Raw genomic sequence first — 54,999 nt, 5'->3', positions numbered from 1 at the left:
GCGCGGGCCGAGGCGCTGGCCGAGGTCGCCACCCTGCGCGAAGTGGCCGCCAACGCCCTGGCGAAGCTGAACGAGAGCCTGGCCGCCGAGGTCGCGGCGCGGACCACCGAGCGCGACCGCATCCGCGACCTGTTCCAGCAGGCGCCGGGCTTCATGTGCATGCTGCGCGGCAAGGACCTGGTGTTCGAGCTGATCAACGCCTCCTACCTGCAGCTGGTCGGTCATCGCGATCTGGTCGGCAAGCCGGTGCGCGAGGCCCTGCCGGAGGTCCAGGGCCAGGGGTTCTTCGAGCTGCTGGACCAGGTGATGCAGACCGGCCGACCGTTCGTCGGACGCAACATGCAGGTTATGCTGCAGCGGGAGCCCGACGCACCGCTGGAGGAGCGCTTCCTGCACCTGGTCTACCAGCCGATCTTCGAGGGTGGCGAGGTCGCCGGCGTATTCGCGGAGGGCAGCGATGTCACCGAGCAGGTGCGCGCCGAGGAAGAGCTGCGCCGGCTGAACGAGACCTTGGAGGCGCGGGTCGCCGAACGCACCGAGGCTCTGGCCGAGGCCCTGGCCCGCCTGCAGAAGGAGGGCCAGGAGCGCGAGGCGATCCAGGACGCGCTGCGCCAGGCGCAGAAGATGGAAGCGGTGGGCCAGCTGACCGGCGGCATCGCTCACGACTTCAACAACCTGCTGACCGGCGTGCTGGGGTCGATCGACCTGCTGCAAAAGCGGCTGGCGCAGGGCCGCATGACCGACGTCGACCGCTACGCCGCCACCGCTGAGGGGGCGGCCAAGCGGGCGGCGGCCTTGACCCACCGGCTGCTAGCCTTCTCGCGGCGCCAACCGCTGGACCCCAGGGCGGTCGACGCCAACCGGCTGGTGGGGTCGATGGAGGACCTGCTGCGCCGTACGCTGGGCGAAAAGGTCGAGCTGGAGGTGGTCCGCGCCGCCGGCCTGTGGACCACGCTGTGCGATCCCCACCAGCTGGAGAGCGCCATCCTCAACCTGGCGATCAACAGCCGCGACGCCATGCCGGATGGCGGCAAGCTGACCATCGAGAGCTGCAACGCCCACCTGGACAACGCCTACACCGCCCGCGAGCGCGCGGTGAAGCCCGGGCAGTATGTCTGCGTCTGCGTGACCGACACCGGCGTCGGCATGGAGGCCGACGTGATCGCCAAGGCCTTCGAGCCGTTCTTCACCACCAAGCCGATCGGGCAGGGGACGGGCCTGGGCCTGTCGATGATCTATGGCTTCGCCCAGCAGTCGAATGGCTACGCCAAGATCTACAGCGAGTTCGGCCAGGGCACGACGGTGAAGCTGTACCTGCCGCGCCACTTCGGCGCCGCCGAACAGCCCGAGGCCCTTGGCGCGCGCGCCGACGACGCGCCGCTGAATGTCACCGGCAAGGTTGTGCTGGTGGTCGAGGACGAGCCCTCGGTGCGCAACCTCGTGGTCGATGTCCTGACCGAGCGTGGCTACGCCACCCTGGAGGCCGCCGACGGACCGGCCGGCCTGTCGATCCTGGAAGGCCCGTCGAAGATCGACCTGCTGATCACCGACGTCGGCCTGCCGGGCCTCAATGGCCGCCAGCTCGCCGACGCCGCGCGGGGCCGGCGCCCCGACCTGCCGATCCTGTTCATGACCGGCTACGCCGAGAACGCGGCCATCGCCGGCGGCTTCCTGGAGGCCGGGATGGAGATGATCACCAAGCCGTTCGCGATCGACATCTTCAACGGCCGGGTCAGCGACATCCTGAGGGACGGCGAGGGCTGAGCGCCAGACCTAGAGCGCGTCAGGCGAAAGTGGATCCCGGTTTCGCCGCCCGACGCGCTCTAATTCAAAGAGTTAGAGCCTTTTTATCTGGTTCAAGTGGCTCCACTTGAACCAGAAAGGCTCTAGCTGCGCGTCTCAGGCGCGGGCGGTGACGATCCAGGTGGCGCTGTCGAGCAGGATGCCCTGCGGACCCTCATGGGGTTTGAGCGTGGTGCGGACGGCGTCGATGACCACCTCCCGCTGGTCGGGGTTCTCGCGCAACAGACCGCCCAGGGGCCCGACGCGCAGCGCCAGGGCCAGGAAGGCGTCGAGGTCGCCGGCGCCGGTCTTCACGTCGTGCGGTGCGACCCGCGCGTCGGTCCAGCCCGCGTCGGCCAGGATCGCGCGGACCCGGTCCGGATCGGCGAAGGCGAAGGGGCCGGGCGTCCCGGCCGGTGGCGGCGGTGGCGGGGGCGGCAGGAACGGCTGGGCCGCCGCGGCCGGCAGGGTCATGATCGGGTTCTCGGCCGGGGTCCGCCAGCAGATGAAGGCCAGCCGGCCGCCGGGCTTCACGGCGCGGCGGATGTTGGCGAAGGCGGCCGTGGGGTCGGCGAAGAACATCACCCCGAAGCGGGAGAACACCGCATCGAAGCTCTCGGCCGCGAAGGTATGGCTCTGGGCGTCGGCCTCGACGAAACTGAGCCCCTCCACGCCGGCCGCCCGCTGCCGGGCTGCCGCGAGCAGGGGCCGGGAGATATCGACGCCGATCACCCAGCCGCCGGGCGCGACGGTGCGGGCCAGGTCGAGGCTGGTGGCGCCGGCGCCGCAGCCGATGTCGAGGATGCGCTCGCCGGCCGCGGGCCGCAGGGCATCCATCGCCGCGCGGCCCAGCGGGGCCAACTGGCGGTCCAGCGGCGCCTGCAGCTCGGCCCAGGTGGGTCCGGCGGCGGTGTTCCAGTACTCGACCTGGGCGGTGTTGGTGGCGTCGCTGGTCGCCTCGGCCATCAGATCGGCGCCGTGGCGTCGGCCAGCCAGCGCCGGATCTCCGGCTCCAGCAACGGCCCGACGATCTCGCGCACCCTAGCGTGGTAGGCGTCGAGCTGGACACGTTCGCAGGCGCTCAGCAGGTCGCGGGCGACCAGGCGGCGGTCGATGGGAGCCAGCGTCAGGGTCTCGAAGCCCAGCATCGGGCGTTCGCCGCCGGGGATCGGGGCGGCGGCAGTGACGACCTGCAGGTTCTCGATGCGGATGCCGTAGCCGCCTTCCTTATAGTAGCCGGGCTCGTTGGAGAGGATCATCCCCGGCTTCAGCGCGACGGCGTTGGGCGCCTTGGCGATCCGTTGCGGGCCTTCGTGGACCCCGAGGTACGACCCGACCCCGTGGCCGGTGCCGTGGTCGTAATCCAGGCCGTGCATCCACAGGGCGTGGCGGGCCAGGACATCGATGGCCGAGCCGGTGGTGCCGGCCGGGAAGCGGATCGCGGCCAGCGCCAGGTGGCCCTTCAGCACCAGCGTGAAGCGCTCGCGCATCTCAGGCGACGGCTCGCCGATGGCCACCGTGCGGGTGACGTCGGTGGTGCCGTCCAGGTACTGGGCGCCGGAGTCGACCAGCAACAGGGAGCCCGCTTCGGCGCGCTTGTTCAGCCGGGTAATCGGCCGGTAGTGGACGATGGCGCCGTTGGACGCCGCGCCGGCTATGGTGTCGAAGGAGAGGTCCTTGAGCGCGCCGGTGGCCTCGCGGAAGGCCTCCAGCTTGGACACCGCCTCGATCTCGTCCGGCGGGTTGATCTGGCCCTCGGTGGCCAGCCAGTGGAGGAAACGGGTCAGCGCCGCGCCGTCGCGGATGTGGGCCTGGCGGGTCCCCTCGATCTCCACCGGGTTCTTGCAGGCGCGGGGCAGGGCGCAGGGGTCGTCGGCGCGGATCACCGTGGCGCCGGCGTCCTCCAGGGCCTTGAAGTACCAGGCCGAGGACAGGGCGGGATCGACGACCACCTTCTGGCCCTTGAGGTCGGCCAGCGCCCCGGGCAGGTCGCCGGGGGCCTCCAGGGTCACCTGGTTGCCCAGCCAGGCCGGCAGGTCCTGGGTGATCTTGGCCGGGTCGAGGAACAGGCGCGCCGTGCCGTCCTTGGCCAGGATGGCCTGGCCGATGGGCAGGGGCGAGCGGATGACGTCGCCGCCGCGCACGTTGAACAGCCAGGCGATGGAGGAGGGCGCGGTCAGCACGGTGGCGTCGGCGCCGCGATGGACGATGGCTTGGCCGACCCGGGCGCGCTTGGCGGCGGAGTCCTCACCGGAGAACGCCAGCGGCTGCGGCACCACGGGCGCGGTCGGCTGGGCCGGACGGGCCTGACCCCAGGCCTGGTCCAGCGGGTTGTCGTTCACGGGGGTCAGTTCGGCGCCGGCCCTGGCGGCGGCGGCCTTCAGGTGGGCCAGGGCGTCGGGGCTGTGCAGGCGCGGGTCGTAGCCGATCCTCTGGCCGCGGCCGGCGGCGGCCTCGAGGTAGGCGGGCACCCCGCCGTCGACCAGGTCGCGGATCTCGAACAGGCCGGCGTCCACCTGGTCGCGGACCTGCAGGGTGTAGCGGCCGTCCACGAAGACCGCGGCCTTGTCCTTCAGGATCACCGCGGCCCCGGCCGAGCCGGTGAAGCCGGTGGCCCAGGCCAGCCGGTCGTTGGCGGCGGGCAGGTATTCGTTCTGGTGCTCGTCCTCGTGCGGCACGAGAAAGCCGTCGAGCCCCTGCCTGGCCATGGCCTGGCGGATCAGGGGGACGTGCCGCGGTCCGAAGGAACGGTCGGTGGTCTCGTCGAAGGTCTGGCGCATGCGCGGGATGTAAGCCGTTCACGCGCCCCGGGCCAAGGGGTGATGGCTTCCTGCCGCTCCCGTTTTCGGGAGAGGCAGGGCGCGACTAGCGCGGCGGCTCGGGCGAGGTGGCGGCCTGGGCGGCGTCTGCGGTGGCGTCGACGGCCTGGGTGGTCTTGGCGGCTGCGGCCTGGGCGGCGCTTTCGGTGGCGCGGGCGGCGCCGGTGGTGGCGGCCTGGGCGGCCTGGGAGGCGGTCGAGGCCGCCTGCTGGGCGTTGGCGGCGGCGTTGGTCAGGGTGGCCTCGGTGGCCCCCTGGTCATGGGCGGCCTGCAGGTCGTCGCGGGTCGGGCCAGAGTTGTTGACCATGAACAGCACCGCGCCGATGGCCACGACGGCGACCAGCGCGGCCACCCACCAGCCCGTGTTGTTGCTGCGCCGGACGATGACGACGTCGGGCGAAGCGGTGGTGACGCGCTCGTAGGGGTCGGACATGGGGACGGGCTTCCTCTGAAGGCCAGTGCGGCCGTCGGGCGGAAGAACGTCGCGCGGCGCGGGCGGTTCCTAGGGCCTGCGCAGCACCAGGGTGGCCCAGGCGTCGCGGTGGATGCGGCGCACCAGCCGGAAGCCCCTGGACGTATAGGCGGCCAGCACGCGGCGCTCCTGGGTGCGCAGCAGGCCGGAGAGGATGGCCAGGCCGCCGGGCTTCAGCGCGCGGCGGATGTCCTGCGACAGGGCCACCAGCGGCGGGGCCAGGATGTTGGCGAAGGCCAGGTCGTAGGGGCCGTCGTTGCGGACCAGCGGATCGTTGAGGCCGGCGGCGTGGACGAACCGCGCCCGGGCGCCGTTCAGGGCCGCGTTCTCGTTGGCGATGCGGACCGACGGCCCGTCGATGTCGGTGCCCACCGCGATCGGCGAGCCGGTGCGCGCCGCGGCGATGGCCAGCACCCCGGTGCCGCAGCCCACGTCCAGGACCCGGTCGAAGCGGCGCGCCTTGAGCAGGTCGCTGAACGCCAGCAGGCAGCCGACGGTGGTGCCGTGGTGGCCGGTGCCGAAGGCGGCGCCCGCCTCGATCCGCAGGTTGACCGTGCTGGCCGGCGCCAGGCCCCGGTCATGGGCGCCGTAGACGAAGAACCGGCCGGCCCGGACCGGCGGCAGGCCGGACAGCGCCATGGCCAGCCAGTCGGCATCGGCCAGCACCTCGGTGACCACCCGCAGCGTCGGGAAGCCGCCCAGGAGGCGGCCGATGGCGGCCTGTTCGTCGGCCTCGATGGGGAAGGCGTCGATGCGCCAGACGTCGTGGTCCTCGTCCTCTTCCAGGATGGAAAAGGTCAGCGCCTCGGTGGCGGGCTCGGCTTCAAGCGCCGCGGCGGCGGCCTCGGCGTCGGCGCGCGGGCCGCGGGCGGTGATCTGGACGGCCTCGTCGCTCATGGCCGTGGGCTCTAAAGGGCAGGAGGCCGAAAGGCGAGGAGGATCAGCCCGCGTCTGTCTCGCCCGGCGGCGGCGGGGCGACCGGCAGATTGGCCTCGTAGGGCACGCCGCCCTGGGCGGAGGGGTAGACCGGCAGCGGCCGGTCGTCGTCGCGCCAGGCGGCGTGGGTGACCTGTACGGGGGCGCGATCGTCATGGGCGGTATAGACGACCGTCTCGCCGCCACGCTCTTCGTCGGGCGCCGCGGCCTGGGCCGGTTCGGCGCGCGGGCGGGTCCAGTCGGTGCCGATCACATACTCCGGCGTGCGGCCGCCATAAGCGCTGAGGCCCGCGTCGCCGGCCGACGCGGCGCCGCGCGCGCCACCGCCGTTCAGCAGCATCTGCGGCCCTTCGGCGACCGTCTCGCCGCGCAGGTTGGGATGACAGACCGCGCCCAGCAGCAGCCCGGCCGCGGCGACAACGCCGACACCCTGGAACAGGGTCTTGAGGTCGCGGTTGAGGATCAGGGTCTGCATGGCCCACGACAAGCGCGTGGGCCGCGGTTTGGTTTCAGCTCAAAGCCAGCGCGAGCGCCGGAAGGCGAAGAACAGGGTGACGCAGACGGCCAGGATGGCGCCCAGCACGACGAAATAGCCATACTTCCAGTGCAGCTCCGGCATGAAGTCGAAGTTCATGCCGTAGAGCCCGGCCACGAAGGTCGGCACCGCAAGGATGCCGGCCCAGGCGGCCAGCTTGCGGGTGATATCGCCCTGCCGCTGCTGCTCGAACAGGTTGGAGACCTCGAACACCGAGGCCAGCACGTCCCGCAGACCCTCCGCCGAGCTGGAGACCCGCCGCACGTGGTCGCCGACGTCGCGGAAGTACGGCCGCACAGGCTCGTCCATGAACGGCAGGTGCAGGTGTTCCAGCCGGGCGCAGACCTCCTCCATCGGCCCCAGCATGCGGCGGAACCGCATCAGCTCCTGGCGCAGGTTGAACAGGTGGGTGACGTCCTCGCGGCTCAGGAAGGCGTCCAGTGCGCGCCGTTCCACCCGCAGCACCTCCTCCTCGATGTCCTCGACGATGGGCTGGTAGCTGTCGACGATGAAATCGAGCAGCGAATAGAGCACATAGGCGATGCCGTGCCGCAGCTGGACGGGCGAGTCCTCCAGGTTGCGGCGGAGCTGGGCGTAGCCGCGCTCCGAACCCCTGCGCACGGTGATGATCGTGTTGCGGCAGAGGAAGGCGCAGGTCTCGCCGTAGACGATCGCCTCGCCGTCCAGCCGGGCGGTGCGCGCGGTGACGAAGATCTGGTCGCCATAGACGCTGACCTTGGGGATCGGGTGCTCGCAGAGTGCGTCCTCGATCGCCAGCGGATGCAGGCCGAAGCGCGCCTGCAGCCCGGCCAGCTCGGCGGCATCGGGGTCGACCAGGCCGATCCAGGCGAACTGGTGCGGCTGGACCACCCGGTCCTCCGCATCGTCCAGCCACAGCGCGCGCAGGCGATGACCCTCGGCATAGACCCTGGCGGCGGCGATCGGCATGCGCGGGATGAGAGGGCAAAGGCCAAGGTTAGGCAACGGGGGCGCTGGGGTTACGCCTGCTTCTCCACGAACGAGTCGATGACCTTTTTCTCACCGGCCTTGTCGAAGGCGACGGTGAGCTTGTTGCCTTCCACCGCGCTGACGGCGCCGTAGCCGAACTTGATGTGGAAGACGCGGTCGCCGCGCCTGAAGTCGCTGGCGGCGGCGCTGTCGGAGGTGGCGACCAGACGGCCGTCGCCTTCGATGACCTGCTGGCGGCCGGGGTGGCTGCCTTTGTAGTTGTTGGCCTGGGCGCGGCGCCAGCCCGGAGAGGAATAGCCGGTCCCGAACGCCGGGGTCTCGTCCCAGCGCGAGCCGTGCTGCTGCATGCCGGGGCCGCCGCCGTAGTAGCCGGTCTCGGAGCTGGCCTCGACGTTGGCCAAAGGCAGCTCATCAACGAAGCGGCTGGGCAGCTGGCTGGTCCAACGGCCGTAGACCTGGCGGTTGGCGGCGAAGGAGATGCGGGCCTCCTCGCGGGCGCGGGTGATGCCGACGTAGGCCAGGCGGCGTTCCTCCTCGAGGCCCTTCTCGCCGGTCTCGTCCATGCTGCGCTGGGACGGAAAGACGCCTTCCTCCCAACCGGGCAGGAAGACCAGCGGGAACTCCAGCCCCTTGGCCTGGTGCAGGGTCATGATCTGCACGCTATCGGCCGAAGGGCCGCGGTCCAGGTCCATCACCAGCGAGACGTGCTCCAGATAGGCCTGGAGGCTGTCGAAGTTGGACATCGACTGGACCAACTCCTTCAGGTTCTCCAGCCGGCCCTGGGCCTGGGGCGATTTGTCGAGCTTGAGCGCGTCGGTGTAGCCGCTCTCCTCCAGCACCGCCTCCATCAGCCGGGCGAAGTTGACCTGGTCGGCCTGGACGCGCCAGCGGTCGAGGTCGCGCAGGAAATTGGCGAGCGCGGTGCGGGTCCGGGCGGCCAGTTCGTCGGTCAGCACCAGCTGGCGCGCGGCATGGACCACCGGGACGCCGTTCGCGCGCGCCACCTGCAGCAGCTTCTGTACCGTGGTCTCGCCGATGCCGCGCTTGGGGGTGTTGACGATGCGCTCGAAGGCCAGGTCGTCGTCCGGCGACTGGATCAGCCGCAGATAGGCGTGGGCGTCGCGGATCTCGGCGCGCTCGAAGAACCGCGGGCCGCCGATCACCACATAGGGGATCTGCAGCAGGACGAACCGCTCCTCGAAGCTGCGCATCTGGAACGAGGCGCGGACCAGGATGGCCATGTCGCGGTAGCGGCGGGCCGGCTTGTCGGTGGCGCCCTTCTTCGCCCGCTCGATCTCGTCGGCGATCAGCCGGCTCTCGGCGTCGCCGTCCCAGACCCCGCGGACCACGACCTTCTCGCCGCCCTCAGCCTCCGTCCACAGCGTCTTGCCCAGGCGCGATTTGTTGGTGGCGATCAGCCCCGAGGCGGCGGCCAGGATGTGGCTGGTGGAGCGGTAGTTGCGCTCCAGCCGCACCACCTTGGCGCCTGGGAAGTCGCGCTCGAAGCGCAGGATGTTGTCCACCTCGGCGCCCCGCCAGCCGTAGATCGACTGGTCGTCGTCGCCGACGCAGCACAGGTTCCGGCTCTTCTGGGCCAGCAGCCGCAGCCACAGGTACTGGGCGACGTTGGTGTCCTGGTACTCGTCCACCAGCAGGTATCTGAATCTATTGTGGAAGTTGGCCAGCACGTCGGGCTGGCTGGTGAAGATGGTCAGGTTGTGCAGCAGCAGGTCGCCGAAGTCGCAGGCGTTCAGGATGCGCATCCGCTCCTGGTAGAGCCGGTACAGCGCCTGGCCCTTGCCGTTGGCGAAGGCCTGGGCCTCGGCGGGCGGCAGCTGGTCGGGCCGCCAGCCGCGGTTTTTCCACTGGTCGATCAGCCCGGCCAGCATCTTGGGCGACCAGCGCTTGGCGTCGATATTCTCGGCTTCCAGGATCTGCTTGAGCAGCCGCTCCTGATCGTCGGTGTCGAGGATAGTGTAGTTCGACTTCAGCCCCACCAGCTCGGCGTTGCGCCGCAGGATCTGGGCGGCCACCGAGTGGAAGGTGCCCAGCCAGCGCAGCCCCTCCGCCGAGGGGCCGATGATGTGGGTGATCCGCTCGCGCATCTCGCGGGCGGCCTTGTTGGTGAAGGTGACGACCAGCAACTCCCACGGCCGCGCCTTGCCGGTGGCCAGGATGTGCGCCAGCCGTGTGGTCAGCACCCGCGTCTTGCCGGTGCCGGCCCCGGCCAGCACCAGCACCGGCCCCTCGATCGCCTGCACGGCGTCGCGCTGCTCGGGGTTCAGCCCGTCCAGATATTCGGCCGGCCGCGGGTCGGCGCGGGCCAGATCGCTGATGCGGGGGGCGGGGGCGTTGAAGGACTCGGAAGACATCGGAACATATGTAGCACAAACGTTTCGCGGCTTAAGGGGCGCCATCCCTCCTCTTTAGGGGAGGGCCGACTCGCCGCAGGCGAGCGGGGTGGGGGTCTCGGGCTCAAGCACTGGGCCCGGTCGTGACTTCCCCACCCGTCCGAGGCTACGCTTCGTCCACCCTCCCCTAAAGAGGAGGGATGGGCGTTTGCGCATGCTTCAGCGCGGCGACCCGGCAGGCCGAGGCCAGGGGACGCGCTCCCCGACCGCGGTCGATGCTGACGATCAGGGCGGCGAGGCTGGCGGTGCGGGCCTGCGCCATGGCGTCGAGGACGGCCCAGAATTCCGGCTCCAGGGCGATGGAGGTGGCGTGGCCGGAGAGCAGGACGGAGCGTTTTTTCAGGATCGGCATAAGGCCGCTGTTTACCGAGGTTCGGCTATCCAGAACTAGCCTCTTGCAAAAAGATGACGGGGGCGTCATCTTTGACAGGGACAGCGTTCGTAAGGATTGCCGCGATGACCATGGCCGCCGACAGCCCCCACAGCTTCCAGGGCGCCGATGCCCGCCCGACGCCGCGGCCGATGTCGACCAGGCTGGACTGGGGCCGGGCGCTCAGCTCGCTGCGCAAGCTGCTGGCCGACAAGGACGACACGATCCAGGTGTTCGAGATCATGCGGGCGCTGAACGGCGCCTCGACGGCCAAGGGCTATCACAAGCTGCTGGCCACCGCCGAGGGCGGGCGGATGGCCTATGAGCGCAAGGAGTTCGCCGCCAGGCTGATGGACGACGCCTGGCTGGACAGCCTGCCGCCGGGCAGTGTCGGCGCCGCCTATCGCGGGTTCATCCGCGAGGCCGGGTTCTCGGCCGACGGCCTGGCCGACGTCAGCCGCGCGGGTATCAAGGAGGTGGACGAGCCGCACCCCTACGCCTGGTTCGGACGTCGCACCCGCGACATCCACGACGTCTGGCACGTGCTGAGCGGCTATTCCCGCGACGCCCTGGGCGAGGCCTGCCTGGTGGCCTTCTCCTACGCCCAGACCCGGGGCCTGGGCTGGGCGCTGATCGCGCTCGGCGCCGCCAGCCGGGCGCGCAAGGCGACGGACCAGCCGATGGTTCGCGCCATCTGGCAGGGCTACCAGCGCGGCAAGGCGGCCCACTGGCTGCTGGGTGAGGACTACGAACGCCTGATGGCCGAGCCCATGGACGCGGCGCGCCTGCGCCTGGGCATCACTCCGGCCAACATCTACGACGCCATCCCCGCCGAACTCCGCAACGGGGCGATCCCGAAGGCGGCCTGACCGGATAGAAAGCGGGGAGCTGACGGGGTCAGTCCCGCTTCTTCCCGTCCAGGTCGCGTCTCACCCGCTCGGCGTCCAGTTTCGCGATGGCCTTCTCGCCCTTGGCGCGGCCGAAGCGGATGCGGTTCTCGGCGGCCTCGGTCTGGCCGGCCGTCTTCGCCCTGGCTTTGCGCGCTTTGTTGAGATTGATCGGCTCGGCCATAGAAACCTCAACGCCTCGCGTTCGTTACCCCGTCCTCAGAAGCTACGATGAGGAGACGACTATGATCCAGGCCTCTCAAATTCGCGAGCATATGGAAGTCATCGGGTCCGATGGCGGCCACGTGGGCAAGGTCGACCATGTCGACGGCGGCCAGATCGAGCTCAGCAAAATGGACCTGGGCTCGGGCTTCCGGCACCACCTGATCCCGATCACCTGGGTCGAGACCATCATGGACGACAAGCTCTGCCTGAACCTGACCAAGGACGCCGCCAAGGCGGGCTGGCGCGAGAAGCACTGACCTGACTTCGCGACAAGCGGCGCTTGGCGCACCCCCTGGCGGGCCGCTAGAAGGCTGACCCGCGCGCCGGAGTCCTCGGCCGCCTCAGGCCGAGGTTCCGGTGAAGTCATTGCTTTCGCTCGTTGCGGCGCTCGCCGTCGCGGTGGCGCCGGCCGCGTCGTCGGTCGCGGCGACGCCCAAGGTCTGCGCCGAATGCGTCAGGGCCAACATGGCGCATCTGGCGTCGGCGGAGATGCGCGGCCGGTCGTGCGGCACGGCGGACGAGAACGCCGCCGCCCGCTTCGTCGCCGACCAGCTGAAGGCGGCCCGGGCCCGGGGCGCCGGCGAGGGCGGGGCCTATCTGCAGCCGGTCGAATTCCGGCTCCCGACCTATGCCGCGCCGCCGACGCTGGAGGTCGGTGGCCAGCGGATGGTCCAGGGCGGCGAGATCCTGACCCTGGAACCGGCCCCGCTGGCTGAGGGCCCGCTGGTGGTCGTGGGCCTGGCCGACCCGGCCGCCGCGGCCGGCAGGGTGGCGGTCTATGACGCCCCCTACGATCCCAAGGCGGTGGACACCTTCTTCCGGGCCGGCGCCGTGGCGGTGATCGTGCCGGCGCCGGAGAGCGTCGTGAAGCTCTGGGTCCAGCTGGCCGAGCGCGGCCCGGGCGGCGTCGAGGTCATGGGCGCGGAAACCCCGGGGGCCCGGCCGCCGCCGCGCACGGTGGTGTTCGCCCGGCCCGAGACGATGGTGGCGCTGCACGGCCTGGAGGGCCAGGCGGCGCGGGTAGCCGCCCCGCGCGGCGCGCCGGGGGTCCGGACCACCTACAATGTCCTGGGGGTGATCCATGGGACGGCGCCGGACGCCGACACCCAGGCCGTGCTGCTGACCGCCCACTACGACCACGTGGGCGTGCGCGGCGGGGTGGTCTATCCGGGCGCCAACGACGACGCCTCGGGCACGGCGGCGGTGCTGGAGTTCGCCCGCATCCTGGGGGCGGGCAAGGCGCCGAAGCGCACCGTGCAGTTCGCCCTGTTCGGCTGCGAGGAAGAGGGCGGCCATGGCGCCAAGTACTTCCTGGCTCATCCCTCGACGCCCCTGACCGACCTGGTGGCCAACCTGGAGTTCGAGATGATCGGCGTGCCCGATCCGGCCGACCGCAAGGCGCTGATGCTGACCGGCTGGGAGCGGTCGACCCTGGGTCCGGCGCTCAAGGCCCACGGCGCCTCGATCCACCCCGACGCCTATCCGCAGGAGAACTTCTTCCAGCGCTCCGACAACTACCAGCTGGCCCGCAAGGGCGTGGTCGCCCAGACCATCAGCGCCTGGCCGATCCCGCCGACCTACCACCAGCCCTCCGACGACCTGGCCCACGTGGACCTGCCGTTCATGGCCGAGGTTGTGCAGTCGCTGGTCGGCCCGATCGGCTGGCTGCTGAACAGCGACTTCCGGCCGGAATGGAACCCGGGGATGAAACCTTAGCGGGTCGTCTCTCCCGCTCGCTTCGCGCGGGAGAGGAGGGGTCATTTGGAGAGGTGGTAGGTCAGGGCCAGGGCGATGCAGTGCTTGAGCGCCGCCTCGGGAAGCGGCCGCTCCGTCGAGAACACCACCGCGCGCTGGCCCTCGAACCGGAGCGCGTCTCCGTAGAGGTGGCGGTAGCTCTCCAGCAGGGTGGTCTTGCAGTTGACGTACATGGCGTACCCGGTCGCCGAGCCCTTCACGGCGTTGATCCGGACCGTGGTTCCGACGCGGGGCTTCAGGGGCAGATAGGCGGGTTCGCCCCATTTCAGGGTCTCGACGACGTCCACGCCCGCGTCTGCCGCGCTCTGCAGGATCAGGTCGCGCAGCGCCAGCAGCGCCGCCCGCTGGGCCGGCGCGACGGCGTCGAAGACGGCGCCGACCTTGGAGTCCGGCGCCGCCATCGGGCTATTTGACGTTGGCGCAGAAGCGCTGGATGCGCTGGCAGGCGTCCTCCAGCGTGGCGTTGGCCGTGGCGTAGCTGATGCGGAAGAACGGCGAGAGGCCGAAGGCCGCGCCCAACACCACGGCCACGCCCTCGGTCTCCAGGAGTTCGACCGCGAAGTCTGCGTCGGAGCCGATGACCTTGCCCGAGGGCGCGGTGCGGCCGATCAGCCCTTCGCAGGACGGATAGACGTAGAACGCCCCTTCCGGAGTAGGGCACTTGAGGCCGCGGGCCTGGTTCAGCATCGACACGACCAGGTCGCGGCGGTCTTCGAACAGTTTCGCGTTCGGCTTGATGAAGTCCTGCGGCCCGTTCAGCGCCTCGACCGCCGCCCACTGGGAGATGGACGAGGGGTTGGAGGTCGTCTGGCTCATCACCTTGGCCATCGACTTGATCAGCGGCTCGGGGCCGGCGGCGTAGCCGATCCGCCAGCCGGTCATGGCATAGGCTTTCGAGACCCCGTTCATGGTCAGGGTGCGGTCGTAGAGCGCCGGCTCCACCTGGGCGATGGTGGAGAACTCGAAGTCGCCGAACACCAGGTGCTCGTACATGTCGTCGGTCAGGATCCAGACCTGCGGATGGCGCAGCAGGACGTCGGCGATGGCCTTGAGCTCGGTGCGTGTATAGGCGGCGCCCGACGGGTTGGACGGCGAGTTCAGCAGCACCCACTTGGTCCGCGGCGTGATCGCCGCCTCCAGGTCGGCGGCCTGCAGCTTGAAGCCGCGCTCCGCCGTGCTGGCCACCGCCACCGGCGTGCCGCCGGCCAGCAGCACGATGTCCCAGTAGCTGACCCAGTAGGGGGTCGGCACGATGACCTCGTCGCCGGGGTTGAGCGTGGCGATCATGGCGTTCCAGATCACCGGCTTGCCGCCCGGCGAGACGTTCACCTGGCTGGTCTTGTAGGTCAGGCCGTTCTCGCGCTGGAACTTGGCGACGATGGCTTCCTTGAGCTCCGGGATGCCGTCGACGTTGGTATATTTGGTCTTGCCGTCGCGGATCGCCTTGATGGCGGCGTCCTTGATGTTGTCGGGGGTGTCGAAGTCGGGCTCGCCGGCGGCCAGGCCGATGACGTCCTTGCCCTGGGCCTTCAGCTCACGCGCTTTCGCATCGGCCGCCAGGGTGGCGGACGGCTTCACACGGGCGAGCGCGGCGGATTCCAGGGACATGGCGGGCAGGGCCTCCGGCAAAGGTTCAGGGAACCGCGCGGGTTTAGCCCATGCTGCGGCGCATTCAAACGGCCAGTCTGACGGAAATGGCCACTCGGGTTGACCCCGGCGGGCGGATCGGCGACGCCTCCGGCGAATGCGCCGCCCCTTCGATTTCCTCTCGAACCTCGACGCCCAGGCGTGGCGGACACTGTTCGTCTCCTTTCTGCTGTTCGGCGGGGTCGGCATCGTCTTCGTGTTCGGGGCCCAACTGCTGGGGATCGACAGCGCGCGGACGCTGGAGGGCTGGCTGGGCGCGGCGCGGGGGCCGTGGTCGCTTCCGGTGGCGGTGGCGGCCTTCGCGGCGCTGGCCTTCGTTGGCACGCCGCAGATCGTGCTGATCGCCGCCGCCGTTGTTGCCTTTGGGCCGGTGACGGGGGCGGCGTACAGCTGGATCGGCACCATGGTCTCCTCGCTGGTGGGCTTCTACCTGGGCCGCGTCGCCGGGGCGCGGGTGCTGGAGCGGGTCTCCGGCGCGGGGGTGCGGCGGTTCATGCGGCTGGTGGGCGAGAACGGCTTCCTGGCCAGCCTGATCGTGCGCCTGGTGCCCTCGGCGCCATTCATCGTCGTCAACATGGCCGCCGGTGTGACGCCGATGCGGGCGCGCGACTTCATCGCCGGGACGGGGATCGGGATCGTACCCAAGATCGCGCTGACCGCCTTCGCCGGCGCCTCGATCGTGCAGCTGATGCAGGGCGAGATCGCGGGGCATTGGCTGGAGCTGGCGGCGGTCGTGGTGATCTGGCTGGGCATCGGCTGGTTCGCCCGGCGGTGGCTGGGGCGGCGGGACGGCGGCTGACAAGGGCGGTCGATCATCGTAGCCTGGCGGCATGCAGACGGTGACGATCACGCGTCCCGAGGCTGAGGCGAAATAGCTACAAGAGACGGCGCAACGAGAGGGCAAGTCTGTGTCTCAGTTCGTTGCGAATCCACTGGCTTACAACGAGTGGTTTCGGTCAAAGGTCCAAGAAGGGATCGGCGTTGCAGATCGCGGCGCGTTGATGCCTCATGACGAGGTCGTCGCAAGCGCTGAGAAACAAAAGGCAGAGCTGCTCGCCAAGTACGGCGACAAGTAGCCGCCTAAGCCGTCTTGCAGCCCGCGGAAACCACGATGATCAAGCTGTTCTACAGCCTCGGCTCCTGCTCACTGGCGTCGCATATAGCGCTGGAGGAGGCGGGGGCCGACTATGTGGCCGTGCGGATCAACACCCGAGAGGGCGATCAGCGGACGCCGGAGTACCTGGCCATCAATCCGAAGGCCCGCGTCCCGGCGCTCGTCACCGACCAGGGCGTGCTGACCGAGACGCCGGCCATCCTGGCCTGGATCGCCCAGGCCTACCCGGAGGCGAAGCTGGCGCCCACCGACCCGTGGGAATTCGCCCAGGCGCAGGCGTTCAACAGCTACCTGGCCTCCACAGTCCACGTCGCCCATGCCCACAAGCACCGCGGCTATCGCTGGGCCACCCAGCAGAGCTCGTTCGCCGATATGACGGCTAAGGTCGCGGAGAACGCGACCGCCTGCTTCCAGCTCATCGAGGACACCCTGCTGAAAGGGCCGTACGTCCTCGGCGACGACTTCTCGATCTGCGACGCCTACCTGTTCACACTCGCCGACTGGCTGGAGGGCGACGGGGTGGATCCCCGGCGCTTCGCCAAGGTCCACGCGTACCGCGAGCGGATCCGGGCGCGACCTGCGGTGGCGCGGGTGCTCGCAGCGGAGGTGGGGTGAAAAAAGGGAGGACGCGCCGGGGACGCGGCCTCCAGGTTGACCAGACCGAGGCGCTGCGGGGAGTACCGCCTCGGAACGGCTAGCGCGTAGCGACCTCGGCCTGATGGCCTTGGTAGGCCGCGGTCACGAGCGGCCGGTCGCGGACGAGGCGGCCCTACGCGACGCCGTCGCCGTGGCCGCCGCCAACTCGATCAAGGCGGCCTTGGACACGTTCGAGCAGCCCCGGGCAGAAGCTCGACCCTCAGACCACGGCGCTGTTCATCAAGGGCGAGAACGCCACCCAGTCCCCCCAGCAGCTGGCGACCGACGAGGCGTTGCGGGCCTTCGAGCAGGTCGTGGCCCGGGCCCCCCGGTTCGCTCAGGGGCATGCGGTTCTGGCGATCAACCTCGCCAGTCTCGCGGAGTCCATGAGGAGTGATGCCCGAAAGGAGGTGCTCGCGCGGCTCCGTAGCGAGGCGAGCGAGGCGATGCGGCTCGATCCGGCGACCTCTGGTGCGGCCTATGACACGTTGTACAAGACCTCCCGGCTCGAGAGCCCGGGTGATATCGTCAAGGCCGAAGATTTCCTGCTCGCCGGGCTGCGAGCCGATCCCGACGACGGGTTCCTGAACATGCGCGAGTGCCAGTTGCTCTCCGGGGTCGGAGGTCTGGCGGAGGCGCTGCACTAATGCGAGCGCGCGATAGCCCTGCGCCCTCTGGCCGGACCGATCGGGCAGAACTACATCCACGCGCTGTCCAACGCCGGTCGGCCCGACCTGGCCGAGCAGGTCGCCGCAAAGGCGTTCCGCTTTCATCCGAACGGTTGGTCGACACGATTGCGGCGGTTCGAGCTGTCGGCGATCGATGGATCGCCCGAGCGGGCGTTGACGATCCTGCACGATCCCGAGCAGAAGCCGCCCTACCTGTCGGAGCCGGCTGTGGCGTCCCTGGAGGCCTTCCTCCGTGCGCGGCAGACCAGGACCGCCGCCGATCAGGCGCGGGCGCTGCACCTGCTGCGCCCCACGTACCCCCGCTATCTGGTGATGGCCGACGTCCTCTTCGGCCGCCTCGACGACGCCTTCACGGGATTGGCGGACCCGCGGCTCGACCCCGAAGCGACCGGGCAACTACTCTTCGAACCCCTGATGGTCCCGGTGCGGCAGGATCCGCGATTCTGGCCGGTGGCGGCGCGGGCAGGGCTGGTGGACTACTGGCGCAGGCGCGGCGTCTGGCCGGACTTCCGCCGCGATCCGGCCCATCCCATCGACTGCCAGCGCGCAGCCGACCGCGCCGCGCCGCCCCGGCGGTAGAATATTCCCAGGCTGCGCTCAAAGCGCGCGCCGCGCGCAAGATGCTTGCGACACTGCCCCTGTTTCGGTAGAGACGCCCCCATGCGCACGCGGCTCGACAGCCTGCTTCTTGTCTCGCTGGGGCTTAGCCGCCCCTGGGCGCCTCTCTAGGCACGCGCATTTTCGCGGCCGGGCGATCCAGGGGTTCTTGCCTCCGCCCCACGAACGAAACACCGCGAAGAGACCTGGCCCAATGACCCATCCCGTATCCGAGTCCGCCGTCGCTGAACCGGCGGCCGCCAAATCCGCCGCCGACCGCGTCATCGTGTTCGACACCACCATGCGCGACGGCGAGCAGTCGCCCGGCGCCTCGATGTCGCACGACGAGAAGCTGGAGCTGGCCAAGATCCTCGAAGACATGAAGGTCGACGTGATCGAGGCGGGCTTCCCGATCGCCTCGAACGGCGACTTCGAGGCCGTCCGCGCCATCTCCGGCATCGTCACCGAGAGCATCGTCTGCGGCCTGGCCCGCGCCGGCATGGCCGACATCGACCGCTGCGCCGAAGCCATCAAGAAGGCCAGGCGCGGCCGGATCCACACCTTCCTCTCCACCAGCCCCGGCCACCGGGACCACATCCTGCACGCGTCGCAGGAGGACATCCTGGACATGATCACCAAGTCGGTGACCCACGCGCGCAACCTGTGCGGCGACGTGGAGTGGTCGGCCCAGGACGCCACGCGCACCGAGCAGGACTTCCTGCGCCGCTGCGTCGACGCCGCGATCAAGGCCGGCGCCACCACGATCAACCTGCCCGACACTGTCGGCTACAGCTATCCGTCCGAATACGCCGACATGTTCCGCGACGTGATCGCCAACGTCGACAACGCCGACACGGTGATCTTCTCCACCCACTGCCACAACGACCTGGGCCTGGCGGTGGCCAACAGCCTCTCCGGCGTGCAGGGCGGCGCGCGGCAGGTCGAATGCGCGGTGAACGGCATCGGCGAGCGGGCCGGCAATGCGGCGCTGGAAGAGAACGTCATGGCGCTGAAGGTGCGGGGCGACCACCTGCGCTTCCACACCGGCATCGAGACCCAGCACATCACCCGCGCCAGCCGCTACGTCTCGGCGATCACCGGCTTCCCGGTGCAGTTCAACAAGGCCATCGTCGGCAAGAACGCCTTCGCCCACGAGAGCGGCATCCACCAGGACGGCATGCTGAAGGACCGCGGCACCTACGAGATCATGCAGCCCGAGGACGTGGGGCAGGGCGGCTCGAACCTGGTGATGGGCAAGCACTCCGGCCGCCACGCCTTCCGCGAGAAGCTGAAGGACCTGGGATACGAGCTGGGAGCCAACGCTCTGAACGAGGCTTTCCAGCGCTTCAAGGACCTGGCGGACAAGAAGAAGCACGTGTTCGACGACGACATCGTGGCGCTGGTGGACGACGCCCTGGCCAGCAGTGCCGACCGGGTCCAGGTCAAGCACCTGCGCGTCATCGCTGGCACCGAGGGGCCGCAGCAGGCCTTTCTGACGGTGACCATCGAGGGCGTCGAGAAGTCCGCCAACGCGACCGGGGACGGCCCGGTGGACGCGGTGTTCAACGCCATCCACGCGGTGATCCCGCACCAGGCCGTGCTGCGCCTCTTCCAGGTGCATGCGGTGACCGAGGGCACGGACGCCCAGGCCCAGGTCTCGGTGCGGCTCGAGGACGACGGCCGCATCGCCACCGGCACGGCGGCCGATACGGATACCCTGACCGCTTCGGCCAAGGCCTATGTCAACGCGCTCAACAACCTCTTCGCGCGGAAGGAAAAGAGCGCGCCGAACAAGGTCGCCAGCGGGTTCTGACGCCGCTCTTCCCTGCCCTTCATGGGGAGGGACAGCTCGCCGGCGGCGAGCCGGGTGGGGAAGTGTGAATCAAGCTCCCACGCCTCACTTCGGCCCGCACTTCCCCACCCTGACCGCTGCGCGGTCTGTCCCTCCCCATGAAGGGGAGGGAAAAGGCGCTTTGTATGCTCTGGATCATCATGACGGCGGCGGCTGCGCCGCTGCAGGTGGCGCGCAATGCGCTGCAGCGGGGGCTGGTGGGCGATGCCGGGCCGTGGGGGGCGACCCTGGTGCGGTTCCTGTTCGGCCTGCCGTTCTCCCTCGCCATGTTCGCGGTCGTGGCCGTGCTGACGCCGGACGCGCATCCGGACCCGTCGGCGCGGTTCTGGCTAGGCTCGATCGTCGGCGGCTTGGCGCAGATCACCGCGACGGGCGCCCTGCTGATGACCATGCACCGCGCGGGGTTCGCCGTGGCGACCGTCATGCAGCAGTCCTCCCTGCCGCTGGGGGCGATCATCGGCTGGCTGGTGCTGGGCGACGCCCTGCCGGCGGCGGCCTGGGCCGGGGTGGCGCTGGCCACGGCGGGCCTGGCGATCCTGTCCTGGCCGAAGCGCGCCGACGTCAAGGGCAGCCTGGCGGGGGCCGGCTACGGCCTGGCGTCGGGCGCTGCGTTCGCGGTGGCGCTGAACGGCTACCGGCAGGCCGGCCTGGCGTTCGAGCCGGCGCATCCGATCTTCTCGGCGCTGGCCGGGCTGGTGATCGCCCAGACCTGCCAGTCGATCCTGCTGCTGATCCTGCTCGCGGTCCTGCGCCCGCAGTCGCTGAGGGCCGTCGCGGCGTCGTGGCGGCTCTCGCTGAGCGCCGGGTTCTTCGGCTCGGCGGCCTCGGCCTGCTGGTTCGGGGCCCTGGCCATGGCGCCCGCGGGCCAGGTCCGCGCGGTGGGCGTCATCGAAGCGCCGATCGCCGCCGCGGTCGGCCGCCGGCTGTTCCGCGAGAAGCTCAGCCTGCGCCAATGGCTGGGCGGCGCCCTGACCGTGGTGGGTGTCGTGTTGACCGTCCTGCGCTGAGGCGGTTCAGGTCGCCTCGGCCGCGAGCACGGCGGCCTTGCCCCGCTCGGCGGAACGCACGGGCCGCTTCACGGTAGCCACGAAGGCCATCACCTTGCCGTCGCTCTTGCGGCTGAGGGTGGCGTCGAATTCCAGGGCGTCGGCCGCCTCATGGGCGCGGTGAATGCGGAAGACCAGCGTCTCCTCCGGCCCGCTGTTGGCGTAGTAGTAGACGTCGCGGTAGGTGGTGCTGAAGTCCATGAACATCCGCCGCCCGAACCGCCGCGCGGCGCACAGGTCGACGATCGTCGGATAGGCCGCGAAATAGAGCAGGCCAACGCCGTTGATGTCGTGCGGCGACAGAATCTCATACTCGCATTCGAAGATCGCGGCCGGGAGGTCGCTGGCCCGCTGCGCGCGATACGCCTGGGCAAATTCCGGCAGCGCGTCGACCGCGGAGATCTCGCAGTTCTCCGGGATCACCGGCTGACCCTTCAGCAGCGAGGTGTTCGACCCGCTCTCTCCGAACTTGGAGAAGCTGGTCATGATCCGGGCCTGCGCCTTGCCGGTTGCGCCCTCGATCCGCGCCGTCGAAAAGAACATGCCCGCCCCGAAGCGGGTCATTTCCAGATCGATGGTCAGCCGGTCGTTTTCCTTGATGTCGGTGAGCGGCTGGTCGGCGGAAAAGCAGATACGGGTGAAGGTGGCGTAGAGGCGGGCGCCTTCTGAATCGGCGACGGCGGCCGATGGCGTGCGCAGCCCGCGGGTCAGGACGCTCCAGTGAATGTCGCCCATCTCCTTGAACGTCCAGGGCTCGGAGAGGCCGCTCAGCGCCATCTGCGGCATGTTCACATACTGAATGCGCCGCTCGGCGGCGGATCGGCTCACGTCGGCGGCCTCCAGGTCGATTTCGATCAGCAGCGCGGGCGCCTTGGCCCCCGACGACGACGACGCCCCGCCGCCGGCGGCGATTGAGACGAGATGGGCGGGCGTACGGACCGCGCCCCACACCCGGTCGCCGATCTGCCGGCCGATCAGGGTCTCCAGCGCGATCCGCAGGTTGATCAGGCCGAAGCTGTCGATGTCGAGGTCGGCGATCGGGCGGTCGAGGTCTGCCGCCGTGAAGCCGGCGATCTCGCGATGCAGCAGGTCCATCACCGCGCCTTCGGAGGCCACGGCGCCGGCGGCGGCGACCTCGGCGGGCTCCGCCGTGGGGACGAAGGGCGGCAGGTCGGGCCGCCCCAGCGCGCGCAGGAACAGGTTGGCGTTCTCGCGGCTCGGGGTGAGCGCGAATCCGGGCGCCTGCTTCAGCGCCGCTTCCAGCGCCGGCTTCTCGAGCAGCCACCATTGCGTCGCCGTGACGGCGTCGACGACCTCGGGCGGGAAACGGTAGCGCACCAGCTTGGCCGGCGCCCCGGTCATGATCGCGTAGGCCGGCACGTCGCTCATCACCACCGCGCCTGCGCCGATCACGGCTCCGCGGCCGATCCGGTGGCACCCTGGGGTGATGGTGCTGTTGTGACCCAGCCAGACGTCGTCCTCGACCACCGGCGCCTGGATTATGGCCTGGTCGCCCGGCACCATGCCGAAGCTTTTCAGGTAGAAGTAGGGATGGGTGGACAGCGAATCCATCGGATGGTTGCCGTCCAACAGCCGGGCGGTCCCGGCGATTGAGCAATACCGGCCGATCCTGGACCCCGGCGGGATGCGCCAGCGGTCGAAGGCTCCGAGGGTGTAGAGGCCGATATCGATGTCGTAGGTGCGCCTGAAATAGCGCCGCAGGACGCCACTCGTATATTCATCGCGGCCGATGACGCGGGTCATCACCTTGTCGATGATCGTCCGGATGATCGGCATGCCATCTCGAGTTCGTTGTCCCGGCGCGCTTGTAGACGCCGGTCGCTTGCGTGCGCAACATCATCGGCCGTCGGGATTGCCAAAGACTGAAGTCTGCTGAAGCGCTGGGCCGGCTGGTGTCCGTCGGGCGACAACGCCATATTCGGCCGCCCGCGGAGGTGGAGCCGTTGACCGACGCCTTGGCCTTGCAGGGCCTGACCAAGACCTTCGGCGCCAGGCGCGCCGTCGATGACCTGAGCCTCAACGTGCGCAGCGGCGAGCTCTATGCGCTGCTGGGGCCCAATGGTGCGGGCAAGACCACGACGCTGCGGATGGTGGCGGGGCTGCTGAAGCCGGACGGCGGGTCGATCTCGGTGTTCGGCGCCGACGCCCTGGCCGATCCGGCGGCGGCCAAGCGGCTGATCGCCTGGGCCCCGGACGAGCCGATGCTCTACGACCGGCTGACCCCGATGGAATATCTGGAATTCGTGGCCGGCCTGTGGGGCGTGGACGCGAAGACCGCCCGCGCCAAGGCCGAGGAACTGCTGCGCTGGCTGGGCCTGTGGGAGAACCGCGGCGAACGCTGCGAGGGGTTCTCGCGGGGCATGAAGCAGAAGACCGCGCTGGCCGGCGCCTTGATCCACGATCCCCGGCTGCTGATCCTGGACGAGCCGCTGACCGGCCTGGACGCCGGGGTGGCGCGGCAGGTGAAGGACCTGCTGCAGGAGCGGGTGAGGGATGGCGCGACGGTGATCCTGACCACCCACATCCTGGAGGTCGCCGAGCGGATGGCCGACCGCATCGGCATCATCCAGCACGGCCGGCTGGTGGCCGAGGGCACGCTGGACGATTTGCGCGCCCGCACCGGCGAGGCCGGCGCGACCCTGGAGGACGTGTTCCTGGAGCTGACCGCGCCGGAGGGCGAGGCGGCGTGATCGGCGCGCCCGGCTCGACGATCTGGCTGCTGGACCACGAACTGCGGCTGGCCTTTCGCCGGCTGCGGCCGAACCGCAGGCGCGGCCGCTGGGCGGGCGTCATCCTCTCGGTGATCGCGCCGGTCTTCCTGACTTTCGGCCTGGGCGTGCCGCTGGGCCTGTTCCTCCGCCGCGTGCCGGTGGTGGTGACGCCGGTGGTCGCCGCGGTCGCCGCGGTGGCCGCGGTGATGCTGTTCACCCTGATGCTGTCGCAGACTCTCTCGGCGGCGGTGGACGCGCTCTACCAGCGCGGCGACATGGACCTGCTGTTCTCCTCGCCGCTCCAGCCGCGCCGGGTGATGACCGTGCGGTTCCTGGGCGTGGCGGCGACGGTATTTTCGATCTTCGCCTACCTGGCCGCCGGGCCGCTGGTCGTGCTGGCGGTGATGGGCCATCCCCGCTGGCTGGCGTTGCTGGTGGTGCTGTTCGCCCTGGCGTTGGGGGCGGCGGGGGTGGGCCTGATGCTGGCCTCGGCGCTGTTCCGGTTGTTGGGGCCGCGGCGGACGCGCACCGTGGCCCAGGTGATGGCGGCCCTGATCGGCGCGGTCTTCTTCCTGACCGCCCAGCTGCGCAACATCCTGGGCGGCGGCGGGTCGCAGAGCCTGTGGTCCACGGTGGTCCGGCTGGCCCATGAGCCGCGGTTCCAGGTCCCTGGCCTGAGCTGGCCGATCCGCGCGGCCATGGGCGAGCCGTTACCGCTGCTGGCGATGATCGCGGCGGGCTGCGCGCTGTTCGGGGTCGCCAACGCCTGGCTGGGCCCGGGTTTCGCCGCCGACGCCGCGGCCGCGGCGGGGGCTGGCCGCCGCGGGCCCGCGCGCACCCGCGCCTCGGCCGGCCCGTTCGCTGCCGGCCCCTTCGCGGTGACCCTGCGCAAGGAGCTGCGGCTGCTGGCCCGCGATCCCGCGCTGATCGCCCAGGTGCTGCTGCGGGTGCTCTACATGATCCCGCTGGGGGTCGTGCTGCTGCGCCAGGCGGGGCAGGGCGACGCGGTACTGGTCCCGGGCAGCGCCGGGGCGCTCAGCCTGCTGGCGGGGCAGGTGGCCGGCAGCCTGGCCTGGATCACCGTCTCGGCCGAGGACGCGCCGGAGCTGCTGGCCTCCGCGCCGGCGCCGGCGGCCCTGGTGCGGCGGGGCAAGCTGGCGGCGGTGGGCCTGCCGCTGGCGATCCTGCTCGCGCCGTTCCTGCTGCCGCTGATCGTCCTCAACCCGCCGGCCGGGCTGGCGGCCACAACCGGCTGCGCGGCGTCGGTCAGCATGGCGGCGCTGCTGAACGTCTGGTGGCAGCGGCCCGGCAAGCGCTCTGATTTCCGCACCCGGCGGCGCGCGTCCTGGTTCGTGACCTGGGCCGAGTTCGCCCTGGGCCTGTTGATCGCCGGCGCCACGGTGCTGTTCGCCTTCGGCCAGCCGTGGGGCCTGATCCCCGCCGCCCTGGCCGGCCTCGGCGTGCTGGCGATGCGCCGCAGCGACGCCAGGATCGCCGAGGCGCTGGGCGGCGCGGGCTGATGCACCGCCGCGCGGGGCGGGCGCGCTCCTCTCCCCCGCGAAGCGAGAGGGAGAGGAGCGCTGGCAGGGTCCTCATTCGACGGCCAGAATCACGTGCGGGGCCTTGACCAGGGCGGTGACCGCGTCGCCGGGCGCCAGCTCCAGGGCCTGGGCGCTCTCCAGGGTGATCGTGGAGATCAGGGTCTTGCCGCCGCCGATCTCGAGGCTGATCTCGCTGGAGACCGCGCCGTCTTCCCGGTGGGCGACGATGCCGGCGATCTGATTGCGGGCCGAGGTGCGCAGGTTCTCGCCTTTCGCCAGGATCACGAAGCCGGCCTTGATCAGGGCGATGGCCGGCTTGCCGACCGTCAGATCCAGGTCCTCGATGCTGCGCCGGGTCAGGATAGCGGTGATCTCCACGCCGTCGGCGAGGGTCAGGGTGACCTCGCCGTTCACTGCGCCGGGGGTGACGTGGCTGACGACGCCACGCAGGGCGTTTCGGGCGCTGGTGCGCATGCCTAGGCTCCAGAACAGGTCGGTGGCGGGGGCGCCGTTCAGCTCGGCGTCCAGCTTGGCCAGCGCCGCGTCCAGCTCCTGCCGCACGCGGCGAAAGGCGGTGACCACGGCGCGGCCACGCGCGGTGACGACGGCCGCGCCGCCCGCCCGTCCGCCGGGCGCGGCCTCGATCAGGGGGGTGTCGAACAGGTTGTTGAGCGCCTGGACCACATCCCAGGCGCCCTTGTAGCTGAGGCCCAGCCGCTTGGCCGCGGCGCTGATCGAGCCCAGCTCGCCAACCGCCTCGACCATGGCCATGCGGGCCAGGGCGACGCGGGGCAGGGCGCCGCGCTGGAACGTGAGGGCGGCGGTGAGCGGGCTGGCGTCGTTCATGGTGGCCCCTTCACGGCGTTAGGCAGGCCCGTTACATAACGTGCGGCTTGCGCCCACGCCATCATACGGGAAGACCAGATGTTCGTTCGTCGTTCGTTGCTCGCCCTCGCGGCCGCCGCTGTGGCGAGCCTCGCCGCCGGCCAGGCGCTGGCCGCCGAGGTCAAGGTGGCCGTGGCCGCCAACTTCACCGAGCCGGCGAAGGAGATCGCCGCGCGGTTCAAGGCGAAGACCGGCCATGACGCCACCCTGAGCTTCGGGTCGTCTGGCCAGTTCTACACCCAGATCGCCAACGGGGCGCCGTTCGAGGTGTTCCTGTCCGCCGACCGCGAGCGGCCGGAGAAGGCCGAGGCCGAGGGGCTGGGCGTCGGCGGCAGCCGCTTCACCTATGCGGTCGGCCGGCTGGTGCTCTATTCCAAGACGCCGGGCCTGGTCGACGGCAAGGGCGCGGTGCTGAAGTCGGTCGGATTCCAGAAGCTGGCTATCGCCGACCCCAAGACCGCCCCCTATGGCGTGGCGGCCATCGAGACGATGAGGAAGCTGGGCGTCTATGAGACGCTGACGCCCAAGCTGGTGCAGGGAACCTCGATCGCCCAGGCCTATCAGTTCGTCGACACCGGCGCGGCCGAACTGGGCTTCGTGGGCCTGTCGCAAGTGATCGCGGCGAAGGGCGGCTCGCGCTGGGTGGTGCCCGCGGCCGACCACACCGCCATCGACCAGCAGGCGGTGCTGCTGAAGACCGGCGCGGCCAATCCCGCGGCCGTGGCCTTCATGGCCTTCCTGAAGGGCGGCGAGGCGCGGGCGATCATCAAGACATACGGCTACGAGGTCCCATAGCCGATGGCGGAGGTCCTCTGGCTGACGCTGCGGCTCGCCGGGGCGACGACGCTGATCCTTTTGCTGGTCGCCACGCCGCTGGCGTGGTGGCTGGCCCGCACCCGCGCCTGGTGGAGCGAGGTGGTGGCGGCCCTGGTGGCGCTGCCCATCGTCCTGCCGCCCACGGTGCTGGGCTTCTACCTGCTGATCGCGCTGGGGCCGCACAGCGTGCTGATGGCGCCGTTCCAGGCGATCGGCATCCGCACCCTGGCCTTCACCTTCACCGGCCTGGTGATCGGCTCGGTGATCTATTCCCTGCCGTTCGCGGTGCAGCCGCTGCGCAACGCCTTCCAGGCGATCGGCGAGCGGCCGCTGGAGGCTGCGGCGACGCTCAGGGCCACGCCGCTCGACGCCTTCCTAAGCGTCGCGGTCCCGCTGGCGCGGCCCGGATTCGTCGTCGCCGCGGTCCTGACCTTCGCCCACACCATCGGCGAGTTCGGCGTGGTGCTGATGATCGGCGGCGGTATCCCGGGCCAGACCGAGGTGCTGTCGATCGAAATCTACAAGCTGGTCGAGGGGCTGGAGTGGGGCCGGGCGCATCTGCTGGCCGGTGGCCTGCTGGCGTTCGCCTTCGCGGTGGTGCTGAGCCTGCTGCTGCTGGACCGCCGCACCGGGCGGCCGCGACCATGATCGAAGCGCGGTTCCGGGGGCGGCTGGGCGGCTTCACGCTGGATGTGGCCCTCGAGGTTCCGGCCTCGGGGGTGACGGTGGTGTTCGGGCCATCGGGGTCGGGCAAGACGACCCTGCTGCGCTGCCTGGCCGGGCTGGCGCGCATCGACGGCCGGCTGAGCGTGGGCGGGGAGGTCTGGCAGGACGGCCGCGCCTTCGTGGCCCCGCACCGCCGGGGCGTCGGCTACGTCTTCCAGGACGCCGCCCTGTTCGAACACTTAAGCGTGCGCGGCAACCTGATGTACGGCCGCCGCCGCGCGGGCCTGGGCGCCGACGCCGAGTTCGACCGGCTGGTGGCGCGACTGGGCCTGGACGGCCTGCTGGACCGCGGGCCGGGCAAGCTCTCGGGCGGCGAGCGCCAGCGGGTGGCGATCGGACGGGCGCTGCTGTCGAACCCGCGCCTGCTGCTGATGGACGAGCCGCTGGCCGGCCTGGACGCCGCGCGGCGGGCCGAGGTGGCGCCCTATCTGGAGGTCCTGCGGCGCGAGAAGGGCGTGCCGATCTTCTACGTCACCCACGACGTTACCGAGGCAGCGCGCCTTGGCGACCGCATGCTGCTGATGCGCGCGGGCCGGATCGCCGAGACCGTGGACCTCGCCGCCGCGCCCGATCCGGGCGAGCGGACCTGGCTCGCAGCGCGCCTGGAACAGGTGGGCGCGGACGAACTGGCGGCCGAGTTCGTGCTCTCGGGCGCCTCGCCGACGGTGGCGCGACTGGCGGTAGAGGCGCTCAGCGGGGGCTCAACCCCTGGGCGCAATTAGCCATATCGGCGCTCTCCGAGGCGACCGCCGACGAATCATCGCCCTACCGAGGCGATCCGTCGCAATGAAACTCGCGCGCGACGCGAAAGCGCATACGTCTCATTAAGCCTTGAAATGCCCTATTCATCAGGGCAGAGGGACGTGAAAGCCCGCCAGACAAAGCGTAGCGACTCGACACATCCTCATGTGTCAGCCGGTCCGCCTTTGGGACCCCTCTGCCGGTTCGTCACTTCCGCCCCCATCCCTCAGGGCTCTGCATGTTCTCCTCGCTCTTCGGCGCCATCTCGAACGACATCGCCATCGACCTCGGCACGGCCAACACCCTGATCTACATGAAGGGCAAGGGGATCGTGCTCAACGAACCCTCGGTGGTGGCGCTCCGCAACGTCGGTGGGCGCAAGGTGGTGCACGCCGTGGGCATCGAGGCCAAGCAGATGCTGGGCCGCACACCGGGCCACATGGAAGCCATCCGCCCCATGCGCGACGGGGTCATCGCCGACTTCGAAGTCGCCGAGGAGATGATCAAGTATTTCATCCGCAAGGTTCACAACCGCAAGGGCTTCGTGAACCCCAAGGTGATCGTCTGCGTGCCGTCGGGCGCCACCGCCGTGGAACGCCGCGCGATCAACGATTCGTGCCTCAACGCCGGCGGCCGCCGCGTGGGGCTGATCGACGAGCCGATGGCCGCCGCGATCGGGGCCGGCCTGCCGATCCACGAGCCGACCGGCTCGATGGTGGTCGACATCGGCGGCGGCACCACCGAGGTGGCCGTGCTGTCGCTCTCGGGCATCGTCTATTCGCGCTCGGTCCGGGTCGGCGGCGACAAGATGGACGAGGCGATCATCAGCTACATGCGCCGCAACCATAACCTGCTGATCGGCGAGACCACCGCCGAGCGCATCAAGAAAGAGATCGGCACCGCCCGCGCGCCGGCCGACGGCGAGGGCCTCTCCATCGAGGTCAAGGGCCGCGACCTGATGCAGGGCGTGCCGCGCGAAGTGCGGATTTCCGAGAAGCAGGCGTCCGACGCCCTGTCGGAACCGGTCGGCCAGATCGTCGACGCGGTGAAGATGGCGCTGGAGGCCACGCCGCCGGAATTGGCCTCCGACATCGCCGACAAGGGCATCATGCTGACCGGCGGCGGCGCTCTGCTGCGCGGCCTGGACGCCGAGATCCGCGATCACACCGGCCTGCCGGTGACCGTGGCCGACGATCCGCTCAGCTGCGTGGCCCTGGGCTGCGGCAAGGTGCTCGAACATCCCAAGTGGATGAAGGGCGTTCTGGAATCCACCCTGGCGTAGGATCAACGGGTCGCCTGGAGTCTCCAATGTCCCGCTCATCCCGGCGAAGGCCGGGAACCAGATGTCAAAATCGAGTGGTTGACCGGATCGGCTCCGGGGCGATACCGCCTGCCCCTGCGCTATTCCATCTGGGTCCCGGCCTTCGCCGCGATGAGCGGAGCTGACGATGTCCTTGAGGGACAATCCGCTTGGTGAACTGAGGGTCCCGCTGACCTGGACGGCGGGCATCGTCCTGATCGTAGTGCTGATCGCCTCGGTGGCGATCCTGCTGTCGGAGCGGCGTGGCGCCTTCGACACCGATGCCTATGGGCAGCCGAGGACCACGTCGGACCGGGTCCTGGCTCCGGTGGGCGACGTGCTGTCCGCGCCCGGACGCTGGACGGGGGCCGGGGTCGACGGGGTGCGCGGCTACTTCTTCGCGGTGTCGGAGAACCGCCGGCTCAAGGCCGAACTCAAGACCATGCAGCAGTGGCGCGACGTCGCGATCGCGCTGCGCGACACCAATGACCGCTACCGCGCCGTACTGGGGCTGAAGACCGACCCGCCGATCCTGATGGCTACGGCCCGCATCGTTACCGACAGCCGCGGTCCGTTCGCCAATTCCCGCCTGGCCAACGCCGGCAGCGAAGCCGGGATCAAGCCCGGCAATCCGGTGATGAGCGAGAACGGCCTGGTCGGCCGGGTGGTGGGCGTCACCAACGGCGTCAGCCGGGTGCTGTTGCTGACCGACGTGGCCTCGCGCACACCGGTGATGATCGACCGGACCAATGCGCGCGCCATCCTGACCGGCGACGGCGGGCCCAATCCGAAGCTGGAATATCTGCGCGGCCTGGAGCCGGTGAAGAGCGGCGACCAGGTGCTGACCTCCGGCGACGGCGGCGTCTTCCCACGCGGGCTGCCGGTAGGCGTGGCGGTGAAGGGCCTGGACGGGCGCTGGCGGGTGGTGCTGGCGTCGGACAAGGCGGCCGTGGACTACGTCCGCATCCTGCTGTTCCAGGACTTCACCCAGGTGGCCAATCGCGCCGCCCTGGACCGGGTGGGCGTTCCGCCGCCGACCCCGGGCGCCCTGACCCTGCCACCGCCCGAGGCTCCCGCCCCCCCAGCCGCCACGGCCAAGGCGCCGGTCGCGGCGGCGTCCATCCTGGGCGCCAAGCCTCCAGAAGCCCACGCGACGCCCGGGCCCACCTCGCCGGCGACGGCCCACGCGGCTTCCGCCCACGCGACTTCCGGCAAGCCGGCGACGTCAGCCGCGACCGCGGCTCACCCCGTCACGCCGCCCGCCAAGACCGCACCGAAACCGAAGCCAGCGCCCGGAGCGGCGCCATGAGCAACGCCGGCGCGCATCCGCTGACGCCCTGGGGCTGGCTGGGCGCGCCGATGCTGCAGGTGGTGGCCGCCAGCCTGGTCTTCGCGCTGCCGCTCCGGTTCTGGGGTTATGGCCTGCCCGAGCCGGTGTTCGCCGTGCCGGCGGTATTCGCCTGGGCAGTGATCCGGCCCTCGATGCTGGCGCCGGTGGCGGTGCTGCTGTTGGGCCTGTTCCTCGATTTCCTGTGGAACACGCCCGCCGGCTTCTGGGCGGTCTGCCTGCTGCTGCCCTACGGCGCCGTGCTGGCCGGCCGGGCCATGCTGGCAGGCCAGAGCCAGCTGATGATGTGGGTGTGGTATGGCGCCGCAACAGCCATGACGCTCGGCGCCGGCTACCTATTTACGATGCTGGACACGCAGAATGCCCCGGACCCGATCTCCGTCGGCTGGCAATTCCTCGCCACCGTCGTGCTCTATCCCTTCGCGGATCGGCTGATCGACCGTTTCGAAGACGCCGACGTGAGGTTCCGCTGATGGCCCCATCGGGCGCTCCATGACCCTACTTCGCCAAGGCTTCGCAGGGTTCGTCCCTATCCTTCTTAGCTCCGACAGGAGCGTAGGAGGATGACCCAGCCGTCGATCTTCTTCGAAGAGGTCAACGAGCGGCAGGGCGCCTTCCACCGGCGCGCCATCCTGCTGGGCGCCTTCGCGGGCCTGGGCCTGGGCGCGCTGGGCGGGCGGCTGGCCTATCTCCAGCTGTTCGAGACCCAACGCTACGAGAAGCTGGCCACCTCCAACCAGTTCAATTTCAAGCTGCTGCCGGCGCCGCGCGGGGTGATCACCGACCGCAATGGCGCAGTCCTGGCCGCCAACCGCCCGAACTTCCGGCTGATGGTGGCCCGCGACAAGGGCGTGGACCCCGAAGGCACGCTGAAGACCCTGGCCGAATATGTGCCGCTGGACGACATCCGCCAGCGCCGGCTTCTGCGCGAGATCAACGCCGCGCCCAAGCGCGCGCCGGTGCAGATCATCGAGGATATGAGCTGGGAGCAGTTCAGCGCGATCAACGTGCGCGCGCCCGAACTGCCCGGCGTCACCGCCGACATGGGCGAGGTCCGCGTCTATCCATACGGCGGCGCCTTCGCCCATGTGATCGGCTACGTGGCCAAGGTGAACAAGGAAGACGTCGAGAAGGCTGGGCCGAACCCTGACCCGATCATGCTCCATCCGAGCTTCCGGATGGGTAAGCAGGGCGTGGAGCGGGCCTTCGACCTGGACCTGCGCGGCAAGTCCGGCGCCCAGAAGGTCGAGGTCGACGCCAATGGCCGCCAGGTGCGCGAGGACCGCGAGGGCGACATCGCGGCCACGCCCGGCAAGGTCATCGAGCTGACCCTGGACGTCGACGTCCAGCTGCGCGCCGAGGAGGTGTTCGGGTCCGAGAGCGGCGCGGCGGTGGTGATGGACTGCCGCACCGGCGACATCCTGTGCATGTACTCAGGACCCAGCTTCGACGCGAACAAGTTCGTGCGCGGCCTGACGGGCGCCGAGTATCGGGCGCTGGCCACCTATGAGCGCAAGCCGCTGTTCAACAAGGCGCTGACCGCCACCTATCCGCCGGGGTCGACGTTCAAGCCTATCGTGGCCCTCGCCGCGCTGGAGAATGGCTACGATCCGGCCACGGTCCACGTCTGCGGCAAGTCATGGCCGTGGGGCGGTCGGGTCTGGCACTGCGACGAGGCCCACGGCGCGCTGGACCTGAAGGGCGCCATCGCCAAGTCCTGCGACATCTATTTCTATCAGTGCGCCCTCTCCGTCGGCCCCGACAGGATCGCCGAAACCGCGCGCAAGTTCGGCCTCGGCGAGATCTTCGACATCGGCATTCCGGGCCAGAAAGCCGGGCTCGTCCCCGACCGCGCCTACAAGAAGCGCCAGTTCCCCAAGGATCCGGTGTGGCACCCGGGCGAGACGCCCAGCATGGGCATCGGCCAGGGCTACACCCACCTCAACCCGTTGCAGCTCTGCGTCCAGGCCTCGCGCATCGCCAATGGCCAGAAGGCCCTGCACCCGCGTCTGGTGCGCTCGATTGGCGGGGTCGAGCAGAAGTCCGGCGCCGCCTGGGGCGACCTGCCGGTCGACAAGGGTCACCTGCAGTTCGTCCGCGATTCAATGGCCGCCGTCACCACGACCGGAACCGCCGCCAAGTTCGGCGACCTGGGCCTGGGGACCGTTCGCATGGCGGGCAAGACCGGTACGGCCCAGGCCTACACCTACGCCGGCGGCCACGGGGTCCACGGCAACCAGGGCGAATGGAAACTGCGGGACCACGCCTGGTTCATCGCCTTCGCGCCGATCGACGAGCCGCGTTACGCCATGAGCGTGCTGGTCGAGCATGGCGGCTTCGGGGCCCAGGCCGCGGCGCCCAAGGCCCGGGAGATCATGCGCACGGTCCTGCTCAAGGACGCCGAGATCATGGCCCGGGTGCAGAAACCGACGCCGATGCCCGACCTGCCGCCGGAGACCCGGTCCGACGACGACCTTCCGGACGCGCCCGACCCCGCACCGACCCCGCCGCCTGCCATCGGACGCCCCACATGACCGTCTCGGCCCTGACCCGTCCGGGCGAACGCGACCGGCTGATCGTCAAGCTGGCGGAGATCGACTGGGTCTTCGTGCTGGTCATGACCCTGATCGCCGGGGCCGGCGGGCTGATGCTGTTCTCGATCGCCGGCTCGTCGTGGATGCCCTGGGCCGCGCCGCATCTTATCCGCTATGGGCTCTGCCTGGGCCTGATGCTGATCCTGGCGCTGGTCGACATCCGCGTCTGGTTCGCGCTGGCCTATCCGCTCTACGGCATCGGCGTGCTGTTGCTGCTGGCGGTGGACGTGGTCGGCCAGACCCGGCTGGGCGCCCAGCGCTGGCTGGGGGTCGGCGCCTTCAGCTTCCAGCCGTCGGAGGTGATGAAGATCGGCATCGTGCTGGCGCTGGCGCGGCTCTACCACGGCGCCTCGGCGCAGCGCGCGCGGCTCTCGTGGTGGCTGCTGATCCCGGCGGGGATGATCGCGGTCCCGGTCCTGCTGGTGGCCAAGGAGCCGGACCTGGGCACCGCCATGCTGATCGCGCTGACCGGGGCGGTGATGGTGGTGCTGGCGGGCCTGTCGTGGCGGATCATCGCGGCCGGGGTGATCGGGGTGCTGGCCGTGGCGCCGCCGTTCTTCTTCTTCGTGATGCACGATTACCAGCGCGATCGGATCATGACCTTCCTGCATCCGGAGAACGACCCGTCCGGCTCGGGCTATCACATCCTGCAGTCGATGATCGCGCTGGGGTCCGGCGGACTGCTGGGCAAGGGCTATGGCCTGGGCTCGCAGAGCCAGCTCAACTTCCTGCCCGAGAAGCAGACCGACTTCATCTTCGCCACCCTGGCCGAGGAGTTCGGCTTCGTGGGCTGCGTCTCCCTGCTGATCCTCTACGGCGCGGCGATCTTCATGGCGTTGCGCGCGTCGTACCTCAGCCACAGTCATTTCGGCCGGCTGGCCGCCGCCGGCGTCACCGCCACCTTCGCCCTCTATGTGATGATCAACGGCGCCATGGTGATGGGCCTGGCCCCGGTGGTCGGCGTGCCGATGCCGATGCTCAGCTACGGCGGTACCGTGATGCTGACGGTGATGGTCGGCTTCGGCCTGGTCCAGTCCGTCCGCGTCCACCGCTACGCCGAGGTGACCAGCGGCAAGGGGACGTTCGTCTAGAGCGCGTCAGGGGAAAGTGGATCCCGGTTTCGCCGCCCGACGCGCTCTAATTCAAAGAGTTAGAGCCCTTTTTATCTGGTTCAAGTGACTCCACTTGAACCAGAACGGCTCTCGTTGTCCGCATCACGCATCTGATGCATGATGCGTGATGCGAACGACACTGGCGATAGACGACGACGTGCTTGAGGCCGCCAGGTTCATGGCTGAGGTCCAGAAGCGAACGCTGGGAGAGGTAATCTCCGATCTGGTCCGCCGCGCATTAGCGCCTCCCGTGCAGGCCGAACCTCAATACCGGAACGGCATCCTGTTGCTGCCCAGGGTCGAGGGTAGCCCACCGACCACGCTTGAGATGATCAAGCGGATCGATGAAGAGACGCCGTGACCTATCTGCTGGATGTCAGTGTGCTCATTGCCCTGCTTGATGCGGGACACATCCAACATATCAAGACCCAAGAGTGGTTCGGCAAGACGGGGCGGCACGACTTCGCCACCAGTCCAATCGTCGAAAACGGCGCGCTGCGGATTCTGGGCAATCCACGTTACCCCGGGTCGCCCGGTTCGCCAGCAGCTGTCGTTCCCTCGCTGGCGACCCTGAGGGCGTTGGGCGGACATAGCTTCTGGCCTGATGATCTAAGCCTGTTGGACAGCCAGCATGTTGACTGCGACAAGCTGCTGGCCGCGGGACAGGTCACGGACACCTACCTCCTGACCTTGGCGGTCTCGCGCGGGGGCCGCCTCGCCACACTTGACCGCAGGCTCGCGACCGACGCCGTCGCCGGCGGCCGCGCCGCCCTTGATATCGTTGGCTAAACCCTCAGCGCCTGGTCCGTCGCCCGCACCAGGGCGTCGACGATCCCTGGCTCAGTGGAGGCGTGGCCGGCGTCCCAGACGACCTCGAAGCGGACCTGAGGCCAGGCGGTCTTGAGGCGCCACGCGCTCTCCATCGGGGTGACAACGTCGAAGCGGCCCTGGACGATCCAGCCCGGAATCTTCGCCAGCTTGTCGGCATTCTGGACCAGCCAATCGGGGACCGGGAAGAAGCCGCCGTTGACGAAGAAGTGGCACTCTATGCGGGCGAAGGCGATGGCGAAGTCGATCTCGTTGAACTTCGAGGGCCGGGCTTCCGGGCCACGGATCGAGATCGTGTCGCCCTCCCACTGGCTCCAGGCGGCCGCGGCCTCGGCCTGGACGCGGCGGTCCGGGTGGGTCAGGCGCTTATGGTAGGCGGGCATCATGTCGCCGCGCTCAGCTTCCGGGATCGGCGCGCAGAACCGGGCCCAGGCGTCGGGGAACATCATCGAGGCGCCGTCCTGATAGAACCAGCGCAGCTCGCGCTCGGTCAGCAGGAAGATGCCGCGCAGCACTAGGCTCTCGACCCGTTCGGGATGCAGAATCGCGTAGGCCAGCGCCAGGGTGGAGCCCCAGGAGCCGCCGAACACGCACCACTTCTCGACGCCCAGGTGCTCGCGCAGGCGCTCGATGTCCTCGATCAGCGACCAGGTGGTGTTGTCTTCTAGGCTGGCGTTGGGGCGGCTCTTGCCGCAGCCGCGCTGGTCGAACAGCGCCATCCGCCACTTCGCCGGGTCGAAGAACCGTCGCATGGTGGGGTTGATCGCCCCGCCCGGGCCGCCGTGCAGGATCACGCACGGCTTGCCGTTCGGATTGCCGCACTCCTCGTAGAAGATCTCGTGCGGCCCGCCCGTCGCCAGCCAGCCGCTGGCGAACGGTTCGTTGTCGGCAAACAGCCCCCGGCGGTTCTGTCCGGAGGATACGGCAGGCGCGGGGGTGGTGCGTTCCATGGCGGCCTTTTACGTCGGGAAGCGCCTGTCCAGCCAGTCCAGGATGAGGCGGTTCACTTCTGCCGGTTTCTCCTGCTGCGTCCAGTGCCCCGATCCGCGCACCAGGTGGGTTTCCAGGTCACCGATGAAGCCCGGCATGTGCTCGGCCGCCGACGGAGGCAGGACCGCGTCCAGTTCGGCGGTGATCATCAGGCAGGCGATGCCGTCGATCCGGGTTGGCAGGGTCTCGGCCCGTTCCCAATTGCGGGTGAAGTTGCGGTACCAGTTGATCGGGCCCGTGAAGCCGCCGGCCTCGAAGGCCTGGACGAACACCGCCAGTTCCTCCGGGCTCAGCAGCTGGTCGCCGCCGGTCTTGCCGTCCCAGCCGTTCAGAAGGTCCTTGAACGCGAAGGTGGAGCCCGAGGCGCTGGGCTCGGCGGCCGCGGCCAGGGCGGCCGGCTTGCGCATGAAGAAGCTCATGGTCTTGTGCACGTCGGCGCCCAGCACGGCGTCAGCCTCGCCGGGGGTCTGGAACCAGACGATGTACATGTCCGGCCCGAAGCGGTTGCGCATGATCGCGATGGGGTCGGCCGGCGCGCGCGGCATGAAGGGGGTATTGAGCCCGATCACGCCGGCCACCCGGTCGGGATGCAGAAGGGGCGCCTGCCAGACGACGATGCCGCCCCAGTCGTGGCCGCAGAAGATCGCCTTCTCCACGCCCAGGTGGTCGAGCAGGCCGGTCATGTCGCCGGTCAGCTGCTCGATGTCGTAGTTCGTGACGCCATCCGGCTTGGCGGAGCGGCCATAGCCCCGCTGGTCGGGCGCGATCACCCAGCGGCCGGCGTCGGCCAGCGCCTTGATCTGGTGGCGCCACGAGAAAGCCAGCTCGGGGAAGCCGTGGCAGAGCACGATCGGCACGCCTTGGCGCGGCCCGGCCTCATAATAGGCCAGATCGACGCCGTTCACCGCCGCCCGTTTGACAGGCGGCATCATGGTCTCAAGCGCAGACATGACAGCGTCCCCTTTCCCTTATCCGTGCGGACCAGTAGGGCATGGCTACCGTGACGTCCGCCAACGAGTCTTCCGCCGCGCCCCCGTCCACGCCGTGGGGCCTCGTGATCCTGTTGGGGTCGCTCACCGCCATGGGTCCGCTGGCGATCGACATGTATCTGTCGAGCCTGCCGGCGATCGGGCGGTCGCTGCACGCCAGTCCCGCCCAAACCCAGGGCACCGTGGCGGCGTTCCTCGCCGGGATGGGGATCGGCCAGGTGTTCTACGGCCCGGCTTCCGATCGCTCGGGGCGTCGCGCGCCGATCCTGCTGGGGGTGGCGATCTTCACGGTGGCCTCGGCCGGCTGCGCGCTGGCGACCACCCCGGAGTGGCTGCTGGTCGCGCGCTTCATCCAGGCGCTGGGGGCCTGCGCCGGGGGCGTGGTCTCCCGCGCCGTGGTCCGCGACCGGTTCGGCCATACCGAGACCGCGCGAATGCTCAGCCTGATGATGCTGATCATGGGGCTGGCGCCGATCCTGGCGCCGCTGCTGGGCAGCGCCTTGCTGACCTTCGGCGGCTGGCGGCTGAACTTCTGGTTCATGACCGCCTTCGGCGTGGCGGTCGGGCTGGCGGCGCTGCTGCGGATGCAGGAGTCCCGCTCGGCGGCGACGACGCTGCAGGCCAGCCAGGAGAACCCGTTCCAGTCCTATCTGGCGATCCTGCGCGAGCGGCGGCTGATCGGCTATGCGCTGTCGGGCGCACTCAACGGGGCGACGCTGTTCACCTATCTCTCGTCGTCGCCGGACCTGTTGATGGGGACCTATGGCGTGTCGGTGGGCCTGTTCCCCTGGCTGTTCGGCCTGAACGCGGTCGGGATCATCGGCGGCAACCAGGTCAACCGCTTCGTCCTGCGCCACTTCACTCCCGACCAGGTGCTGGCGCGCTCCAGCCTCGTGGCGCTTGGGGTCGGGGTGCTGATCGCCATCGCCGCCTTCACCGGATTGAGCGGACCCTGGACCATCCTGCCGTTGCTGTTCCTGCTGCTGTCGAGCTACGGCTTCGTGCAGGGCAACACCATGGCCGGAGCGCTGAACGTCGATCCGCTGCGGGCCGGCGCCATCTCGGCGCTGATGGGCTCGGTGTCGTTCGGGGCCGGGGCGCTGGCGTCGCTGCTGGCCGGCGTGCTGCATGACGGGACGCCCCGGCCGATGGCGGCGGTGATGCTGATCGCCCTGATCGGCTCGGCCCTCTGCCTGCACGGCCTGGCCCTGCCGAAGCGCGCTCAGGCCTGACGCACGCCGGCGGCGGCCCAGGCCAGCACGCCCCAGCCGGCCAGGAAGGCCAGGCCGCCGATCGGGGTGATGGCGCCGAACCAGCGCGGCGCGCCCAGGCCCATGGCGTAGAGCGAGCCGGAGAAGATCAGCACGCCGGCCAGGAACAGCGGGGCCGCCAGGGCCGCCCGGGTCCCGCCCATCTGCCAGACCACGGCACAGGCGAACACCGCCAGGGCATGGGCCAGGCCGTATTCCGCCCCGGTCCGCAGCCAGCCCTGCAGCTTGGGATCGGTCACCCCGTGGGCGGCGAAGGCCCCGAACCCCACCGAGGCGAAGCCGGCCAGGGCGGCCAGGATCATCCAGAGCCGCATCAGCCCCAGACCTGCGGCCGCCGGTCCTTCCACGGCGCTTCCTTCTCCAGCTGGCCGGCCAGGCGGAAGAGGGTGGCCTCGTCGGCGTACTTCGAGGTGAACATCATGCCGATCGGCAGGCCGTTCGCGCTCATCTCCAGCGGCAGGCTGAGCGAGGGCTGGCCGGAGTAGTTGAACGGCGGGGTGAAGGGATAGGTGCGGCCCTGGCGCTTGTTCACTTCGCGCGGTTCCAGGTTCACCGGGTCTATGAAGCCGATCTCCGGCGCCGGCGTGCCCATCACCGGGCAGAGGTAGACGTCGATGTCCTCGAAGGCCGCCAGCGTCTTGAAGTTCAGCATCCGGGTTTCCTGCAGCGAGCGCATGACCGCGGCGCCCTCCTGCCGGCGGCCGCCCTTCAGCAGGGCCCAGGTCAACGGCTCCAGCTCGTCGGCCTCGGGCTCGCGGCCCACCTCCTCGATCAGCCGCGCCAGGCCGGCCGCGAAATTGGCCCCGGCGGCGGGGCCGCGCGAGGCGTAGAGGGCGCGGTAGTCGATGCCCAGGCCGCGTTCGATCACCTCGTGGCCCAGCCCCTTCAGCAAGGCCGCGGTGCGTTCCAGCGCCGCCTGGATCTCCGGGTCGATCGGCCGGCCGTTGGGGGTCTCCGACGACCAGGCGATCCGCAGCCTGCCCGGGCTGGCCTCGACCTCCTGGGCATAGGGCCGGGCCTTGGGCGGGGGCGGGTAGGGCGCGCCCGGCGCGGCATAGCCGGTGGCGTCCAGCATCACGGCGGAGTCGCGCACCGTGCGGCTGACGATGTGGTCGACGACGTTGCCCAGGGCGTAGTCATACCCGTCGGGCAGGTTGGGGTTGCGGTCACGGGTGACCTTCAGGCCCACCAGGCCGCAGCAGGCGGCGGGGATGCGGATCGAGCCCAGGCCGTCGGAGGCATGCGCCATCGGCACGATCCCCGCCGCCACCGCCGCGGCCGAGCCGCCCGACGAGCCCCCGGCGATGTGCGCGGGGTTCCAGGGGTTGCGGCAGGGGCCCAGGTGGGCGCTCTCGGTGGTGCCGGTGATGCCGTATTCCGGGGTGTTGGTCTTGCCCAGCGCCACGACGCCGCAGGCGCGGTAGCGGGCGGTGAGGCCGCCGTCCTCGGTGTCGACGATCCCCGCGGCGAACTTGCTGCCGGAGGTCCGCGGCCAGCCGGCCACCGGCATGCCCAGGTCCTTGATCAGGAACGGCACGCCCTTGAAGGGCCCGTCGGGCAGGGCGCCGGCGGCCTCGCGCCGGGCGTCGTCATAGCCCTTGAAGACTACGGCGTTGAGGGCCGGGTTGTGGCGCTCGATGCGGGCGATCGCCGCCTCGACCAGCTCGGCCGGCGTCACCTGCCCCTTGGCCACCAGGCCGGCCAGGCCGACGCCGTCGTACTCAGAATAGTCGTCCATCAGCGGGCTCCGGCGGAAAGGAAGGCGAGTTTCTCGACCGGCGCCAGGTCGCGCACCTGGCGCTTCAGGACCCCGAAGGCGCCCTCGGCCGCGTCCAGCGCGCCGTCGATGTCGGCCTCGGTCATGGCGGCGCAGAGGAACATGTTGTGCCAGGGGTGCACATAGACCCCGCGCGACAGCATCTCCGACGAGAAGCAGAAGCCCTTGCGCAGGTCCGGGTCGTCGTCGAACAGGAACAGCGGCATGACGCCGGGTCCGGTCTGGCGGAAGCCGAAGCCGGCCGCCTTCGAGCGTTCGTCGAGGCCGGCGCGCAGCCGTTCGCCCAGCGCGGTGATGCGTTCCAGATAATCGGTCTCGCGGATCAGCCGCAGGGTCTCCAGCGCCGCGGCCATGGTCGCCGCCTGGTACCAGAACGAGCCGGTGACATAGATCGAGGCGGCCGCCTTGCGGGCCACGTCGCTCCCCAGCATCACCGACAGCGGATGGCCGTTGGCCAGGCACTTGCCCCAGGTGGAGAGGTCGGGCTGCACGCCCAGCCGGCTCCAGGAACAGTCGCGCACCAACCGGAAACCGGCGCGCACGTCGTCCACCACCAGCAGGGCGCCGGTCCGGTCGCAGAGCTCGCGGGCGCGGCGCGCATAGGCCGGGTCGGGGTCGGCCTGGTCGATGAAGGCGTCATGCTTGAACGGGGCGGCGAAGATGGCGGCCAGGTCGTCGCCGGCCTGCGCGACCGCGGCCTCCAGGCTGGCCACGTCGTTGTAGTCGCAGAGGATCTGGTGGGCCCGGTCGCTGTCGATGGTCCCCGAAGGCCGCGGCACGCACCAGGGCGCCGCGCCATGATAGGCGCCCTTGGCCCGCACCACGGTCTTGCGCCGGGTGTGGGCGCGCGCGGTGGTCAGCGCCATGGTGGTGGCGTCGGTGCCGTTCTTGCAGAAGATCGCCCAGTCGGCGTGGGTGACCATGCCGGTCAGCGCCTCGGCCAGCTCGACCATCAGGGCGGTGGGGCCGGTCATCGTGTCGCCCAGGCCCAGCTGGCGCACATAGGCCGCGTCGATCTCCGGCTGGCCATAGCCGAACAGGTTCGGCCCATAGGCGCACATGAAGTCCAGGTAGCGCCGGCCGTCGACGTCCCAGATGTGGGCGCCGTCGCCGCGTTCGAAGAACTGTGGATAGTCGTCGGGCAGCAGGCCCACCGACTGGTGGCCGTACATGCCGCCCGGGATCACCCTGGCGGCGCGCTCGCGCAGATCGCGGTCCCGGCTGTTCGTCTGGGCCATCCGGCCTCTCCCTTATCGGCGTTCAGGAGACCTTAGCCGCGCCCACGGCCCCGTCCAACGCCTGCCTTGCGCCGGCGGAGTCAGCCGGAGGCGCGCCGGGGCGTGTCGGCCGCCCATGGCGGGGGCGGCGGAGTTGTCAGGTGCTCGGCGCCGGGCGGGCGCCCTGGCGGGATGAAGCGAGCGGGGCGTCATCGGACTGGCCTTCGCGGAAGCCGCAGAGCTTGTGGGCGTGGCGCGCTGGAAATTCGGTCTGCGGCGAACGCACACACAGCCACAAGCGCGCTATCGCAATGCCATCGCCCCTTCTTGAAACGCGCGCCATAGAGCCGGGCCGGAGGCCTCACTCCGCGTCCTAGATCAGCATGAGCAGGCCCAGCGCATAGCTGCGGTAGACGCGGCCCGGGCGCGCCATGGGCACGGCAGGCGCCGCTGAGACGGTCATGGCTGGTCCTCCCGCCGTCTTCGACCCGCCTTCGTGGCGGTTGTCGGACCACGTTATGGGGGGCGCGAGGCGAGTCAACGCCGCCGCCACGGAAGGCGGCGCGAGGGGCCGTCAGCGCACCGAAATGGTCACCGAAATGATGGCTGACGCTCGAAGAGGCGTTCTCACACCCGACGGGGGAGGCACTCGCGGCGCGACTCCTGTAGAGCCGGCGCAGATGTCGCTGCCGATCCGCCTGGGCCTGTTCTATTCGGCGATCTTTGTCGGGACGGGGGCCAGTTCGCCCTACATGCCGGTGTGGTTCGCGCACCATGGGCTGTCGGGCGCGCAGATCGGGCTGATCCTGTCGCTGCCGCTGATGGCGCGGACCCTGACCGCGCCGCTGATGGCGGTGTGGGCCGACAGCTTCCGGCTGCGGCGCACGGCGCTGATCTTCATGGCCCTGGCGGTGGCGGCGGCCTATGCGCTGATGGCGCTGCCGCTGGGGTTCGGCGGCTGGGCGGTGGTGTGGTTCGCGGGCTCGGCGACCTTCACGACCCTGCCGCCGCTGGCCGACGTGCTGGTGCTGAACCGGGCGCGGCGCGACGGGTTCAACTTCGGCTGGCCGCGGGGCATGGGCTCGGTGGCGTTCATGGTCGCCAATATCAGCGTCGGCGCGCTGCTGACCTGGGGCTCGCCCGAGGTGGTGCTGGTGTGGATGACCGCCGCGGTGGCGCTGACGGCGCTGGGGGCGCGGCTGCTGCTGCCGCCCGACCCGGTGCACGAGGCGGGCGAGGCGGCGGCGCTGAAGGACCGGCTCGCCGGCCTGGGGGAGTTGCTGAAAGACCCCGGCTTCATGACCGCCGCGGTCGCCTGCGGCCTGATCCAGTCGGCGCATGCCTTCTATTACGGCTTCTCCACCCTGGCCTGGAAGCAGCAGGGGTTTCCCGAGAGCCTGACCGGGATGCTGTGGGCGGTGGGCGTGGCCGCTGAGGTCGGGTTCATGTGGTTCCTGGAGCCGTGGCGCCGCCGGATGGGGCCGCGCAACCTGCTGGTGCTGGGCGGGGCGGCGGCGGCGATCCGCTGGACGGCCTTCGCCTTCAGCCCGCCGCTTTGGCTGGTGTTCCCGCTGCAGGCGCTGCATTTCCTGAGCTATGCCGCGACGTTCCTGGCCTCGCTGCAGCTGGCCGAGAAGCTGTCCAGTCCGCGCAACGCCTCGGCGGCCCAGACGGTCACCTCGGCGCTGTCCGGCGGCGTCCTGATGGGCCTGGCGACCCTGGCGTCGGGGCCGCTGTTCGACCGCTTCGGCGCGCGGGGCTACCTGCTGATGACGGCGATGTGCGTGGTGGGCCTGCTGGGCGCCCTGCGGCTGTACAGCGTCAAGCGGCTCGACCCGGCCTAGGTCGCCCCTGACGTGAGGGCACGGTTGCGGCGGCGTCCCGGGGCGCCGATGATGGCGCAAACGGAGGAGATACCATGCGCGCCCTCAACGTCGCCGCCCCCTGGGGATTTGACGCCATCCAGGTGGTTGACAAGCCCGACCCGACGCCGGGCCCGGGCGAGGTGCTGGTCCGCATGAAGGCGGTGTCGCTGAACTATCGCGACCTGTTGATGGTGCAGGGCATGTACGGCCGCGCGCCGACCTCCTCCGGCGACGTGATCACCCCGTTCTCCGACGGCTGCGGCGTGGTCGAGGCGGTGGGCGTGGGTGTCACCCGCGTCAAGCCGGGCGACCGGGTGGCGACGCTGTTCTTCCAGGGCTGGATCTCCGGGCCGGCGACCCTGGAGAAGGCCGGGACGGCGCTGGGCTTCCCGATCCCCGGGGCGGGGGCGGAGCTGCAGACGTTCAATCAGGACGGAGTGTCCAAGGTCCCCGACTTCCTGAGCGACCAGCAGGTGGCGACCCTGCCGTGCGCGGCGCTGACGGCGTGGCGGGCGCTGTTCGAGGACGCCGACCTGCAGCCGGGCGACACGGTGGTGCTGCAGGGCACCGGCGGGGTCTCGGTGTTCGGCCTGCAGTTCGCCCATGCGGCGGGCCTGCGCACCCTGATCACCTCCTCGTCCGACGAGAAGCTGGCGCGGGCCAAGGCGCTGGGGGCCGATCACCTGGTCAACTACAAGACCACGCCGGACTGGGCCGGCCCGGTGCGCACGGCGACCGGCGGTCGGGGCGCGGACTTCATCATGGAGGTCGGCGGCGGCGGCACCATCCAGCAGAGCATGCGCGCCATCCGCATCGGCGGGCACATCTCGATCATCGGGATCGTCGCCGGCGCCGGCGACGCGTTCAACCCCGCCGCCCTGATCGGCAACGCCGCCAAGCTGCAGGGCGTCTTCGTCGGCTCGCGCGACATGTTCGAGGCGATGTGCCGGGCGATCGAGTTGCACAACATCCAGCCGGTGGTCGACAAGGTGTTCCCGTTCACCGAGGTCAAGGCGGCCTTCGCGGCGATGGCCGCAGGCGAGCATTTCGGTAAGATCGTGCTGGAATTCTGAGGAGACCACCATGCAGACCAAGGGGATCAACCATCTGGCGCTCGTCTGCCGGGACATGGCCGAGACGGTCGCGTTCTACACCGGGGCGCTGGGCATGCCGCTGGTGAAGACCGTGGCGCTGCCGGACGGCGGGCAGCACTTCTTCTTCGACTGCGGCGGCAGCTCGCTGCTGGCGTTCTTCTGGTGGCCCGACTCGCCGCCGGAGGCGCCGGGGATCGCCTCGGTGAAGGCCTTCCCGACAGAGCCCAAGACGGCGGTGGGCTCGATGAACCACGTCGCCTTCCACCTGGACGAGAGCGAGCTGGAGGCCTCGGTGGCGCGGCTGCAGGCGGCCGGGGTGCATGTCTCGGTGCCGATGGTGGTGAACCACGACGACAGCCCGATGGGCGTGGCGCGCGACCTGCACGAGGGCGTGTGGGTCCGCTCGGTCTACTTCCGCGATCCGAACGGCATCATGCTGGAATACGCCGCGGTGCTGCGCGACTTCCGGCCCGACGACGTGGCGCATGAGCCGGCGCGGGCGGTGGAGCTGGCTGTCGCCTGAGGCTGGACGCCAGGCCTTCCCTCCTCTGCCCATCATCCCCGGGACAAGCCGGAGATGGCGATCTTTTGAGGGTGGTCCGTTCTTGTGTTGACGGACGCACCGGCATCCTCCGACCCTCCGGCCCAACAATCCGAGGAGGACGCCATGGCCTATGAATTCATCAAGGTGGAGCGGGACGGGCCGGTCACGACCTTCACGCTGAACCGGCCGGAGGTGATGAATGCCCTGCATTCGCCGGCCCACTTCGAGATGCACGAGGCGGTCGACGCCTTCGCCGCCGATCCCGACCAGTGGGTGGGCATCGTCACCGGGGCTGGCGAGCGGGCGTTCTCGGCCGGCAACGACCTCAAGCACCAGGCGACCGGCGGCAAGATGGGTTCGCCGCCGTCAGGGTTCGCGGGCCTGACCTCGCGGTTCGACCTGGCCAAGCCGCTGATCGCCGCCGTGAACGGGGTGGCCATGGGCGGCGGGTTCGAGATCGCGCTGGCCTGCGACATTATCGTGGCGGCGGACACGGCGGTGTTCGCCCTGCCGGAGCCGCGGGTCGGGCTGGCGGCGCTGGCCGGCGGCCTGCACCGGCTGCCGCGCGCCATCGGGACCAAGCAGGCCATGGGCATGATCCTGACCGCGCGACGGGTCTCCGCCGCCGAGGGCAAGGAACTGGGCTTCGTCCACGAGGTGACCGCGCCCCAGGACCTGATGCGCGCCGCCCATGCGCTCGCCAAGCAGATCTGCGAACTGGGCCCGATGTCGATCCGGGCCTCCAAGGAGGCGGTCTACAGGGGCCTGGACGAGCCCAGCCTTGAGGCGGCGCTGAAGGGCCAGAACCGCTATCCGGCGGTGGCGGCGCTCTATACCTCCGAGGACTTCAAGGAGGGGCCGCTGGCCTTCTCGCAGAAGCGCGCACCGAACTGGCAGGGGCGGTAAGGGGCGTACTGCCTATCCTTCTTTGGCTGAGCGCCGTTCCTCTCCCGCCTCCGGCGGGAAAGGAACGGCAGCGTAGAGGTATTGGAACAAAACGGCAACGATGACCCCTTGCCGCACTGCACCAATCCCGGCACATTCGTGCGGAAGCTCGCGGGGACGGCATGGTGGATCTGGACGCGTTGGGCGGGGTGGCGACGGGCGGGCTGATCGCGTCGCAGTTCGAGAAGCCGACGGGCGAGGCGGGCGAGCACCACACCGAGTGCGCCGACTGCGGGACCGAGACGGTCGGGCGGTTCTGCCACAACTGCGGCAACCCCAGCCACGTCCACCGCACCCTGCTGCACCTGGGCGAGGAGCTGCTGCACGGGGTGATGCACTTCGACAGCCGCACCTGGCGGACATTGCCGCTGCTGGCGTTCCGGCCCGGCCGGCTGACCCGCGAATGGGTGATGGGCAAGCGGACGCGCTACGTCTCGCCGCTGGCGCTGTTCCTGTTCACGATCTTCGTGATGTTCATGGCGATCAGCTACCTGCCGAAGCCGAAGGAAAACGTCGTCGAGCAGCAGGCGGTGGCGGCGGCCAAGCTGGCCAAGCGCAACACCGACGTGGCCAACGCCAAGGCAGCGCTGGCCAAAGCCAGGACGCCGGAGGCGCAGGAGGACGCGCAGAGCGCGCTGACGGAGGCGCAGGGCGAGGCGGTCGACGCGGCCACCGATCTCCGCGACGCCCGGCGCGACGTCGTCCAGGTGACGACCGGAGCCAAGGCGCCGGGCGACAGGACGGCGGGCGACAAGGTGGTCGTCGCGACCGACTGGAAGAAGGAGTTGGCCAAGCAGACCGTCGGCAAGAACGGCTTCAGCACCGGCAACGCGAAGCTGGACGAGAAGCTGCAGGAGAAGCTCGACAACCCCGAACTGGCGATCTTCAAGCTGCAGCAGGCGTTCTACAAATTCTCCTTTCTGCTGGCGCCCATCTCGATCCCGTTCGTGGCCCTGCTGTTCCTGTGGAAGAAGGGGTTCACGCTCTACGACCACGGGGTCTTCGTGCTTTATTCGATCACCTTCATGTCGCTGCTGGTGATGGTCCTGGCGGTGGCCACCCGGATCGGCGGGATGGTGGCGGGCCTGACGTGGTTGGCGGCGTGGGCCATCGTGCCGGCGCACATGTTCTTCCAACTGAAGGGCGCCTACGGGCTGAAGACCGGCTCGGCGCTGTGGCGCACCGTCTTCCTGATGATCTTCTCCGTCGTGGCGCTGCTGCTGTTCATCGCCGCCATCCTGTGGTTCGAGACCCAGGTCTGAAGTTGACGCGGGCGTCACTCTTGCCGGGGCGGCGCGGCTGGGTCAGTGTCCCGCCGATTTAGCGGTGCAGGGACGAGACGCGTGGACCGATACGACTACATCATCATCGGCGCCGGCTCGGCGGGCTGCGTGCTGGCCAACCGGCTGAGCGAGGACGGGACCAAGCGCGTCCTGCTGCTGGAGGCCGGGGGCAAGGACAAGTCGCTGATGGTCCGGATGCCGGCCGGGGTCGGCGCGCTGATCGGCAAGCCGGGCCCCTACAACTGGGGCTTCTGGACTGAGGCCGAGCCCAACCTGGAGGACCGCAAGCTGTGGTGGCCGCGGGGCAAGGGCTGGGGCGGGTCGTCGTCGATCAACGGCATGATCTACATCCGCGGCCACGCGCGCGACTACGACCAGTGGCGCCAGATGGGGCTGGGCGGCTGGGGCTATGCCGATGTGCTGCCCTACTTCAAGCGCTCGGAGGCGCTGGAAGGCGGCGGCGACGCCTGGCACGGCGGCGACGGGCCGCTGAAGGTCTCCAAGGCCGCGTCGCCGAACCCGATCTACAGCGCGGTCATCGAGGCCGGCGGCGAGGCCGGCTTCCCGCTGACCAAGGATTTCAACGGTTTCCAGCAGGAGGGCTGGGGCCCGTACCAGTTGACCATCCACGACGGCGAGCGCTGGAGCGCGGCGCGGGGCTATCTGCACCCCGTGCTGACCCGCCCGAACCTGACCACCCTGACCGGCGCGCGGACCACCCGGATCGTGGTGGAGAACGGACGGGCGACCGGGGTCGAGATCTTCGAGGAGGCGACAAAGGCCCGCCGCGTGGTCCACGCCGACGCCGAGGTGCTGCTGTGCGCCGGCGCGGTGCAGTCGCCACAGATCCTGCAGCTGTCCGGCATCGGCGATCCGGAGGAACTGGGCCGCCATGGCATCGCGGTCGTGCACGAACTGAAGGGCGTCGGCGCCAACCTGCAGGACCATCTCGACGTCTGCCTGTCCTGGGCGTGTCCGCAGCCGATCACGCTCTATTCGCTGCGCAAGGGCCTGATCAAGACCCTGGGCATCGGGCTCAACTACCTGCTGTTCAAGAAGGGGCTGGGCCGCATCCAGGGACTGGAGAGCGGCGCCTTCCTGCGCTCGCGGCCCGACCTGGACCGGCCCGACCTGCAGATCCACACGGTGCTGGCGATCATGCAGGACCACGGCAAGGTGCAGGTGGAGAAGGACGGCTTCACCTTCCACGTCTGTCAGTTGCGGCCCGAGAGCCGCGGGCGGGTGGGGCTGAAGTCCGCCGACCCGATGGACGATCCGGCCATCTTCGCCAACTACCTCGCGACCGAGGAGGATCGCCGGGCCCTGCGCGAGGGCGTGAAGATGATGCGCGAGGTGGCGAAGCAGCCGGCGCTGAAGCCCTACATCAGCGAGGAATTCGCGCCCGGCGAGGCCGTGCAGACCGACGCCGAGATCGACGCCTGGATCCGCCGCACCTCGGAGACCATCTATCATCCGGTCGGCACCTGCCGGATGGGCGTGGCGGGCGATCCCATGGCGGTGGTCGACGGCGAGTGCCGCGTGCAGGGGCTCTCCGGCCTGCGGGTCGTCGACGCCTCGGTCATGCCGACCCTGGTGGGGGGCAACACCAATGCGCCGACCATCATGATCGCCGAGAAGATCTCCGACGTCATCCGGGGTCGGGCGGCCCTGCCGGCCGACGAGGCGCCGGTGTACGAGGCGGGCCAGAAGGCGGCGTGAGGTTTCCCTCCCCTTTATGGGGAGGATCGACTCGCCGAAGGCGAGCGGGGTGGGGAATGGGGGTTCAAGCTCACTGTCCGGTCGTGAGTTCCCCACCCGGCTTGCCCTCGGCAAGCTGTCCCTCCCCATAAGGGGAGGGAAACGATGCTCAGTCGACCGGCTTGACCTCCGGCTGGATGACGATTCGGTAGGCGGCTTCGGGCTTCAGCCAGACCTGAGCGGCGTGTTTGACGTCGGCGGCGGTGACCCGTTCGGTGCCGGGGACGATCTGGCGGATCACGTCGAGGCGGCGCGGGTCGGCCTGGGCGCCGGAGAGCTCGCCGACCCAGTAGCCGTTGGTCAGCTGCGCCTTCTCCAGGCCCTCTATGCGCGGCTTCTTGGCGCGGGCCAGTTCGTCGGCGCCGACCTCGTTGAGGGTCAGGTCGCGGGCGATCTTCAGGGTGTCGGCGAAGAAGCCGGGCAGCTTCTCCGGCGGCACCTCGACGTTGGCGGCGATGTAGCCCCAGCCGCTCCAGACCAGGCTGTGCTGGGAGCCGACGTCGGGGGAATAGGTGGCGCCCTGGGCCTCGCGCAGTTCGTCGGTGAGGCGCAGCTTCATCACCTCGCGCAGGATCGCGGTGTCGCGGGCCAGCTGCGGGTTGACCCAGTAGTCGGTGGTGCCCCAGCCGATGTAGCCGATGGCCTGGTCGGCGCGGCCCTTGTGGGTCAGCACGACGGGCTGGGCCGAGCCCTTCGGGAAGGCCACGACGTGGGCCGCGGGCGGGACGGGCTTGCGGTCCGGGCGCCGGGGCAGGGCGCCAAAGGTGGCGCCGGTCTGCGCGATGGCCTGGTCGACGGAGATGTCGCCGACGATCACCACCTCCAGCGGGCCGTTAGACAGGTCTGGCATGACGGCGGCCTCGACGTCGCCCAGCCTGGCGCCGGCGATCTCGGCCGTGCTGGGGAAGGTCCAGCGGCGGTCGCCGGAGTGCAGCAGGCCCGAGAGGTCGCGGGCCATGACGCCGCTGTCGGTGGACTCGTACTGGTCGTGGAGGGTCTTGCCGGCCGACTTGATCCGCTGGAAGGCGGCCTCGCGCCAGGCCGGCTCGCTGGCGTAGGCGGCCAGCACCTGGAGCTGGGTCGGCAGGTCGCCGGTCCGGGTGCCGCCCGAGAGGACCAGGGCGTCGTCGGTGAAGCTGAAGCGGCCGCCGAACACCTTGGAGGCCAGCACCTGTTCCATCTGCTCGACGTCGATCTTCTTCAGGCCGCCTTCGATCAAGGCGCTGGACGCCCAGAACGGGCTCTGGCGGTCGTTCGGCAGGTTCAGCATGCCCTGGCCGATGTTCACCCGCACCAGCACCTCGTCGTCGCGGAACCCCGTCGGCTTGACGGTGAGCCGCACGCCGTTCTCGAAGCGCACGAAGGTGGTCTTCAGGTCCGCCACCTCGCGCCGCGCCGCGACCTTGCCGGGCGCGCCGAAGCTCTCGTAGGGCCAGGCCACCTGCTTGGCCTGGGCGGGCGGCAGCACGGCGACCTGCTGGGAGGCGGTGAGGGCGGCGAGCACTGTCGCCTCGCCGCCCTCGATGGGGGTCGGCGAGGCCATGAACACCAGCGGCCCCTGGCCCTGGAAGACGGTCCTCAGCGCCGCGTTGACGGTATCGGCCTTCAGGTCCTTCACGTCGGCCTCGAAGCGGGCCAGGTCGTCGCCCGGCGAGGTCACCACGACGTTGTCGGCCAGCGAGCTGACGATCTCCTCGGCCAGCTCGGTCTGGCGGCGGGTGGCGGCGCCGGCCAGGTCGGCCGTCAGGCCGGCGCGGATCTCCGCGACCTCGCGGTCCAGCTCGTCCTGCCGCACGCCGTACTGGATCAGCCGGCGCTGTTCCTGCTCGACGGCGGCCAGGGCTTCGCGCCAGTGGCCGGGGTCCGCATTGACCCCGATGGTGGCGATCTCCGCGGCGTCGTCCTGTTCGCCCTTGAAGGCGCCGGCGCCCAGGAAGGGTGGATCGGCGGCCCGCGAGATGGCCGAGTAGCGGCGGTTCAGCACCGCCAGGCCCAGGGTCTCGGTCAGGTCGCGGCGGCGCTTGGCGGCGGTGTCCAGCGACAGGTCCGGCGGGCTCAGCCAGGCCACCTGCAGGGTCTGGGTGACTCCGGGGTCGACCACCAGCCGGGCCTCGGCCTTGCGCGGGGCCACCGGGCCCTGCTCGGGCTCGGGCAGGGGCGGGGCCTGGGCTTTCCAGTCGCCGAACGCCGAGCGGATCTTGGCCTCCATGGCGTCGAGGTCGAAGTCGCCGACCGCCACGAACACCGCGCGCTCGGGCCGGTACCAGTGACGGTAGTAGTCGGCGATCAGGCTGGCGGGCGCGGTCTTGAGAATCTCCACCTTGCCGATCGGCAGGCGGGTGGGCAGGCGCTGGTCCTTCATCAGGAACGTCATGCGCGCGATGCCGACCCGGTAGCTGGGGGTGGCGCGGGCGCGTTCCTCCGACAGCACCACGCCGCGCTCGCGGTCGACCGCGTCCGGCGCGATGGTCAGGTTGAAGGCCGTCTCGCGCATCAGCATCAGCGAGGTGTCGAGGGTCTCGGGGTCGGTCTTCGGCAGGTCCAGCTGGTAGCTGGTCTCGGAAAAGCCGGTGGCGGCGTTGGTGTCGGGCCCGAAGGCCAGGCCCAGGCGCTCCAGGATCTTGACCATCTCGCCTTCCTTGACCTGCTTGGAGCCGTTGAAGGCCATGTGCTCCAGGAAGTGGGCGAGGCCCTGCTGGGCGTCGGTCTCCATCATCGACCCGGAGGCGAACCACAGGCGGTAGGCGGCGCGGCCGGGCGGGGTCGCCTGCTTGCGGATCGCATAGCGCATGCCGTTGGGCAGGGCGCCGAAGCGGATCGCCGGGTCGGCCTTCAGGTCCGAGGTCGACTGCGGCCACTGGCCGGGGGCAAGTTTGGCGGGGACCGGGGCCAGCTCGGGGACCGCGGCTTGGGCCTGGGCGGCGTAGGGGACAGCGAGCGCGAGCGCGGCGGCGAGGATCGGGCCGGCGCGCAGGAAACGGGTCATCAAGTCTGCCTGGAAAGGGAACATGGAGCGGCTGCACCATCGCCAAGCGCCATGGCCATCGCAAGGCGTCATCGCGGCAACTCTCGCGCGACGCGGCGACACGGCTTACATGAGGCCCGATGAACGTGCTCCATTTCGAAGCCCCCGCGCCGGGCGGATCGGGAACGCCGCGGGCCGGTGAGCCCGGATATCGCCCCGCCCCCGAGCCGATGGTCAATGCGCCGTGGCCGGTGGTGGCGGTGACCCTGGGCATCGTCGCGGCCTATGCCGTACAGAGCCGGTTCGACCTGCAGCAGGTGGAGCAGGCCTTCGCCTTTTCGCCGCCGCAGCTGCTGGGCGGCCATCCCGAGCGGTTGGTCAGCTCGATGTTCGTGCATGGCAACTGGTCGCACGCGCTGATGAACGCCGGCTTCTGCCTGGCGTTCGGGGCGCCGGTGGCGCGGCTGCTGGGGCGCGGGGCCGGCGGCGCGGCGGCCTATTTCCTGTTCTTCCTGACCACCGGGATCGTGGCGACCCTGGGGTTCGCGGCGGTGCACTGGGGGCAGGGCGTGTCAGTGATCGGGGCGTCGGGCGCGGCGTCCGGGCTGATGGGCGGCGCGGCGCGAATCATCGGCGGCCAGGGGCGCGTCGGGCGGATGTTCTCCCCGGCGGTGCTGCAGATGGGCGCGGCGTGGGTGGTGATCAACCTGATCATGGCGGTCAGCGGCAGCCTGCTGGTCCCCGGCGGCGGCGACGCCCTGGTCGGCTGGGAGGCGCATCTGGCCGGTTTCGCGGCCGGCGTCCTGCTGATCGGCCCCTTCGCCTGGCTGGCGGGACGCCGCTAAGCGCCACCTCCGCCGCCTTCGCCGCCACCTCCCCCGCCGTCTACGCGACAGGGGGCGGAACGCCGCCGTCACGCGTGCGTGACGCGGGTGTGCATTGTGTACCCGTTGAAACTGGGCAAACGTGATGGCCCATAAACCGGGAACAGGAGGCGGCGCATGCTGGTCTCGCAGATTCTCAAGACCAAGGGCGATGCGGTCTTCACGATCAAGCCCGGGGAAACGGTCGGCGCGGTCGCGGAACTCCTGCATTCCAAAGGCGTCGGCGCGTTCGTCGTGCTGGAGGCGGACCGGGTCGCGGGCATACTGTCCGAGCGCGATATCGTCCGCGCTGTCGCCACCGGCGGCGCGGCGGCGCTGAAACGGCCGGTCTCGGACTTCATGACCGCCAAGGTGGTGGTGGCCGATCCCGGCGAGACGATCGATTCGCTGCTGACCCGGATGACCGACCGGCGCATCCGCCACCTGCCGGTCTGCAAGAACGACCGCCTGGTGGGCATCGTCTCCATCGGCGACCTGGTGAAATGGAAGATCTCCGAGGTCGAGGCCGAGGCGGATGGCCTCAAGGCCTACATCGCGGCCAGTTGAGCCCGGTCAGACGATCGAGCGAATCGGCTCCGGCGCCCCGGAGACCGCCGCGTCGGCCAGCGTGTAGGCCTCCAGCACCTCGGCGGTGGCGTCGCGGGCGCGCAGCAGGGCCTCGCGCAGGGTGCAGGTCTCCAGGTCCGGGCAGTCGGCGCATTTGCGGAAACCGAGTCGCGGGCTGACGCAGGGGGCCAGCGCCAGGGGGCCATCGACGATCCGAATCACCTCGGCGAAGGTGATCTCCGACGGCGGGCGGGCCAGCACATAGCCGCCGAACTTGCCCCGGCGGCTGACCACGATCTGGCTTCGGGACAGCTCCAGCAGAATCGCCTCGAGGAACTTGCGCGGCGCGCCGGCGCGGGCGGCCAGTTCGCCGGCGCTCACCTGCACGCCATCGGCGCGGGCCAGCTCGACCAGCGCCCGCAGGCCGTATTTCGCCTTCTGCGACAGCATCCCCCACCTCCCGGCCGCGAGTAGTGCCGGGCGCATGGGGCGTGCGCAAGGCCATGCGCCCCTCGATACGGCGCGACATTCCGACAGTTTCCGACAAAATCCGTGACAATCGGTTGACGCGGGAACGGGCGCCAACTAGATAGCCGCCTCCGCCGGGAACACACACACCGGGAAACGAAGACCTCGCCCACAAGGCGCTTGATTTTCGGTTCTAGATGAGTATGTTCCCAGCCTTCAATCGAATCGTCACGGACTTGAGGGAAGCCCCTCGGCGGCCCGCGGTGATTTTTGCGGTCAATTCCTGGGCAACCGGGGTATCCGCAGAAAGTCTGAAAAGACCGATTGACACTAAAGAGGCCGGTCAATAGATAGCCGCCTCCGCCGCCCACCGGCGCAAAACAGTGGGGCAGGGGAAACCCGGTCGCGGTCTTTGACATCGTTGAATTGGAAAGAGAAACGCAGGCGGCGGCGTCCTGGCGCTAGTCCTAACCAGACTAGCTCGACGCTGACGAATTCTGCGGTCTCTTGAAGACACCATGAATATGGATACCTGGGGATTTCGGTCCTTAGGCATCGATGTGAATGGGAACTCGTCAAGAACTACGCAGACTAAAATGCCAGCCGATGCTTCGGCATCGGGGACGCTAAGTCAGAACGTCAACTCAACCTGAGAGTTTGATCCTGGCTCAGAGCGAACGCTGGCGGCAGGCCTAATACATGCAAGTCGAGCGCACCTTCGGGTGAGCGGCGGACGGGTGAGTAACGCGTGGGAATGTGCCCTTTGGTACGGAACAACTGAGGGAAACTTCAGCTAATACCGTATGTGCCCTTCGGGGGAAAGATTTATCGCCATTGGAGTAGCCCGCGTTGGATTAGCTAGTTGGTAGGGTAAAGGCCTACCAAGGCTACGATCCATAGCTGGTCTGAGAGGATGATCAGCCACACTGGGACTGAGACACGGCCCAGACTCCTACGGGAGGCAGCAGTAGGGAATCTTGCGCAATGGGCGAAAGCCTGACGCAGCCATGCCGCGTGAATGATGAAGGTCTTAGGATT

General features: G+C 69.9%; 51 protein-coding genes and 1 rRNA gene. 32 read left to right on the top strand and 20 right to left on the bottom strand.

Annotation, left to right across the window (positions count from 1 at the left end; genetic code table 11):
• The coding region (locus tag Q0R13_RS04120) for a PAS domain-containing sensor histidine kinase (RefSeq protein WP_293899894.1) at positions 1-1,764 on the top strand (1,764 nt) is incomplete at its 5' end.
• 135 nt (positions 1,765-1,899) lie between these two features.
• On the opposite strand, the gene Q0R13_RS04115 is transcribed toward Q0R13_RS04120, so the two are convergent.
• From Q0R13_RS04115 to Q0R13_RS04080, 8 genes are all read right to left on the bottom strand, one after another.
• Entirely contained in the window at positions 1,900-2,748 is an 849-nt protein-coding gene (locus Q0R13_RS04115; protein ID WP_293899891.1) for a class I SAM-dependent methyltransferase, read from the bottom strand.
• Positions 2,748-4,562, bottom strand: a complete 1,815-nt coding sequence (locus tag Q0R13_RS04110) for an aminopeptidase P family protein (RefSeq protein WP_293899888.1) — start codon at positions 4,560-4,562, stop codon at positions 2,748-2,750. Before Q0R13_RS04110 ends, Q0R13_RS04115 begins: the two co-directional genes overlap by 1 nt.
• Before the next feature lie 85 nt (positions 4,563-4,647).
• On the bottom strand, positions 4,648-5,034 hold the full coding sequence (locus tag Q0R13_RS04105; RefSeq protein ID WP_293899885.1) for a hypothetical protein: 387 nt from the start codon (positions 5,032-5,034) through the stop codon (positions 4,648-4,650).
• A 69-nt stretch (positions 5,035-5,103) separates the two neighbouring features.
• Complete coding sequence (locus tag Q0R13_RS04100) at positions 5,104-5,970, bottom strand: 50S ribosomal protein L11 methyltransferase (protein WP_293899882.1); 867 nt, start codon at positions 5,968-5,970, stop codon at positions 5,104-5,106.
• Between the two features lie 43 nt (positions 5,971-6,013).
• Complete coding sequence (locus Q0R13_RS04095) at positions 6,014-6,484, bottom strand: hypothetical protein (protein ID WP_293899879.1); 471 nt, start codon at positions 6,482-6,484, stop codon at positions 6,014-6,016.
• 39 nt (positions 6,485-6,523) lie between these two features.
• A complete protein-coding gene (locus Q0R13_RS04090; protein ID WP_293899876.1) occupies positions 6,524-7,492 on the bottom strand; it encodes a magnesium and cobalt transport protein CorA in 969 nt (322 codons plus the stop codon).
• A gap of 50 nt (positions 7,493-7,542) precedes the next feature.
• Complete coding sequence (locus Q0R13_RS04085) at positions 7,543-9,885, bottom strand: ATP-dependent helicase (protein WP_293899873.1); 2,343 nt, start codon at positions 9,883-9,885, stop codon at positions 7,543-7,545.
• A 166-nt stretch (positions 9,886-10,051) separates the two neighbouring features.
• Positions 10,052-10,276, bottom strand: a complete 225-nt coding sequence (locus tag Q0R13_RS04080; RefSeq protein WP_293899870.1) for a ribbon-helix-helix domain-containing protein — start codon at positions 10,274-10,276, stop codon at positions 10,052-10,054.
• Positions 10,277-10,380: 104 nt separating this feature from the next.
• Here Q0R13_RS04080 and Q0R13_RS04075 point away from each other — a divergent pair, with 104 nt between their 5' ends.
• Entirely contained in the window at positions 10,381-11,163 is a 783-nt protein-coding gene (locus Q0R13_RS04075) for a Coq4 family protein (RefSeq protein ID WP_293899867.1), read from the top strand.
• Between the two features lie 28 nt (positions 11,164-11,191).
• On the opposite strand, the gene Q0R13_RS04070 is transcribed toward Q0R13_RS04075, so the two are convergent.
• A complete protein-coding gene (locus tag Q0R13_RS04070) occupies positions 11,192-11,365 on the bottom strand; it encodes a DUF4169 family protein (protein ID WP_293899865.1) in 174 nt (57 codons plus the stop codon).
• A 61-nt stretch (positions 11,366-11,426) separates the two neighbouring features.
• Between Q0R13_RS04070 and Q0R13_RS04065 the strand changes: the two genes are divergently transcribed.
• Both Q0R13_RS04065 and Q0R13_RS04060 read left to right on the top strand, forming a co-directional pair.
• Entirely contained in the window at positions 11,427-11,663 is a 237-nt protein-coding gene (locus Q0R13_RS04065; RefSeq protein ID WP_293899862.1) for a DUF2171 domain-containing protein, read from the top strand.
• A 100-nt stretch (positions 11,664-11,763) separates the two neighbouring features.
• Positions 11,764-13,122 carry a M28 family peptidase gene (locus Q0R13_RS04060; protein ID WP_293899859.1) on the top strand — a complete coding sequence of 453 codons (1,359 nt, stop codon included), beginning with the start codon at positions 11,764-11,766 and terminating at the stop codon, positions 13,120-13,122.
• A gap of 41 nt (positions 13,123-13,163) precedes the next feature.
• Here the strand turns inward: Q0R13_RS04060 and Q0R13_RS04055 are convergent, their stop codons facing one another.
• Both Q0R13_RS04055 and Q0R13_RS04050 read right to left on the bottom strand, forming a co-directional pair.
• Positions 13,164-13,562, bottom strand: a complete 399-nt coding sequence (locus tag Q0R13_RS04055; RefSeq protein WP_293899856.1) for a DUF1801 domain-containing protein — start codon at positions 13,560-13,562, stop codon at positions 13,164-13,166.
• 4 nt (positions 13,563-13,566) lie between these two features.
• Positions 13,567-14,769, bottom strand: a complete 1,203-nt coding sequence (locus Q0R13_RS04050; protein WP_293899853.1) for a pyridoxal phosphate-dependent aminotransferase — start codon at positions 14,767-14,769, stop codon at positions 13,567-13,569.
• 136 nt (positions 14,770-14,905) lie between these two features.
• Here Q0R13_RS04050 and Q0R13_RS04045 point away from each other — a divergent pair, with 136 nt between their 5' ends.
• The 6 genes from Q0R13_RS04045 to Q0R13_RS04020 all read left to right on the top strand — a co-directional run bounded on the left by Q0R13_RS04045 (position 14,906) and on the right by Q0R13_RS04020 (position 20,703).
• A complete protein-coding gene (locus Q0R13_RS04045; RefSeq protein WP_293899849.1) occupies positions 14,906-15,607 on the top strand; it encodes a TVP38/TMEM64 family protein in 702 nt (233 codons plus the stop codon).
• Positions 15,608-15,919: 312 nt separating this feature from the next.
• On the top strand, positions 15,920-16,537 hold the full coding sequence (locus tag Q0R13_RS04040) for a glutathione S-transferase N-terminal domain-containing protein (RefSeq protein ID WP_293899846.1): 618 nt from the start codon (positions 15,920-15,922) through the stop codon (positions 16,535-16,537).
• A 314-nt stretch (positions 16,538-16,851) separates the two neighbouring features.
• Positions 16,852-17,205, top strand: a complete 354-nt coding sequence (locus tag Q0R13_RS04035; protein WP_293899843.1) for a hypothetical protein — start codon at positions 16,852-16,854, stop codon at positions 17,203-17,205.
• A gap of 147 nt (positions 17,206-17,352) precedes the next feature.
• Positions 17,353-17,826 (top strand): hypothetical protein, encoded by a 474-nt coding sequence (locus Q0R13_RS04030; protein WP_293899840.1) that lies wholly within the window; start codon positions 17,353-17,355, stop codon positions 17,824-17,826.
• Positions 17,827-18,058: 232 nt separating this feature from the next.
• Positions 18,059-19,657 (top strand): 2-isopropylmalate synthase, encoded by a 1,599-nt coding sequence (locus tag Q0R13_RS04025; RefSeq protein ID WP_293899838.1) that lies wholly within the window; start codon positions 18,059-18,061, stop codon positions 19,655-19,657.
• Between the two features lie 164 nt (positions 19,658-19,821).
• The gene (locus Q0R13_RS04020; protein ID WP_293899835.1) at positions 19,822-20,703 is read left to right on the top strand and encodes a DMT family transporter; all 882 of its coding nucleotides are present in this window, start codon (positions 19,822-19,824) and stop codon (positions 20,701-20,703) included.
• 6 nt (positions 20,704-20,709) lie between these two features.
• Here Q0R13_RS04020 and Q0R13_RS04015 read toward each other — a convergent pair whose 3' ends face one another.
• Positions 20,710-22,539, bottom strand: a complete 1,830-nt coding sequence (locus Q0R13_RS04015; protein ID WP_293899832.1) for an LnmK family bifunctional acyltransferase/decarboxylase — start codon at positions 22,537-22,539, stop codon at positions 20,710-20,712.
• 167 nt (positions 22,540-22,706) lie between these two features.
• Here Q0R13_RS04015 and Q0R13_RS04010 point away from each other — a divergent pair, with 167 nt between their 5' ends.
• A complete protein-coding gene (locus tag Q0R13_RS04010; RefSeq protein WP_293899829.1) occupies positions 22,707-23,453 on the top strand; it encodes an ABC transporter ATP-binding protein in 747 nt (248 codons plus the stop codon).
• Positions 23,450-24,994: a hypothetical protein gene (locus Q0R13_RS04005; protein ID WP_293899826.1), complete on the top strand. Its 1,545-nt coding sequence runs from the start codon at positions 23,450-23,452 to the stop codon at positions 24,992-24,994. Before Q0R13_RS04010 ends, Q0R13_RS04005 begins: the two co-directional genes overlap by 4 nt.
• Positions 24,995-25,066: 72 nt before the next feature.
• Here Q0R13_RS04005 and Q0R13_RS04000 read toward each other — a convergent pair whose 3' ends face one another.
• Positions 25,067-25,861 carry a TOBE domain-containing protein gene (locus tag Q0R13_RS04000; protein ID WP_293899823.1) on the bottom strand — a complete coding sequence of 265 codons (795 nt, stop codon included), beginning with the start codon at positions 25,859-25,861 and terminating at the stop codon, positions 25,067-25,069.
• A gap of 78 nt (positions 25,862-25,939) precedes the next feature.
• Between Q0R13_RS04000 and modA the strand changes: the two genes are divergently transcribed.
• The 10 genes from modA (at position 25,940) to Q0R13_RS03950 (ending at position 35,326) form a co-directional block, all read left to right on the top strand.
• Positions 25,940-26,695 carry a molybdate ABC transporter substrate-binding protein gene (gene modA, locus Q0R13_RS03995; RefSeq protein WP_293899820.1) on the top strand — a complete coding sequence of 252 codons (756 nt, stop codon included), beginning with the start codon at positions 25,940-25,942 and terminating at the stop codon, positions 26,693-26,695.
• Positions 26,696-26,698: 3 nt separating this feature from the next.
• Complete coding sequence (gene modB / locus Q0R13_RS03990) at positions 26,699-27,364, top strand: molybdate ABC transporter permease subunit (RefSeq protein ID WP_293899817.1); 666 nt, start codon at positions 26,699-26,701, stop codon at positions 27,362-27,364.
• On the top strand, positions 27,361-28,164 hold the full coding sequence (gene modC, locus Q0R13_RS03985; protein ID WP_293899814.1) for a molybdenum ABC transporter ATP-binding protein: 804 nt from the start codon (positions 27,361-27,363) through the stop codon (positions 28,162-28,164). The genes modB and modC overlap by 4 nt, the downstream gene beginning before the upstream one ends.
• Before the next feature lie 257 nt (positions 28,165-28,421).
• Positions 28,422-29,465: a rod shape-determining protein gene (locus Q0R13_RS03980; protein ID WP_293899811.1), complete on the top strand. Its 1,044-nt coding sequence runs from the start codon at positions 28,422-28,424 to the stop codon at positions 29,463-29,465.
• Positions 29,466-29,631: 166 nt separating this feature from the next.
• Entirely contained in the window at positions 29,632-30,792 is a 1,161-nt protein-coding gene (gene mreC, locus Q0R13_RS03975) for a rod shape-determining protein MreC (RefSeq protein WP_366852348.1), read from the top strand.
• Positions 30,789-31,304: a hypothetical protein gene (locus Q0R13_RS03970; RefSeq protein WP_293899808.1), complete on the top strand. Its 516-nt coding sequence runs from the start codon at positions 30,789-30,791 to the stop codon at positions 31,302-31,304. Before mreC ends, Q0R13_RS03970 begins: the two co-directional genes overlap by 4 nt.
• A 90-nt stretch (positions 31,305-31,394) precedes the next feature.
• A complete protein-coding gene (gene mrdA, locus Q0R13_RS03965) occupies positions 31,395-33,365 on the top strand; it encodes a penicillin-binding protein 2 (protein WP_293899805.1) in 1,971 nt (656 codons plus the stop codon).
• Positions 33,362-34,516: a rod shape-determining protein RodA gene (rodA, locus tag Q0R13_RS03960; protein WP_293899802.1), complete on the top strand. Its 1,155-nt coding sequence runs from the start codon at positions 33,362-33,364 to the stop codon at positions 34,514-34,516. The genes mrdA and rodA overlap by 4 nt, the downstream gene beginning before the upstream one ends.
• Positions 34,517-34,664: 148 nt before the next feature.
• Positions 34,665-34,898: a CopG family transcriptional regulator gene (locus Q0R13_RS03955; protein WP_293899799.1), complete on the top strand. Its 234-nt coding sequence runs from the start codon at positions 34,665-34,667 to the stop codon at positions 34,896-34,898.
• Positions 34,895-35,326, top strand: coding sequence for a TA system VapC family ribonuclease toxin (locus Q0R13_RS03950; protein ID WP_293899796.1), 432 nt, complete (start codon positions 34,895-34,897; stop codon positions 35,324-35,326). Before Q0R13_RS03955 ends, Q0R13_RS03950 begins: the two co-directional genes overlap by 4 nt.
• Here Q0R13_RS03950 and pip read toward each other — a convergent pair.
• Both pip and Q0R13_RS03940 read right to left on the bottom strand, forming a co-directional pair.
• Positions 35,323-36,315: a prolyl aminopeptidase gene (pip, locus tag Q0R13_RS03945; protein ID WP_293899793.1), complete on the bottom strand. Its 993-nt coding sequence runs from the start codon at positions 36,313-36,315 to the stop codon at positions 35,323-35,325. The two genes, Q0R13_RS03950 and pip, sit on opposite strands and share 4 nt — an antisense overlap.
• A 9-nt stretch (positions 36,316-36,324) precedes the next feature.
• Positions 36,325-37,284: an alpha/beta hydrolase gene (locus Q0R13_RS03940; RefSeq protein WP_293899790.1), complete on the bottom strand. Its 960-nt coding sequence runs from the start codon at positions 37,282-37,284 to the stop codon at positions 36,325-36,327.
• 62 nt (positions 37,285-37,346) lie between these two features.
• On the opposite strand from Q0R13_RS03940, the gene Q0R13_RS03935 reads away from it, so the two are divergent.
• Positions 37,347-38,576 carry a multidrug effflux MFS transporter gene (locus tag Q0R13_RS03935; RefSeq protein ID WP_293899787.1) on the top strand — a complete coding sequence of 410 codons (1,230 nt, stop codon included), beginning with the start codon at positions 37,347-37,349 and terminating at the stop codon, positions 38,574-38,576.
• Here Q0R13_RS03935 and Q0R13_RS03930 read toward each other — a convergent pair.
• Genes Q0R13_RS03930 through Q0R13_RS03920 form a run of 3 tightly spaced genes read right to left on the bottom strand, consistent with a single transcriptional unit; the run spans position 38,567 to position 41,630 of the window.
• The gene (locus Q0R13_RS03930; RefSeq protein WP_366852345.1) at positions 38,567-38,962 is read right to left on the bottom strand and encodes a DUF423 domain-containing protein; all 396 of its coding nucleotides are present in this window, start codon (positions 38,960-38,962) and stop codon (positions 38,567-38,569) included. The genes Q0R13_RS03935 and Q0R13_RS03930 overlap by 10 nt on opposite strands.
• Complete coding sequence (locus Q0R13_RS03925) at positions 38,929-40,353, bottom strand: amidase family protein (RefSeq protein ID WP_293899784.1); 1,425 nt, start codon at positions 40,351-40,353, stop codon at positions 38,929-38,931. The genes Q0R13_RS03930 and Q0R13_RS03925 overlap by 34 nt, the downstream gene beginning before the upstream one ends.
• Positions 40,353-41,630, bottom strand: a complete 1,278-nt coding sequence (locus Q0R13_RS03920; protein ID WP_293899782.1) for an aminotransferase class III-fold pyridoxal phosphate-dependent enzyme — start codon at positions 41,628-41,630, stop codon at positions 40,353-40,355. Before Q0R13_RS03920 ends, Q0R13_RS03925 begins: the two co-directional genes overlap by 1 nt.
• 659 nt (positions 41,631-42,289) lie before the next feature.
• Between Q0R13_RS03920 and Q0R13_RS03915 the strand changes: the two genes are divergently transcribed.
• The 6 genes from Q0R13_RS03915 to Q0R13_RS03890 all read left to right on the top strand — a co-directional run bounded on the left by Q0R13_RS03915 (position 42,290) and on the right by Q0R13_RS03890 (position 49,059).
• A complete protein-coding gene (locus Q0R13_RS03915) occupies positions 42,290-43,453 on the top strand; it encodes an MFS transporter (protein WP_293899779.1) in 1,164 nt (387 codons plus the stop codon).
• A 74-nt stretch (positions 43,454-43,527) separates the two neighbouring features.
• A complete protein-coding gene (locus tag Q0R13_RS03910) occupies positions 43,528-44,547 on the top strand; it encodes an NAD(P)-dependent alcohol dehydrogenase (protein ID WP_293899776.1) in 1,020 nt (339 codons plus the stop codon).
• 10 nt (positions 44,548-44,557) lie between these two features.
• Positions 44,558-45,091 carry a VOC family protein gene (locus tag Q0R13_RS03905; RefSeq protein ID WP_293899773.1) on the top strand — a complete coding sequence of 178 codons (534 nt, stop codon included), beginning with the start codon at positions 44,558-44,560 and terminating at the stop codon, positions 45,089-45,091.
• Positions 45,092-45,235: 144 nt separating this feature from the next.
• Positions 45,236-46,018: an enoyl-CoA hydratase-related protein gene (locus Q0R13_RS03900; RefSeq protein ID WP_293899770.1), complete on the top strand. Its 783-nt coding sequence runs from the start codon at positions 45,236-45,238 to the stop codon at positions 46,016-46,018.
• Between the two features lie 161 nt (positions 46,019-46,179).
• Positions 46,180-47,319, top strand: coding sequence for a DUF3667 domain-containing protein (locus Q0R13_RS03895; protein WP_293899767.1), 1,140 nt, complete (start codon positions 46,180-46,182; stop codon positions 47,317-47,319).
• 81 nt (positions 47,320-47,400) lie between these two features.
• Positions 47,401-49,059 (top strand): choline dehydrogenase, encoded by a 1,659-nt coding sequence (locus Q0R13_RS03890; protein WP_293899765.1) that lies wholly within the window; start codon positions 47,401-47,403, stop codon positions 49,057-49,059.
• A 148-nt stretch (positions 49,060-49,207) separates the two neighbouring features.
• On the opposite strand, the gene Q0R13_RS03885 is transcribed toward Q0R13_RS03890, so the two are convergent.
• Positions 49,208-52,084 (bottom strand): pitrilysin family protein, encoded by a 2,877-nt coding sequence (locus tag Q0R13_RS03885; RefSeq protein WP_293899762.1) that lies wholly within the window; start codon positions 52,082-52,084, stop codon positions 49,208-49,210.
• Positions 52,085-52,203: 119 nt separating this feature from the next.
• Here Q0R13_RS03885 and Q0R13_RS03880 point away from each other — a divergent pair, with 119 nt between their 5' ends.
• Both Q0R13_RS03880 and Q0R13_RS03875 read left to right on the top strand, forming a co-directional pair.
• Entirely contained in the window at positions 52,204-52,908 is a 705-nt protein-coding gene (locus Q0R13_RS03880) for a rhomboid family intramembrane serine protease (RefSeq protein WP_293899759.1), read from the top strand.
• 156 nt (positions 52,909-53,064) lie between these two features.
• The gene (locus tag Q0R13_RS03875) at positions 53,065-53,493 is read left to right on the top strand and encodes a CBS domain-containing protein (protein ID WP_293899756.1); all 429 of its coding nucleotides are present in this window, start codon (positions 53,065-53,067) and stop codon (positions 53,491-53,493) included.
• Positions 53,494-53,499: 6 nt separating this feature from the next.
• Here Q0R13_RS03875 and Q0R13_RS03870 read toward each other — a convergent pair whose 3' ends face one another.
• Positions 53,500-53,943 (bottom strand): Rrf2 family transcriptional regulator, encoded by a 444-nt coding sequence (locus Q0R13_RS03870; protein WP_293899753.1) that lies wholly within the window; start codon positions 53,941-53,943, stop codon positions 53,500-53,502.
• Positions 53,944-54,606: 663 nt separating this feature from the next.
• Between Q0R13_RS03870 and Q0R13_RS03865 the strand changes: the two genes are divergently transcribed.
• A 16S ribosomal RNA gene (locus tag Q0R13_RS03865) occupies positions 54,607-54,999 on the top strand; the annotation flags it as partial.

The organism is Phenylobacterium sp. (genome assembly GCF_025351295.1).
Lineage (GTDB): Bacteria > Pseudomonadota > Alphaproteobacteria > Caulobacterales > Caulobacteraceae > Phenylobacterium.
The sequence above is the reverse complement of the archived record's forward strand: the minus strand, read 5'-3'. Positions and strand labels throughout refer to the sequence as shown.

Excerpts from the sequence above, each read along its gene's own strand:
- Q0R13_RS03880 (WP_293899759.1), top strand. The coding sequence starts at position 52,204 with ATGAACGTGCTCCATTTCGAAGCCCCCGCGCCGGGCGGATCGGGAACG.
- mrdA (WP_293899805.1), top strand. The coding sequence starts at position 31,395 with ATGACCCAGCCGTCGATCTTCTTCGAAGAGGTCAACGAGCGGCAGGGC.
- Q0R13_RS04000 (WP_293899823.1), bottom strand. The coding sequence starts at position 25,861 with ATGAACGACGCCAGCCCGCTCACCGCCGCCCTCACGTTCCAGCGCGGC.
- Q0R13_RS04075 (WP_293899867.1), top strand. The coding sequence starts at position 10,381 with ATGACCATGGCCGCCGACAGCCCCCACAGCTTCCAGGGCGCCGATGCC.
- Q0R13_RS03895 (WP_293899767.1), top strand. The coding sequence starts at position 46,180 with ATGGTGGATCTGGACGCGTTGGGCGGGGTGGCGACGGGCGGGCTGATC.
- pip (WP_293899793.1), bottom strand. The coding sequence starts at position 36,315 with ATGGAACGCACCACCCCCGCGCCTGCCGTATCCTCCGGACAGAACCGC.
- Q0R13_RS04055 (WP_293899856.1), bottom strand. The coding sequence starts at position 13,562 with ATGGCGGCGCCGGACTCCAAGGTCGGCGCCGTCTTCGACGCCGTCGCG.
- Q0R13_RS04025 (WP_293899838.1), top strand. The coding sequence starts at position 18,059 with ATGACCCATCCCGTATCCGAGTCCGCCGTCGCTGAACCGGCGGCCGCC.
- modC (WP_293899814.1), top strand. The coding sequence starts at position 27,361 with ATGATCGAAGCGCGGTTCCGGGGGCGGCTGGGCGGCTTCACGCTGGAT.
- Q0R13_RS04015 (WP_293899832.1), bottom strand. The coding sequence starts at position 22,539 with ATGCCGATCATCCGGACGATCATCGACAAGGTGATGACCCGCGTCATC.
- Q0R13_RS03910 (WP_293899776.1), top strand. The coding sequence starts at position 43,528 with ATGCGCGCCCTCAACGTCGCCGCCCCCTGGGGATTTGACGCCATCCAG.
- Q0R13_RS03885 (WP_293899762.1), bottom strand. The coding sequence starts at position 52,084 with ATGACCCGTTTCCTGCGCGCCGGCCCGATCCTCGCCGCCGCGCTCGCG.
- Q0R13_RS04020 (WP_293899835.1), top strand. The coding sequence starts at position 19,822 with ATGCTCTGGATCATCATGACGGCGGCGGCTGCGCCGCTGCAGGTGGCG.
- Q0R13_RS03875 (WP_293899756.1), top strand. The coding sequence starts at position 53,065 with ATGCTGGTCTCGCAGATTCTCAAGACCAAGGGCGATGCGGTCTTCACG.
- rodA (WP_293899802.1), top strand. The coding sequence starts at position 33,362 with ATGACCGTCTCGGCCCTGACCCGTCCGGGCGAACGCGACCGGCTGATC.
- Q0R13_RS03915 (WP_293899779.1), top strand. The coding sequence starts at position 42,290 with ATGTCGCTGCCGATCCGCCTGGGCCTGTTCTATTCGGCGATCTTTGTC.
- Q0R13_RS03920 (WP_293899782.1), bottom strand. The coding sequence starts at position 41,630 with ATGGCCCAGACGAACAGCCGGGACCGCGATCTGCGCGAGCGCGCCGCC.
- Q0R13_RS04050 (WP_293899853.1), bottom strand. The coding sequence starts at position 14,769 with ATGTCCCTGGAATCCGCCGCGCTCGCCCGTGTGAAGCCGTCCGCCACC.
- Q0R13_RS04040 (WP_293899846.1), top strand. The coding sequence starts at position 15,920 with ATGATCAAGCTGTTCTACAGCCTCGGCTCCTGCTCACTGGCGTCGCAT.
- Q0R13_RS04070 (WP_293899865.1), bottom strand. The coding sequence starts at position 11,365 with ATGGCCGAGCCGATCAATCTCAACAAAGCGCGCAAAGCCAGGGCGAAG.
- Q0R13_RS04105 (WP_293899885.1), bottom strand. The coding sequence starts at position 5,034 with ATGTCCGACCCCTACGAGCGCGTCACCACCGCTTCGCCCGACGTCGTC.
- Q0R13_RS03970 (WP_293899808.1), top strand. The coding sequence starts at position 30,789 with ATGAGCAACGCCGGCGCGCATCCGCTGACGCCCTGGGGCTGGCTGGGC.
- Q0R13_RS03940 (WP_293899790.1), bottom strand. The coding sequence starts at position 37,284 with ATGCCGCCTGTCAAACGGGCGGCGGTGAACGGCGTCGATCTGGCCTAT.
- Q0R13_RS03980 (WP_293899811.1), top strand. The coding sequence starts at position 28,422 with ATGTTCTCCTCGCTCTTCGGCGCCATCTCGAACGACATCGCCATCGAC.
- Q0R13_RS04080 (WP_293899870.1), bottom strand. The coding sequence starts at position 10,276 with ATGCCGATCCTGAAAAAACGCTCCGTCCTGCTCTCCGGCCACGCCACC.
- modA (WP_293899820.1), top strand. The coding sequence starts at position 25,940 with ATGTTCGTTCGTCGTTCGTTGCTCGCCCTCGCGGCCGCCGCTGTGGCG.
- mreC (WP_366852348.1), top strand. The coding sequence starts at position 29,632 with ATGTCCTTGAGGGACAATCCGCTTGGTGAACTGAGGGTCCCGCTGACC.
- Q0R13_RS03935 (WP_293899787.1), top strand. The coding sequence starts at position 37,347 with ATGGCTACCGTGACGTCCGCCAACGAGTCTTCCGCCGCGCCCCCGTCC.
- Q0R13_RS04085 (WP_293899873.1), bottom strand. The coding sequence starts at position 9,885 with ATGTCTTCCGAGTCCTTCAACGCCCCCGCCCCCCGCATCAGCGATCTG.
- Q0R13_RS04110 (WP_293899888.1), bottom strand. The coding sequence starts at position 4,562 with ATGCGCCAGACCTTCGACGAGACCACCGACCGTTCCTTCGGACCGCGG.
- Q0R13_RS04045 (WP_293899849.1), top strand. The coding sequence starts at position 14,906 with ATGCGCCGCCCCTTCGATTTCCTCTCGAACCTCGACGCCCAGGCGTGG.
- Q0R13_RS04065 (WP_293899862.1), top strand. The coding sequence starts at position 11,427 with ATGATCCAGGCCTCTCAAATTCGCGAGCATATGGAAGTCATCGGGTCC.
- Q0R13_RS03905 (WP_293899773.1), top strand. The coding sequence starts at position 44,558 with ATGCAGACCAAGGGGATCAACCATCTGGCGCTCGTCTGCCGGGACATG.
- Q0R13_RS03925 (WP_293899784.1), bottom strand. The coding sequence starts at position 40,353 with ATGGACGACTATTCTGAGTACGACGGCGTCGGCCTGGCCGGCCTGGTG.
- Q0R13_RS04095 (WP_293899879.1), bottom strand. The coding sequence starts at position 6,484 with ATGCAGACCCTGATCCTCAACCGCGACCTCAAGACCCTGTTCCAGGGT.
- Q0R13_RS04100 (WP_293899882.1), bottom strand. The coding sequence starts at position 5,970 with ATGAGCGACGAGGCCGTCCAGATCACCGCCCGCGGCCCGCGCGCCGAC.
- Q0R13_RS04115 (WP_293899891.1), bottom strand. The coding sequence starts at position 2,748 with ATGGCCGAGGCGACCAGCGACGCCACCAACACCGCCCAGGTCGAGTAC.
- Q0R13_RS03955 (WP_293899799.1), top strand. The coding sequence starts at position 34,665 with ATGCGAACGACACTGGCGATAGACGACGACGTGCTTGAGGCCGCCAGG.
- Q0R13_RS03870 (WP_293899753.1), bottom strand. The coding sequence starts at position 53,943 with ATGCTGTCGCAGAAGGCGAAATACGGCCTGCGGGCGCTGGTCGAGCTG.
- Q0R13_RS04090 (WP_293899876.1), bottom strand. The coding sequence starts at position 7,492 with ATGCCGATCGCCGCCGCCAGGGTCTATGCCGAGGGTCATCGCCTGCGC.
- Q0R13_RS03900 (WP_293899770.1), top strand. The coding sequence starts at position 45,236 with ATGGCCTATGAATTCATCAAGGTGGAGCGGGACGGGCCGGTCACGACC.
- modB (WP_293899817.1), top strand. The coding sequence starts at position 26,699 with ATGGCGGAGGTCCTCTGGCTGACGCTGCGGCTCGCCGGGGCGACGACG.